This is a genomic window from Microbulbifer celer, from assembly GCF_020991125.1.
Taxonomy (GTDB): Bacteria; Pseudomonadota; Gammaproteobacteria; order Pseudomonadales; family Cellvibrionaceae; genus Microbulbifer; species Microbulbifer celer.
The window spans coordinates 4157692-4215362 of sequence record NZ_CP087715.1 but is presented as its reverse complement, the minus strand read 5'-3'; the positions used below and the strand labels follow the sequence as shown (position 1 = coordinate 4215362).

Here is a 57671-nt window from a genome sequence, read left to right as displayed (position 1 = left end):
GACAACCATGAACAAACTCAATCAGCTACGCGAAATGACCGCCGTGGTGGCGGATACCGGCGATATCAACGCCATCCGTCAGTTCACCCCGCTGGACGCCACCACCAATCCCTCCCTGCTGTTGAAAGCCGCGCAGCAGGCGGAATACCAGCCGTTGATCGACGAGGCCATTGCCTGGGCCGCGCAGCAGGGTGGCAGCAGCAGTGAGCAGACCGCGCTGTGTGTGGACCGTATCGCCACAAAGATCGGCAACGAGATTCTGCAGATTGTTCCCGGCCGTATCTCCACCGAGGTGGACGCGCGCCTGTCCTTCGATACCAACGCCACCCTGGAGCGGGCACGTCGCATTATGGAACTGTACGCCCAGATGGGCGTGGGCCCTGAGCGGGTGCTGATCAAGGTTGCCTCTACCTGGGAAGGTATCAAGGCCGCCGAAATCCTTGAGCGTGAAGGCGTCCACTGTAACCTGACCCTGCTGTTCAGCTTCGCCCAGGCCCGCGCTTGCGCCGATGCCGGCGTTACCCTGATCTCGCCGTTCGTAGGTCGGATTCTGGACTGGTATCTGCACAACACCGACGCTACCAACTTCACCAAAGAAGAAGATCCGGGTGTGCAGTCCGTACGCCGGATCTATCAGTTTTACAAAGAGCACGGTTACGAAACCACGGTGATGGGCGCGAGCTTCCGCAATACCGGACAGATTGAAGCCCTGGCCGGCTGCGACAGCCTCACCATCAGCCCCAACCTGCTGGCAGAACTGGCGGCGGATGAAGGCGACCTGCCCCGCGTACTCGAGCCCGGTGCGAACGCCAGCAAGACCACCGCCGCGATCAGCGAAGGCGAGTTCCGCTTCCAGCACAACGACGACGCCATGGCCCACGAAAAACTGGGCGAAGGCATCCGCAAATTTGTGGTGGACCAGATTGCCCTTGAAGACCAGCTCAAGGCCCGTTCACAGCAGGGGGAACCCGCGTGATGAGCACTGAGAACAATGTATTCCTCGGTATCGATGCCGGTACCCAGAGCCTGAAACTTCTGGCCTACGACGCCGGGCAGAAAGAAATCCTGCACGTCTGTGCCGCACCACTGGAGCTGATCAGTCGCGACGACGGCAGCCGTGAGCAGATTGCCGAGTGGTGGCTCGACGCCCTGCGCCAGTGCATGAGCGAGCTACCTGCCGAGATCAAAGCGCGGGTGCGCGGTATCGGCGTGTCCGGCCAGCAACACGGTTTTGTGCCGCTGAATAAAGCCGGCGAAGTGATCGCACCCGTCAAACTGTGGTGCGATACCAGCACTATCGCCGAGTGCGAGGAAATCACTCTGCGGTTCGGCGGTGTTGAACGCTGTATCGACGCCGTGGGCAACCCGATCCTGCCCGGCTATACCGCCCCGAAAGTGCTGTGGCTGAAAAAGCACAAGCCGGAAGCCTACGCCGAACTCGCGCATATTCTGCTACCCCACGACTATCTGAATTTCCATCTCACAGGAAAAATCTTCACCGAATACGGTGACGCCTCCGGTACCGGCTACCTGAATATCCTGCGCCGGGAATATGACCGCGACATGCTCGCGGCCATCGATCCGGATCTCGACCTGCTACCGCTGTTACCGCCCCTGCTGGAAGCCGACGCTACCGTGCCATTGGGCGAGCAAGCGCGACAGGCGTTCGACCTGCCCGCGGGGGTCAAAGTCTCCACCGGCGGTGGCGACAATATGATGGCCGCGTTCGGTACCGGCTCCACCAAACCCGGTGTGTTGACGCTGAGCCTCGGCACTTCCGGAACCGTGTTTGCCCACAGTGACAAGCCGGCCATTGATCCCCACGGCGATCTGGCCGCGTTCTGCTCCTCCTCCGGCGGCTGGCTGCCGCTGCTGTGCACCATGAACTGCACCGTGGCCACGGAGCTCACGCGCCAGTCCCTGGGCAAGTCCATTTCCGAGTGCGAACAGCTGCTGGAGGCATCCACAGCCGGCGCCAATGGTCTGATCAACCTGCCATTTTACAACGGCGAACGTATTCCCAATTTGCCCCACGCCCGCGCCAGCCTGCACGGCATGACCGACACCAACATGACACCGGCGAACCTGTATCGCGCGGCCATGGAGGGAGCGACCTATACCCTGCGCCGCGGACTCGATGCGTTCGATCGCGCGGGGCAGCAGTTCACCGCCATCCGTCTCACCGGCGGCGGCGCGAAGAGTCCGCACTGGCGACAGATGATAGCGGACGTCTTCAACCTGCCGGTAGAGATCCCCGCACAGCAGGAAGGCGCGGCCTTTGGTGCCGCAATGCAGGCACTATGGGCCTGCGAGGGTCAGGCAGACGACCTGCCGGCGCTGATCGGCGAACACCTGGCGGTCGACGAAACCATGGGCTGTGTTCCCATTGCGGAGAACGTCGCTACTTACGCAACCCTGTATCAACAGTTCCAGGATCTGCTTGGAAAGCAGTATCCGGAAATCCAATGAGTTTTTGTGACTTCTAACTAAAAGTCACTTACTAGAAGCCACTGACTAAAAACCACGGAAATTAAATTCCAAGCCATACAGAATACTCTGGAGAGAAAAATGAGCAGAAATCTTTTCGTCGGCGATAAAGAATTCTTCCCCGAAATTGGCCAGATCAAATTTGAAGGCCGCGACTCCGACAACCCGCTGGCGTTCAAATACTACGACGCCAACAAGGTGATCGGTGGCAAGACCATGGAAGAGCACCTGCGCTTTGCGGTGTGCTACTGGCACACCTTCTGTGGCAAGGGCTCCGATCCGTTTGGCGGCGACACCCAGGTTTTCGCCTGGGACGACGCCCCCAATGCCATGGCGGCAGCGCAACAGCGCATGGACGCGGTGTTCGAATTCGCCACCAAGCTGGGGGTGCCGTATTACTGCTTCCACGATGTGGACATGTCCCCGGAAGGCAACTCTGTTACCGAGACTGAAAGCAACCTGGCAAAAATGGTCGAACTGGCCGCAGAGCGCCAGAAAGCCACCGGCATGAAACTGCTGTGGGGCACCGCCAACATGTTCAGCAATCCGCGCTACATGAACGGCGCGGCTACCAACCCGGACTTCAGCGTGGTGGCTTATGCCGCATCCCAGGTAAAAGCCGCGCTGGACGCAACCGTCGCTCTGGGTGGCGAAAACTATGTATTCTGGGGCGGTCGCGAAGGCTATATCTGCCTGCAGAACGCCAACACCAAGCTAGAGCAGGAAAACCTCGCACGCTTCCTCACCATGGCGCGGGACTACGGCCGCTCCATCGGCTTCAAGGGCGACTTCCTGATCGAACCCAAGCCCATGGAACCCACCAAGCACCAGTACGACTTTGACGCCCAGACCGTGATCGGCTTCCTGCGCCACCACGGCCTGGACCAGGACTTCAAACTCAATATCGAAGCCAACCACGCCACCCTGGCCGGCCACACCTTCGCCCACGAGCTGCAGATGTGCGCCAACGCCGGCATGCTCGGCTCCATCGACGCCAACCGCGGCGACTACCAGAACGGCTGGGACACCGATCAGTTCCCCACCGATCTGTACGACGCGGTGCACGGCATGATGGTGGTACTGGATAACGGCGGCTTCAAGAACGGCGGTCTCAACTTCGACGCCAAGGTGCGTCGCGAATCCGTAGACATGGAAGATATTTTCCTCGGCCATATCGGCGGCATGGACACCTTTGCCCGCGGCCTGGAAATCGCCAACCGAATTCTCACCGAGTCCCCTTACCAGAGCTGGAAAACACAGCGTTACGCCAGCTTCAGCGAGGGCAACGGCAAGGCCTTTACCGAAGGTAAACTGAGCCTGGCAGACCTGCGCAATTTGGCTGCAGAAAGTGGCGAACCGCGTATGACCAGCGGCAAGCAGGAGCTGTATGAGAACCTGATCAATCAGTATATTTGATTGATATTTCCTTAACTTATCTCAGATGACTCTCTTTTCGGGCCTGCTCTTGCAGGCCCTTTTTTATGCCCCCAGAAATTGGGCCGGATACCAATTTTCTTGCGGAGCAGATAACATTCACGCTTCTGCCACTCCCGCCATCAGCAAGCGCGGAGACGGGAATCCCCCTGAAGAACGAGGCTACTCACGTTGTCGATCAAGAAAGTTGCCCGGATTGCCGGCGTATCCACCGCGACCGTATCCCGCTACCTGAACAGCCCGGAGCAGGTCAAGGAAAACACCCGCAGCAAGGTGCAGTCCGCCATCGACGAGGTGGGCTATGCCCCCAATGCGCTTGCGCGTAACTTCCGTCGTGGCAAAACCAGCCTGGTGGTGGTGGTTTTGCCACAGGTGGGCGACCCCTTCCTGGACAATGTCATGCGCGGTATCTGGCGGGTGGCGGATGAACAGGGTTACAGCATCCTGATCCGCGATACCCAATCCAACTCCCACGACTTCGACGAGTTCACCGAGATGGTGTTCTCCAAGCAGGCCGACGGCATTCTGCTGCTGGCGAGTATCTCGCCGTTCTCGGAGCCGGAAGCCAAACGCAGCAGAGAAAAGGCACACCCACCGCTGGTACTGGGGCTGGAGAGCGTCACCACGGAGCTGAACCATTTCCCCAGTGTACGGGTAGACAATGTGGCCGCCGCCGCAGACGGCACTCAGTACCTGATCCAGCTCGGCCACGAACGCATTGGCTTTATTGCCGGCAAACCGGACTCCCTGCTGACCCACGACCGCGAGAAGGGCTATCGCAAAGCCATGCGCAAGGCAAAGCTGAAGGTGGAAAACGGCTGGGTGGTGGAAGGAGAACAGACCATCGACGGCGCCCGCCGCGCCACGCGCCGCCTGCTGGCACATAAGCAGCGCCCCACCGCGATCTTCTGTGCCAATGACGAAATGGCGCTCGGCACCGTGCACGAGATCAAGAATGCCGGCTTGCGGGTTCCGGAAGATATCTCGGTGGTAGGCTTTGACGATATCCGCTACGCCGAAGTGATGGATCCACCGCTGACCACCATCGCGCAGCCCGCGGAAGAAATCGGCGAGCGCACCATGCGTCGGCTGGTGCAGGCCATTGATGGCGGCGCGCTAGACAAGGATACCGACACCAGCCCAGAAATAGTCCCGCACAAGCTGATCGTGCGGAAATCGACTGGCAATGCCCCCCGGTGAGAACCGCCGACTGATCGCACTGGGTTGATACCCGCCCGCAGCTGCTATCTTGAATCCAGTAACTTCAGCAACGGATTCAAGTAACCGCTATGAAATCGAGGCCTCTCAAGGTGCTGGGTATCTCCGGCAGCCTGCGCAAAGACTCCTTCAACACCGCCGCTCTGCACACTGCCGCTGAAATCGCCGCTGATCTCACCGAAATTCGTGTCAACTTCACCTTCGCCGATCTCTCCCAGATCCCCCTCTACGACCAGGACCTGCGGGACAAATTGATACCGGATGCGGTGGCAGCCCTCAGCCAGCAAATCCTGGACGCAGACGCCATTCTGTTCGCCACGCCGGAGTACAACTACTCGGTCTCAGGGGTGTTGAAGAACGCCATCGACTGGCTGTCGCGGCTGGACCCGCAACCATTTGCGGACAAGCCGGTGGCGGTGATGAGTGCCAGTATGAGCGCCTTTGGCGGCGCCCGCGCCCAGTACGATCTGCGGCGGATTCTGATCTACCTGGACGTTCACTTTGTGAATAAACCGGAAGTGATGATCGCGTTTGCGCACAAGAAGTTTGACGACGACGGCAAGCTCGCAGATACCGACACGCGCAAGTTTATCGGCGACCTGATCACCGCCCTGGATCGCTGGAGCCGACGCCTCAACCGCTGAGTGGATTGCACCCATTTCACAAAGCCGGACAAAGACAAATAACGGGCGTGAAAGTTCAGTCAATCGGTTGTTTTTTACACTACAGTTAAACAAGCATCACTTTGGTGCAAACATTAACCCGCAGCAAGCGCCCCAAAAAGGCGAGAGATAAGGCAGAGGTTTCCGGTCATGAAAACGCAGTTACCGGCACAGCAACCATCCACCACTGGCAATCCACTCCTGTTCGGCAGCGCCCCGGTTGTGGAAGATGGAGAAAAGCAGGAACAACCACAACAGCGAGAGAGCGTGGATGTACTGCCCCCGGAAGAGCTGGAACGCTGTTTCGTATTTGGTTACAACTAGTCTGCTAATGACTAATGAAGGGCGATCGATTGGACCGCTCTTCCAGCTGCTTCTGCGCCCGATCAATTACCTGCCCGCCTAGGCAGCTGTGGCGTAGACCCCGGCGGCCTTCTCTCTGCGCTTCCACCACTTTTCGTGGAAGTAGAAGGCCACGGTATTACAGGCCGGCTCCACCAGCGCCAGCGCGCTGCCCACCCAGAAGTCGCCGGTCATCACAAAACCTACAGTGAAGGCCACCAGCATGTGGACTACGGCAAAGCTACAGGTCTTCTTCATGGCAAAAACATCCTCACGACTCCCGCCCGCAATCTGATCAAATATTAATCATCGGACTTGAATATGCCCATTATTGAGAATGATTCCCATTTTTAAAACTCAATAGCATTTACCCCTTCAATAAAAATGACCTATAAGTCAAACCTGAGCTAAAGCGACAGACTTTCATCCGAGACCGCCGGCTGACTCCCAGAGCGGCCTACCCCAGCAACAGGTCTCCGGCTATGGGATGGTATTCGCTCGCCGCCTCGATCAGTGCATTGGCAGTGAGCGATTCGACACCATAGACCTCCACCCGCTTACCTTTATCCACACGTAACTTATCCACAAGGATTGCAAAATCCCCGTCACCGGAGACCAGCACCACAACATCCGCCTCTGGTGCGTACTCCAGTGCATCAATGGTGATCCCAACATCCCAGTCGCCTTTTGCCGAGCCATCGGAGCGCTGAATGAAAGGCTTCAACTTCACCTCAAAGCCGATCGCCCGCAGAATGCTCTGGAACTCCTTCTGCTTCCGGTCTCCGCGGTCCACCGCATAAGCAATGGCTTTTACCACCTGCCGGCCAGACGTGGCCTGCGACCAGAACTTGTTGTAATCAAAGTTCCGGCTGAATGCCTGCCGGGTCGTGTAATAGACATTCTGGACATCTACCAGTAAAAGGACATTTGTAATGGTTCACCATCCCGGGGTTAGAGCGTTTGAGTGCAGCACTCAATTGTACCGGATCAATAACGGCGTACGAATCTAACGAGAGCGGCCTACTTCTTCGTTATAGCCGGATTTGCTATAAGCTCCCTCCAGATTTGGCCTCACCTCCAGAAAAGCCGAATTGATAGGTCTCACCAGGACGAGTAGTAAATTCAAACTCACTTACCTGCGGTAGTGGAAGTTGACCTATATCCGCGTCCGGGGAAATCCTCGGCTTTCCGCGCTCTGGTACAGAAAAGAAGAAGTTTGGATTGGCGCTGCCCCGAGCCACGGGTTGCAAGTCCGCTTCGCCCGAAGGCATAAGTGATGACGGCAGCCGTAGGCGACAATTTCCACCCAGGCGGGAAGTCACTGTCAGACTCTCTACTGCTCCTTCGTTCCAGGTCATATCAACCACAAACCCGCCCCGGGCTACCAACCCCCTGACGTTGCCTTGTGGCCACGCATCCGGCAGCGCAGGCAACAGGTGAATGGCACCGTCGTGGCTCTGCATCAGCATTTCCGCAATGCCGGTGGTGACACCGAAGTTTCCATCAATCTGGAACGGCGGGTGGGCGTCGAACAGGTTGGCGTAGGTGCCTCCCTGTTCGGTAATTTCCTTTCCGGTATCCTCGACCAGCGTCAGCTGATCCTCCAGTAGCTTGTACGCGCGGTTACCATTCAGGAAGCGCGCCCAGAGGTTCACCTTCCAGCCCATGGACCACCCGGTGGAGATATCACCTCGGTACTCCAGCGAGGTTTTCGCGGCAGAAAACAACTCGGGCGTACGATAGGGAGAAATCTGGTTACTCGGGTAAACCCCGTACAGGTGGGATACATGGCGGTGGTGGTCCTCCGGATCGTCCCAGTCCCAGAGCCACTCCTGCAACTGGCCGAGCCGGCCGATCTGCATGGGAGGCAGCTGGTCGCGCTTGTGGGAAAGTGCCTCGGCAAATTCTGTATCGACTTCAAGGATCTCAGCCGCATTGATCACAGCAGAAAAAAGGTCGTATACCAGCTGGTTATCCATTGTGGTACCCGCGGATACCGAAACACGGATATCGTCTTCTATAGTCCGATAGGCGTTTTCCGGCGAGTTGGATGGTGCCACCACTAACCAACCGGTCTCCGGCTCGCGCTGCAGACTGTCGGCAAAAAAGAGCGCGGCATCGCGAAGCACCGGATAGTATTCCTGCAAAAATGCGCGGTCACCTGTGTACAGGTAGTGCTGCCAGATATGCTGGCTCAACCAGGCGCCGCCCCCCTGCCACTGACCATAAAATGCGGGGTCGACCTGTCCGGTGATACACCAGATATCCGTATTGTGATGCATCATCCAGCCGCGAGCACCGTAGATTTTACTGGCACTTTCACGCCCCGTTACTGACAGGTCCTTGAGCATCGAAAATAGCGGCTGATGTAATTCCGACAGGTTGGTCACTTCCGCTGGCCAGTAGTTCATTTCAGTGTTGATATTGACCGTGTACTTACTCTCCCAGGGAGGGTTGACGTGAGGGTTCCAGATCCCTTGCAGGTTTGCGGGCTGGGTGCCAGGCTGAGAGCTCGAGATCAGTAGATAGCGTCCGAACTGAAAATAGAGCGCAGCCAGTGCCGGATCGCCATCCCGAGAAAAACGCTTTACACGTACATCAGTGGGCAGTGCGCTGTTTGGCGTACTACCGAGGTCCAGTGCAACACGCTGAAACTGCTTGTGGTAAAAATCCGTATGTGCACGCTTCAGCTCGGGGTAGCTTTTTCCCACCACGGAAGCAACCTGTTCTTCGGCGCGCTTGCGGTCATCACCGCTGATATCGCGGTAATTATTGAAGTTGGTAGCAGTGGCAATAAACAGGGTTACCGCGTCTGCACTGCGGATACTGAGAGCACCTTCCTTAGCTTTCAGGTTGCCCCCCTCCAATTCCGGACACACGATTGTGCTATAACGGATCTTGCCTTCCAGCCCCTCGTGATCGCCACCGCGCCCCCGCACCAGTAACCGCTCGCCGTCGATCTCAACACGGTGCTGTTGAGGACTATCAAAGGACAGGTCCAGGTTAATCTGTCCCGGCCTGTCGGCGGTCAGGCGCACAACCACGACGGGATCGGCCAGGGATGAAAAGACCTCCCTTGAATATCGAACATCCTCCACATGATACGAGACACTTGCCAGCGCGTTGCCTATATCGAGCTCCCGGCGGTAATCGTGAAAATCTTCGTGGCCGGGAAATTCCAGCAACAGACTCCCCACCGTCTGGTAAGGCATACCATTGTTGGTTTTGGAGTGTAAATGTTTGTCGGCCAGACGCTGTGCATCAGTAAATTCGCTCTTGAAAAGGGCGTCATTCACTTTGTCGATATAAGGCGCGACATCCGGGTTCACATTATTGTTCGGCTCCCCAGCCCAGATCGTATCTTCGTTTAATTGCAATATCTCACGGCCCGCACCGCCATAGATCATTGCGCCCAGGCGGCCATTCCCCACCGGCAGGGCTTGATTCCAATTCTCTGCTGGTTTGTCGTACCAGAGCGTAAGGGGCCTGTTGACAGAAGCTCCTAGATCCAGAGTATCGGCGGAGGCACCTGCAGGCAGGGTAGATCCAAAGCCGTAGAGCAGTGCGATAGAACAGGCTGCAATTTTTAAAGATTGAATAGGTTTTATCATAATGTGGTAACCCGATCTCAGGCGAGAAAAATCAAGGTATCGGTCGATACCAACAGATTATCAGGAGGGAAAAATATAGGGAACCAGCAAACCAGCCAATTCGGAAGCGGCGATCTGCCACCTCCAATCAATACATCCCGCTTTAGTCGTAGCTGAAGGTCAGGTGCTTGGGTCTCGGCTTACGCAGTTTTTCAGCCAGTGGATGGCCGATTCTCTTCATTTCTGCCAGTGCGAGCTGTGCAACCTCCCGGGCTCCCAGTTGATTCAGGTGCGTATCATCGCGTACGCCATTCGGGTAGTTGGGATGGGTATCGGGTTTGATGTGCAGAAATCGCAGTGCGGAGTTCTCATCCCCCTGCTGCTGGAAGTGCTCTCGGGTAACCACCTCCATATCAATGAAATCCACTTTCTCTTCTTTCGCCACCTCGCGGCTCAGGGGCGCATACTTGGCGTGTGTGTGTTTGATGGTCCCATCTTGTTTGAAATAACGCCGGGTGATGGGGCTCATCAACAACGGATGCGCACCTTTGCTGCGGGCGTCACGAATAAAACGCGCCAGGTTGGCTTTGTACTGATCCGGCGGGGTATAGCGATCTTTCTTGCTTTCCGAGGCGTCATTATGCCCAAACTGAATGATGACAAAATCGCCGGGCTGCAACGCCTTTTCGATACTGTCCCAACGACCCTCCTCGATGAACGTTCGGGTGCTTCGACCATTCATCGCGCGGTTTTCCACCTTGATACTTTTGTCAAAGAATCGCGCGAACGGCATTCCCCAGCCATTCTCCGGAAAACTCATTTCCGGTTTGATCGCCATGGTGGAATCACCAGCCATATACAGGGTCTCCCCATAAGACGAAAGGGGAAGTATTGCGAAGAGGAGAAAAATGCACTTTTTCATTTTGGAATCCTCACTGGAAAAATCAGGCAGACTAGCCCCACCCCTGACTTTTGGGCGGGGCTTACAGTCCACTGTTCGGGAGATTACTGACAGGAGTCAGATGATTCCTTAAGATCCACAACATAATCCTGGCTATTTGCCAGCGGCGAATTGAAGGGTGCTTCGCCGCCCTTACCAGCAGTCATGATGAGATAATCGACCAGCGGTTGACCGGCATCCACCAACTCAGCGCTGATACTGTCTTGTGACGCCTGGGAATAATCCGCAGGCAGATTTCCCACCTCTCCCCAGGTACTCACGATCTCCATTGATGCGTCACTGTTCAGGTTGCAGGCACTGTCCGAGTGCCATACAAAAGTGCCTTCCGTACGGAAATTGCTCTGATTATCTGCATCATCACTGGAATAGTTATCCCGGGCCAGATCATTGCGAAGGGTGCCCAGCGCCACTCCATGCTCGCTGTTTACCATCAGTGCATTATTTTCCCAAAGTACCTGCGCACCCACGCGGGCACTGAAAACATCCTTACGGTAGTTCAGGAATACATTGTTGAACATATGGGTTTTACCGCGACGGATAAGCGGCACCCGGCGGGCCGTACCGCTGAATGCGCTGAAGTTATCATCGGTGGTAATAAACGCATTGTGATGCATGGTGGTGGTAATATTTTTATTCACCGTGCGATCGTCACTGGAACCGTGAAGACTCGCACGCTTTACATCAAGCAGGCGGTTGAAGGACATGGTGATGCCGGACGCACCCTGCTTAACATCAAATGCCGAGTCACCGGTAAGCTCAAAGCTGTTTTTGTGAATCCAGATATCGTGAGAGGCATCACTGCGAATCATATCTGGATCCAGTTCGTGATCTTCGATATGACCGGCGCCACGGAAATCAAGGTGAGTGAGAATCACGTTCTCGACACCCCTGATTTCGAAACCATTAAAGCGAAAATAGGCACCTGAACCTCGACCATCCAGTGTGGTATTGGAACCGATATCGGTGTTTCCAATAGGCAGCCCATCCTGGTTCAATTGTGTATTGAAGAACTCCGCTACACAGGCTTCACCGGCTTCAACCCCGTTGGCGGAGCACCAGTCCTGGTAGTTCACACACTGCTGTTCGGTTCCACCAATCGCACTCTGTACCTCACTGCGCCCACAGTATACGCGGTGCATGGAAACCTCGGTCTCCTGCGCAAAGTCCTCTTTGTCGAACACAATCCAGTTGTAATCGTCACTACTGACTGCGTTGTAAATCTGCTGCTCAACTGAAACACTCTGGTTCTTTTCAATCACGACCAGTTTGCTGTTGCCCGCGGCGTCGTAGCCGCCAGTTGCGTCCTCACCATAGCCTACGGCATTACCGAGGGTTTTCGACAGACACTCGACAATTTTTTGGTCAGTATCCAGCTCAGCAGAGTCACGCCAGTTGACCGTCGGGTCTGTCGCCAGTTTTTCGCAAGCCACGGAAACATCCCCCATCCCCCCGGAAGACGAAGAGCTGGAACTTCCGCCGGATGAAGAACTACTGGAACTGGAGCTGCCACCGGACGAGGAACTACTACTGGAAGAGCTGCCGCCATTGACGGGCGGAATGATTTCACCAGAGCCACCGCCGCCACCGCAGGCGGTCAACAGAAAAGACACCGCAATTGCGGTAACACCGGGCAAGATTCTGTATCGCATAGCTTTACCTTTACTCTGTTTTCTCTCTGCCATGCGCTCAACAGACCCAACGCAGTGGCAGGTTCCGGGCCGTTTCCTCCGGCCCGTTATTATTTACCGGCCCAGAGCCAAAAAAAGCCCCGCCAGGCGGGGCAACAAATGGCAAAGGGTACATCGATGCTTGATCGCTCGTTAGAAGTCTACGGTCAGGCCAAGCTGATAGCCGGGGCCGTATCCTTCCACGTTGTACAGGATGTGACCTCCTGAATCGGAGTTACCAGAGAAGTACTGCTGGTCCACACTGTCGGTAATGTTGACCGCGTCGAAGTAAACACGCGTGAGGTCGTTAATTCGGTAGGTCGCCTTCACATCGAAAGTCAGGGACTCATCCTGGTACAAGTCACCCCAGGTCCGACAGTTCTTGGCGTACCCCAGGTCGGCATCCATTGCTTTATCTTCTGCAGTACAGCCACCGATTTGCTTCAGAATCTCGCTGGTATAGTTGCTGATAAAACGCAGGGAGAAAACATCGTTTTCCCAACCCACGGTCAGGTTTGCAGCGGTGTCCGCAGTTTCTGGCAACTGAATGGAATCCACACGCACAGAGTCACCCACGTTACCCTCACTGCTCTGCAGAGTCAGGTTGGATTGCAGGAATATATTATCCAACCAACGACCAATCTTGTGATTTTCCCAGCGTCCCTCAAAGTACTGACTGAAGCTCAGCTCCGCGCCATATACCGTGGCAGATTCACCATTCAGATAGGTCTGCACATTGGTCAGAGTCATGTCTGCAGGAATGGTGAACAGGTCCACCTGGTCTAACGGCAAGGTAAACGGCGTGTCGGCGATATTCATCCGTACGCCATTTGCGTCGACGATAAAGTCCTTGATGTCTTTGTAGAACAGCGCACCCTCGAGGAAAGTATCTTCGCCGTACCAGGAAAGCGACAAATCAAGGTTCGTGGCCCGCATTGGCTCCAGCGACGGATTACCGATACGTACGGTATTGTCCGGAGACATAGTAAAGAACTCTTTCTGGTACTCCACATCACCGCGGCTGGAGCCGATATCATTCGGGTCTTCATTACATTCGCCGTTAAATTCGGAGTCCGGATCGTTGTTACAGAAAACCACCCGATCGGTTACTTCGAAGAACCCGCGACTCTTGCCGAAATCCGCACGGGAGAAGCTGGTCCACAATGAAGCACGAGCCAGCAGATTGTCGCCGATATCGTGGCGGTAATGCAGTGCCGGCAGGAAGACACCATACTCGTTGCCGGTTTCTTCAAGTGGCAGTGCAATATCCAAAGACTGCAACCCTTCGCTGTCCTCGTTGCGGTCATTACGCAAGGCCATATAGCCGGTAGAGTTAAAGTCGGTATACGCGTAGCGTGCACCGGCGATCAGTGTTGCATCCGGCAAAACCTGAAGTTCTGCCATCAAATATGCAGCAGCAGTATCTTCTGACAGTTCATAATCAAGTTTGGTGGAGTCCAGCTCTTTCTGCTCGGTATCGTAGTTATCACCAATCGCACGGGTGGCTTCAATCAGGCGCTCCGCCTCAGCACGGGTGATCACTGCGTGGTCGAAGCTGTCGTTTTGCAGCACTCTGGTAGCAAAGTCGCCAAGTCGTGAGCCGGCCATATCAATACATTCGAGATCACCCGCACAACCGGCGACAGCACGGTCAAACGGTACGATACTGGAGCGGTTCTTATCGTTGCTGCGATCGCGCTGATTGATCTTGACCCCGGTTTTCACATAGTTGACCAGCCCGGAATCCCAGTCGTGACGGAGGTTGAAAGAGAATTGGTCAATCGCATCTTCACGGATGCTGTCTTCCAGGAACAGATTGTCGTAGTTCAGATTGGGCTGGGAAACCTGGCCGTACTGATAGCCATTAGGGCCGGAAAGTGCGCCGTTAGCGATCTGTCCGGTCTCGATCAATTCATTCAGCTGCGACCCGGTGACCAGTTGACCATTCAGGTAGTCTTCACCGAATGTGCTCAGTGCATTCAGCTCACGCAAGCGAAATTGTACTCGGCGACCATCCGGCTTTTCATTTTTACTGCGGGAGGAAACCAGCTCATAGTCAATTTCCCAGCCATCGCCGAAACGGTTTTCACCGCCAATGGAGAAGGTGTCAGTGACCACTTCAGATTCCTGGATAAAGAACTGCTGCTGCAGGTCAACACTGCTGCCACCGACCACCCGGTTTTCCGGATCCAGGTACATCAGCTCTTCATCACCATCACTCCAGTTAAAGCGGTAGTACTCACGGGAGGCGATGTCATTATCGGCGTAGCTGGTGTGATTCACCTTGACGTGATAACGGCTGTTGTCATTGGGCTGGTATTCCAGGTTAACCAGGGCTGCAAGCCGTTCGCGATCCGCATTTTCCTGATAGGTCGTAAATTCCCATGGAATCAGCGCGCGCTGATCGCCCAGGTTGACATATTGCGGCAGAGTGCTGCCGTGATGTCTGGTCTGGTTACCCAGAGTTTTACGATTCTCCCAGGATGCGGTATAGGCAACCCCCAGAGTGTCACCCATAAACAGGTTTGTGCCCTGCAGCGTAACCTTGGGTGAGTTCTCTTCGGACTGATCCTGGTAGTAATTCTGCGCACGTAACTTGTAGGTATCCTGGCCGCGATCCAGTGCGGACAGGGTTTTTACGTTAATCGAACCGCCGATGGCATCCAGCTCCATATCCGGAGTCAGGGATTTGTTTACCTCGATGGACTGCAGTACGTCGGAAGGTAAGCTGTCGAGAGAAAACGCACGGTCTTCCAGGGTTTCATTGGTACCGCCGCCGGCGTTCGCCATTGCGCCACCATCCATACGTACGCTCACCATGCCCGGGCCGAGGCCTCGCAAGTTGACGAACTTGCCCTCACCCTCACTCTTTTGCAGAGTGATACCGGGCATCCGTTGCAGTAGCTCGGCGACGTTCTGATCAGAGAAGTTACCCGCGTCATCCTGGGTAACAATGGAACTGAAATTGTCTTTGTTGCGCTCCGCCATACGGGCATTCAGGTCCGCACTGCGCACGCCTTCGACGTAGACTTCTTCAACACTCAGATCGGAAGATGCCGCGTCTACTACCTGCTCTGATTTTTGCTGCTGCGCTTTCGCCTGTTGAGCCTGAGCTTCGCTTTCTGCCTCTTGCGCCGCCAAGGTGGTGGAGGCTGCCATGGCGATAGCCATGGCAAGAATCTGCTTTTTATAAGTCATTGTGACTCTCCCATCGTTTTTATGCGGCCCTGTTTTTCCTTTAGGACCGTTCGATGATTATTGTGACCACCGGCTGTATCGCTCATCCCAACCGGTGGTGCTGTTTCTCTTTGCTTATTACTGGTAGGTCACCTTGAAGTTGTCGATAGTAACCGGTGCTTCAGTACGACTGTCGCAACGCAACTGCAGGAACGACTTGTCAGTACCAACGTGATCATCCGGATCGCTCTCGATAGTAACTGTGCCAGTGGCTTTGCCGCCGTCAGCTATTACCGGTGCCAGTTCCTCGAAAATTTTCGAGTCGCCGCCATGCATCGATTTGCTGGAGCTGGAAGTATTGTTGTCCACATACACCTGACACTTGCCAGTCTGATCGCCATCTTCCGCATTCTCGTTAGTGAGGACATCAAAGGTGATGATGTACGGTTTGCTCAGATCAATTTCGCCGCGGCCCATGGTGTCCTCCGCAGAAGTCTCCTGCTCAGTATGTGCCAGTGTGTCACCCATGGTAAAGCGCGCATCATTGATGCTGAACTTGCCATCGGTTGCAGAGTCGGAAACCACCAGACGTGAGCCACCACCGGTTACGAAGTAGAACGGCTTGGTATTGTCGGATTCCAGTGCGCGGTAGTCAGGGGTAAAGAACGTGCTATCGCCAGAGTCACCGTCGGTTGCGCCGTTGAAGTTTTCTTTAAACACCAGCTTGCCGCTGTAGCTGCCCAGATCACCCAGGTTTTCTGGTAGCTCACCCACCAGTTCTTCTGCAGCCAGCTCGGCAGCAGTCTGGCTATCACTCCAGGCAATCCAGTCCACATTGGCGTGGAACGGACTGGAAGAGCCTTCACCGATGCGCATTTTGCTGGAGCTGCTGCCGCCTTCACGGCCATTACCGGTGAAGCTGCCAACTTCCACGCCATCGCGATAGACGGTAGCGGTGATGTAGTTGTCACCTTCGATTGCCGGGTCTTTTACAACAAAGCTGAGCTGGTAAGTGTGGAAGCCATCGGTAAGGTTCATATCCACTTCCGCGGTTTCACCGCCGGGGAGGAACTTCTCCAATTGCAGGCGACCGGGATCCTTATCGGAACGGATAATGGCTTTGATTCGGGCAGGGCCCCTGCCTTCAATACCCGCATCTGCCAGGTGGGTTTCGATCTCGAAACCGCGAACGCCGTCCTTGGTGGTGGCGAGAGACGTATCAATGCGCGCGATCCAGGTGAAGTGCATCGGATAGGTCGGATCAGCGATGATTCCGCTCAGATCCCCTACCGGCTTGGTTTCTTCGTCCGGTTGGATTTCCCCGACAGGTTCGTTGGTATTTAAAGTCATTACGCCCTGCTCACTCACAGTAAACCAGGGCTTCTCGTTATCGCCCAAGTCGAACTGTGTGCGGTCACTGCCATTGATGACAACAGACATGTCAGCACCGGGATGGGCACATCCGTCGTAGACATTCCACAAAATACTGTGAGCCGGAGACGGTTCCACTTTCTGTGTCGAAGTACAGGCGGCACCCTCGGGCGCAATGGGTGTACCACTGGCACTCTCACTCCACTCACCGGCGCCTACGGAGTTGATTACACGCAGGAAAACGAAGTATTCGGTATCGTTTTCCAGCGCTTCAATATCGTGCTGACTGCCTTCAATTTCAGCAGCGGGGATAATGGTTGCCCCCTCGATGGAGTCCTCGGTGTTGTAGGCAAGTTCGTAACCGGTGGCACCAACCACTTCGCTCCAGCTTACGACAAGCAGCGCATCGCCAGCGAACAGCCCCGGTGCTTCCGGTGCTTCCGGTGCGGTAGCCGGCTGGTAGACATTACACGCCGGCAGATCTGCCTGGCCGTCTTCAGCCTGTGGCTCTACCAGCAAGTCATCAAGGATGACCGAGCTTCCGCCTTCTACACGTAACTGCAGGAATGAGCCGGCGGTACCGACCAGTTCAGGGCGGATATCTTTGACTTCACCGCCCTGCTCATAGGTGATATCGCCGGGCACATTGATCTGTACACGCTTGCCGGGAATCAGGTCCCCTGCCGGCACGTTGAAGATGCGTGAACCCTGACTACCACCACCCCAGATGGAGTTAGCTTCACCGGAGGTATTGTTGTCGACGTATACCTGCATGTTGCGGGTGCCGCTGGCTGCCTTCACACAGAAAGAAACACGATAGTGATCGCTGAGATCCAGCTCACCCCAGGTACTGATATCGTCGGAAGTGGTGGTATCTTTTTTCGGATCGAGGTCTTCCGGGTCGTCACTTTCCGGGCGAGTCTGGCCAATGGTGAAACGGCCGGTATCCAGCAACAGGGCGGGGTTGCCGGCGTCACTCACAATCCCCATTTGGTCGAGGGCCACTTCCGGGCCGTCGGCAGGATTATCGTTGGCGAAGAAACAACAGGTGGGATAATAGAAGGACGGCCAGGCGTCTTCAGGGTTTGCAGTGTTGAGGGCCTTGTACTCCTGACTGAAGAAGAACTGCGTATCCGCTTCATCAAAGTTGACCAACAGGCCGTCACCGAAGTCTTCGTGCAGCGTACCGCCTTCGCTACCGCCTCCGGAAGAACCACCGGAGGAACTACTTCCGGATTGGGCGGGTGGTGTGGCAATCACATCCCCCTCGTTATTGGCATCGGTACCACCGCCGCCGCAGGCGGTCAGAGTTCCCATGATACAGAGCGCAAGCGCGGATCTGGTCCAGCGTGAAGGTTCCATGCTATCCCCTTTTCTCTCTTTCAATCGTTATTCTTATGGGCCTGGGTATTTCTCTGTATACCGCAGAGCCCGGCTTTTATTACTTATTGGTTTGGCAATGAAAGCAGATTGGCCAGACATAAACAACCCCTTCAGCCAGCTCGCACCGGAGTTTTAATGACCAATCTGGTCAGAGCAGACAAACCCGTCTATCTGTCCGGTTTTGGCGGCCTGCAGCGTAGGTTTGTAGTTAATTTACAACCAGAACAGGCGTCTTTGCCGCGCTGCAGACACAGGCCGCAGGCTCGGCACCCGAGAATTCGGACTGACCAATTTGAGTAAACCGAGTACCGGGCGGCAACAGCCGCCCGTTACGGTTATTCACCACTGATACCGCTGACGTTAAAGTCGTAAATGGCCAGGTACTTGCCGGTGCTGTTTGCGCCCGCGGCATTCCAGGGGAAGATGCGCACGTAAAGCGTATCGCCGGCGGCTACCGGGATGGTTACGCCGTACTCCTTCAGCACCATGGTGTCCTTGGTGAACGACATGGCGCTATCGAGCGTGACCGGGCTGCTGAAATCGCTGGAGAGGGAATACTCGATATCCGCCTGCACCGTGGAGCCACCGCTGGTGGTGAGGTAGGCGGAGATGGTGTCCACGTAGAAGGTCTGGGATTCTGCGGTGACGGCGAATTGCAGGTAGTAGTCGTCGTTGCGGGCGACCTGGTCTTCTCCGAACACCTTGTACCTGGCGACGCCGGTGTCCTGGCCGTCCACTGCCAGCGTCTTGGTGTTGCCGGCTTCCAGGTTATTCGCCAGCGCGTCGCTGGCGCTCACCAGGCCGTCCATGCTGGCGGTGACGGAAGCGCCTTCGGTAAACCAGCTGGAATAGGATTCCACACCTTCGCCCGCCGCTACGCCGGTGCCTGTTGCCGCCACACTGCCGAGCTCCTCGCCCTCCAGGGCAAAGGAAATATTGCCGCTATAGCTTTGCTCCGCTGCCGCGCTGAATTGCACGTAGAGGTTGGCGGTGAAGGCGCCATTGGTGAAGTCAATGGTGGTGGCTCTGTTCCAGGTCTCCGAGTCCGCGGCATCGCTCAGCAGGAAACCGTCCGGTGCGGTAACAGTGACGGCGCCGGTTGCCGGCACCAGATCGAACGCGGAAATGGTGAGGTTCTTGTTGTTGGGCACACCGACGTAGCGGTTGCCCCACTCCAGCTCGCTCGGGCTGGGTACCAGGGAGGTGGCTTCGACGATATGCCCTTCCATCAGGCCGTGGGATTTCAGGCCCTCGACGGCGGCTCTGGCGATCAGGTTGGCGAAGAGCACCGCCGGGTGGGTACTGTCGGCGGCGATGTAGAGGTGCTCCGTGGCCGCTTCGTCACCGTAGCTTTCCACGATGGCCTTGGTTGCGGCGGTGAGATCCACCAGGGGCACGTCGTAGGCTTCGGCAACTGCTTTCATGGCCGCCGGATAGTTGCCGCGCGGGTAGGCTTCTCCATCGTAGGCTTCCTGAAGATTGTGCTGTCCTTTTTCGCTGATGGAACCGCTGCTGAAGTATTTGCGCACCATGGGCGTCATCAGGATCGGCGTGGCGTCCTTTTCCCGAGTTTCGAGCACGTACTTTTTCAGGAACTGGTAGTAGGAGTGCTCTGTGTCCGCACAGTCCTCGCCGTTCTCGGTGCCATCGCTGCAGAAAGCGTAGGTGCCGAACTCATCGTAATCGGTGCCGCCGCGCTTCTGGTCGTTGTGGCCGAACTGAATGATGACGTAGTCGCCCGCCTCGATATCGGCCCTGGCCGCCGGCCAGCGCTCTTCTTCGTAGTAGAAGCTGCGGGAACTGCGTCCGCCCCTGGCCCAGTTGTTGATCTCCGATTCCTCGCTGAAGAACATCGGCATGGCCTGCCCCCAACCCATCTGAGGCAGGCGCTCCTCACCGTAATCCGTCATGGTGGAGTCACCGAGCATATGAACCGTCGGCGCGTCACCCCCGGAGCTGCTGGACGAACTGCTGGAGCCGCCAGAACTCGAAGAGCTGGAACTACTGGACGAGCTGCTGGAACCGCCGGAGCTACTAGAAGAGCTGCTGGAACTACTGGAACTGGATGAACTGCTGGAAGAGAAATCACCGCCCGGACCATCGGAACCATCACTACAACCGGCGAGCCCGCTACATAACATCAACGCCAACAGAAATTGTCTGCTGTTCATGGAAATCTCCAACTTGTTTGTTATTTAATTTATTTCAATTGCGGAGCGAACGGACCGGTGTTCCCGGTCCGTCGCAAACGTCGGTGCTCACTGCACCAGCTGGATATCTTCGAAGGTAAAACTCTGGCTGCCGGCGCCATTCGGCGCGGCAAAGAAACCGACTTTCACGGTATCGGGAAGGTCTGTGAAGGTGCTTGCACCGAGGCTTTGGTAGGTCGCACCACCGTCAGTGGAATACGACACGTAATAGGCCTGCCCCTGACGTTCCAGTTTGTAATAGAGGCTGTCGCCTGGCGTTACCGCTGCGTTGCCGGTTTTCCCCCAGCCGCCACCATCGACTAGTACATGGCCATAGGTGGCAACCAGATCCACCGACTCACCCTCGGTAATGTCGTTGATACCGATATGCGCCAGGGGAGAAGTCGAAGCGCTGGCGGCATCACATTCACACAGCATCAGACCGGCCTGGAACTGGTAATAGGGACTTTCACGCAGGGTGCCCACGGATTTCACTTTCGCGGTGAGCGTGAAATCTCCGGTCACTTCCTTTGCAGCCAGAAAGAAGGACATCGCGCTGGTCTCGAACTTGCCGCCCTCAGCCGTAAAAGTGATGCTGTTTTCGGTTTCTGCATCAATACTGCCGCTGACCGCGGTGGTGCTGCCACCTAGAATGACCGCCTGATCCTTCCAGATGCCATCGGATCCGGTATCGACTTCACAGTGATCATCACTGGTATCTTCCGGGTAGGGATCCCAACCCTCGCCGCCATTCCATTCGGAGAATATCTGCGCGCGGTTGCAGAATTCCGCATCGGCTTCGGTATCCGTCAGCATGTAGGAACCGCTGTAGCGCGTGGAGGTATCCACGGGCGCGCCAGTCAGGTCCGCACTGTTGTACTCCCTCCAACCGCTGTCAGCCGTTGCCGCTACCGGCGTCGGTACCGGATTGTCATACCAGCCCACGGGCTTGATATGGGCATCCATTTCGGTGTTTACGAAAGTCACATTGTCGTAGAGACCTGACTGGCCGGCACTGCGAGCGAGGTAGTAAGTATTGTCAGCAACCGGGTGATCCAGCGGGCCGGGGCCACGGGTCAGGCTGGAGTTCAGGAATACAAAGCCCTTGTCGGCCTCGCTCCTTACCCGCGCCTGCAGGATGTAGCCACCCTCGCCACCATCGGAGCGACCGAGCGTGCGAATTTCACTGTTTTCAAACAGCGATACATGTGGGTAACCCCAGATGTAATCCACATTGCCCGCTACCAGGGTGTTGTAGAACCAGGTCCAGCCTTTCAGCAACAGAGTGTCCTGCTCGCTGATAAAGTTGGCGTTGCGCGCGATAAGACGCCCACCATCGCTATTGAAGTAAATGGTTTCGGCCTGTCCGCCTTCACCGATCAGCGACGTGTTGAAAAGGGTCAGGTTTTCCAGCGTGAGCATGTCACCGCCCTTTACCAGAAAGAGGGTACGCAGGCTGCTGCCCGGGTTCATCTCGTTATTGTTGGCATAATGAATGACCGTGCCCGTGCGACTCTCGCCCTGCAGGGTGAGATTATTCTTGTCGCGCAGGTACAACACCTCGCGGTAGTCGCCATCCTTGACGGTGATGGTTGCGGGCTCATCTGCGCCCACATTTTTCATCACATGATTGAGTGCTCCCTGCACCGTGCGGAAGTCTGCCGGCCCATCGTCATCCACCGTGACATCGGCGCCACTGGGACCACCGGCACGGGTAGTAAAGTGCCAGCCGGCATCCTTACCGATACCCGCAAAGTCGGTACCATTTAACTGCACACCGGTCTTCAAAAAGGTGCTGCTGATCGCCACGTAGTACTCAGTGCTGTAGTCCAGTGCATTGGTATGCGGGGCAATGGTCAGCGTGTTGCCGTCGATTTCGAACGGCAGTACATTCAGCTCGCGACCGCTGCTCTGTCCCTCGTAGCCGAGAATGTCCGTCTCGCCTCCGGCGCGAATCGCCTCCACTTCTTCATCGGTATCCGCGCGGAAGATTCGCACCGAGCCGAAACCGCTCGGGCTCGGCGCACTGTCGAAGGTGATGCTGAGGCGGGTGTCTTCGTATTCACCGGTATTGCCGGGCATGGGGGTAACGCGGCCGCTCAGGTCACCGTAGGTGGCAGTGGGCATTTCGAACGCCTTGGCCACGCGCACTGCAATGGTTTTCTGTTTGCTGGGGTCAGATCCGCTGGTGAAGGTGATGGTGGCATCGCCCTGGGCCAGGGGCATCAGGGTGGCGACGGTGTCATTCACCTCGACAGAAACCACGCTGTCATCACTGGACGAGACGGTAAAACTGTCCGCCGTTACACCGTCGCTCTGAATGGCAGTGACATTCACTTCCAGCGGCGGGTTACCAGCGGTGGTTTCATAACTGGATTCGGCGAAGTCGATACCAAACTGCACGGGCTTTATCGCCGGGTCCCCCACCTTGACGTAATCCACTTCAAAGGAGCGGTTGTAGGTGAAGAAGCCGATGCGGCCCGCACTCTGGTAGAGACTGTCGGCATCGGTAAAGGAACCGAGCTCCTCGCCGTCCAGATAAACGGTACCGGTATTGCCCACCATATCGAAGCGCACCGTATACCAGGTGCCGTCGGTTGCCTTGTTGCCATTGTCGTCTTCTATTTCACCCAGTGTGACGGGCTTCTTGACCCGCACTTCGCGATTCATCGTGCCGGACGAGCCGTCACTAGTGGATGCGTAACCCGCCTCCATCTGGGTGGAATCAGTAGTGCCGGCCAAATACATGCCACCGAAGTACCACTGCAGAGGGCCCTGATAGCGCCCCATAGCGTAGAGGAACTTGCTGCCGGTATTGCCGTTTTCCCGCGGGCGCACGCGGTATTCCAGGGAGTAGTCTGCCGGCACGCCGGAGAAGGCCGACTCTTTTACCAGGATCAGTTCGCCCTCGTTCAGGTTTCCACCGCGAGTGCCGGCGGTGAAGCGCAGGGACTTGCCTTTTTCTCCCTCGTCGAGAATATCGAACACACCCGGGTTATCCAGGCCATAGCCATCGATAACCGCATCCCAGGTGCTGGCGAACTCGCCATCTTCGAAATCGTCGCAGAAATACAGCCCGGTTTCCGGACAGGTGAACACAGCGGATGCCGGTGGGTTTTCAGGGTCCGTTGGCTCACCCGGATCAGTGGGCTCATCCGGATCAGTGGGCTCATCCGGATCAGTGGGCTCTTCCGGTTCCGGCTCGGGTTCCGGCTCTTCCACCGGCATCGGATTCAGCTGTACCAGCTCTTCTTTTGAGCTGTCATCACTACAGCCGGTAACCCAGCCGCACAGTGCAATGGCGGCGCACAGGGTATGGACTCTCATCTCTTTGCTCCTGTCGATACTTATTATTTTCTTTGAGCAATACTGCAGGCCGGCTATTTATTATTGGCCCGACCAAATTGCAGAGTGAGAATATCTTTGTCTATACCCAACATCCATATTGGATAGTCCAATTTAGACTAAAGTCTAACCTTAAGGTAAAGCCACCTACCTGACTTATATGCGTCAGTGAACTTTTGTCCGGGTTTCAGAAAACCTGTACCGCCTGTTTTCTAGCGGTCGACACCGATAATCAGCGCATATCGGGCCGGTAAATCCCGGGCGATTGACTCTATTGATCAGTTAAAAGCGCGATGAAGGTTTTCATTCGACAGCGGAAAGGAGAAAAGAGAAATGAATCAAGAAATGCAGGTGTAGTGGATTTACTGCCTGCCTTTTCAAGGTGCAGGACGGAATACTCTGGCGAAGGAAACAGGTGCAGAGTAACCCCGCAGACACCGCCGTTGCTGTAGAGATCGTAGAAGCTCTACCACGGGCGGTCTCCCCGGGAATAAAATGACAGAAATGTCCGGTTCAATATGACAGAGTAAATGCCTGGGTAGTGTCGTAGTCATAGACGTTGATCAACTGTCCGTGATCTGTCATATACATCCAGCCTCTCCGGGTATCGATCGCCTTGACCGGGCTCCAGTAAATGGTTCCGGAAAAGTAGCGAAACTCCCTGTCACCGGTTTCCAGGTCTACGGAAACAATGGGTGCATAGGAAGGGCTCTGGGCGATAAACAACCGGTTTCGCTGCGGATCGAGTATCAGTTGCCCCAGGGCCTCGAGAGCGGGGCCGGTACCGACATTGCCACCGGTCAGAACTTCGCGATCACCAGTGGCCAGATCCACCCGGAAGATCGTATGGGTGGTGGAATCCCCGACATAGGCCATATCGCGCGACAGATCCAGCTCTATGAAACCGATCTCCTCCCAGCCGGTTCCCTGCCCGACCATTGATGGCTGACTGACAACCCGAATTTCCTCCAGGGAAAGGTCGGTTGCCAGTAATGCGTTTGTCGCTCCGTCTGTAATATAAAGTGTGCGACTGTCCGAATCGATTGCCATACTGCCGGGCTTCGTCAATCGAGGATCTGAAGCTTCTTCGCTCCGAAACAAAATCGAGCGATGTCCGGTCTCTCGATCAATCCTGACGATTTCACCAAAGAGACTGTCGAGGGTATAAATATCTCCACTCAGCATATCGATTTTCAGGGTGCCGATATAAGTGGTGGTTTCCACACCATCATCCATTCCCGGCCCACTCAGGATGCTTCTGTCTCCGGTAACCGGGTCCACCAGCATGATCTGCGGGCTCTGGGTTTGCACCACCTGATTCCCAATCACGATCTTATCGCGCACTGAGTCATACGCGATGCTCCGGATCATGTTAGCGCCCGGTCCATCGCCACGGCGGGACGGCACTACACTGGTCCGCTCCCCGGTCCGGATATCGATAGCGATTACCTTGGCGGTCTCACGGCTGCTGATATAGACAAAACCGCGGCTCTGATCTACCTCGATATCATTCCCCTGCTCAAAAACCAGGTTTGAAAAATAGGCGGCTTCGGGCCCTGACACCAGGCGCCGGTCACCACTGGCAATATCAATTTCAATCAGTGCGTTTTCAAAATCGGCGATATAAGCCTTCTCAGCCAGTGCATCTACCACGAAGTCCTGTGTCAGATTTAAGGCGTAACCACTACCTTTTTCCGCGCTGCTGATCACACTGCGATTGCCGGTCGCAAGGTCGACCTCCAGAATCTGTTGTACTGGCTCCTCAAATTCACTGGATGCCAGAAACAATCGGCCGTTGGAGGCGTCCATCAAATCAAATGGTTCAATGGATGGGCCCTCCCCCCGGTGAGGCCCAGAAATCATCTCCCGCTCCCCGGTTAAAAGATCAATCGAATAAAGTGACCGCTCATAGTCCTCGGATCCTCCGGGAGGGTAGGCCAGTGCATATACAATGGGATCTGAGTCATCGGTGATTGTCCTGGTGATAAAAGAGAAATACTCACCGCTCTGACCGTTTTGAGAAACAACGACATACTCACTGTCTCCGGGCACAAGCTGGTAAATTTCCGTTTCTCTTTTCTGATAGTGCGCACCGGTTGCTGCACTGTACATAAAAGTTCCGGGTGCGCCTGAAATATCGTGGACAAACTTCTGTGCCCCGGTTTCCAGATCCGTTTCCACCAGCTCGGCCGCGTAGTTGAAGATACGCCCGCCCGCTTTATCCAGCTCGGATGAAACCCCGGAGTACCAATGGGAGTATGCATAAGTCCGCAGCCATCGGTTATTTTCAACAGTTTGTCGATTACCGTGAATATCACCCGCCGTCAGCGACAGTGAAACCCGGGCGCCATCGGACTCGGCACTTTCAATGGGAATGGTTACCTGCCAGGTTTCAAACCCGTCTGAGGTTTCCGCCTCAACACCGTTGACTGCGACGGATATGATTTCACTGTCATCGCTCGCGCTACCGCGAACGGTTGCGCTACTCCCACGTACCCATAACCCATTCACATGGGGAAAATCAATTTGCACCTGTGGTGCCTCTGTATCCGTTACACCGCCACTACTGCCGGATGAACTGCCACTCCCCGAGCCACCTGAAGAAGAACTGGACGAAGAGCTGGAGGAAGAACCCGAAGAGCTGGAGGAAGAACCCGAAGAACTGGAAGAGCCGGATGAACTGGAGCTAGACCCGGCATTTCCACCGCCGGAGCCATCACTGTCGCCACCGCAGGCAGAAAGTATCAGAGTCATACAGATGACATAAACAGCTTTCGATAGGGAGAAATATGTTTTCATAAAGTTCGCATTTGACTGTTTTTTAACCCATAAATATTGCAACCGCACACTCAGGGCTCTCACAAGCCTGTACCCTGAATATCGTCCGGTACATACCTGAGACGGATCACGACACGGAATCCAATCATTCTACGCGTCCACGACAGTTGGGTCAGGGATTCACAAGTAACCCACAGATAAAAAGGCGCGTAACTGCCGGTAATCCAGACGGATACACAGAAACCTAAAAAGCCCATCTGCCTGGCGGCAGATGGGCTTCTGTATTGTGATGTTTACGAGTCGGGGCGATACGCAACCAGCATCATCACCCGAAGCAAAACTTAAGGATCAATAACCAATATTTTCTGCATAGGCAATAATTTTCTCACCATAACCACCACCCCAGCTGTACCCCTCGCGACGCTCCTCGGAAATATCCATGATGTCGTAATACTTACCGCCATCGCGATCACTGAAGAAACCATCGTTGCTGTGGAGATCGTAGAATCGATACCACATACGATCGCCCGGGGAATAAATGATTTTTTCCTCGGTGGATTTATCGTATTTGTAATCTTCCAGGATGGCTTGTGGGCTGCGATACCAGGCCAGCGCGGCTTTTACCGCAGTTTCAATTTCCGGTGTCTGCGGCTGGGTCATCAGAAAGGCGATGATTTCCGCCGATTCGCTGCCACTCAGGGACTCCAGCTCGTAGGCGCGGGCGGGCTTGGGCAGATAGTCGGTGGCGCCGTGCTGGGCACACCATACGGTCCGTTCGCCGTTCTGCTTCCACTGCGCATTGAGGATATATTCCACCCCTTTATCCAACGCGGCCCTGAACTGCGCACGGTCGCCGCTATTGAAAACATCACTATCGAACGGTGCGGCCCCTTTCTCCGCGTGATACAAAACGGTGAGAACACGGGTCATGGCATCATCGTTAAAAGTGACGTGATCCGCGTAGCCACCTTTGAGCGGATAGAACTGGGGCCAGCCACCGGAGGGATATTGCATGGCCAGCAGGAAGTCCATTGCCGCTCGGGCGGAATCTCGGTAAGCGGTATTACCAGTGCGTTTATACATCTCCGCCATGTAGGTCATTTCGAGGGTGGTGGCGCCATTATCGATGGTGGCGGAGCCGCTGCCACCGTTGCCGCTGCTACCGTACTCCTGATTCTTCGGCCAGCCACCATTGTCGTACTGGTGCGACAGGATGATATCTGCCTGGCTGCTGCTCAGGCTCCATTCACTCAGGTAGCGGTTGAATCGATCGTGCACCGGATTCCCCTCCTGGGACAACGTCGGTGCGCTGGCGACACTGCCGCTGTAGCTCGGCACCCAGGATTCAAACATATTCGCCACGGTATAGTTTTCCGCTTCCGCATAAGACAGCTGACGGGACTGGGAAACACGCTGGGAGGTATCGGCACCGGGGCCGGTATTCTGATATTCGGCAAAGCGCGCGGTATCGAGGCTGTTGTCGCCCATGGGGCGCCAACCCTGAGGCAGAATATGCGGCCCGAGATCGACGTTCAGATAGGTGGCGGCACCATAGGGACGCCAGTTTCTGCCCAGGGCAACACTGTCGTCAGTGACCGCGGAAGATGCAGTAGCCTCGCCGCCGAGGAAGACAATACCGTAGGGATTATCCACTTCGGTGCTGGGTGCGGTGATAGAGGTGCCGTTGCCCACACTGTGGATCCGGCAGTTATCAAACACCGCGGTTGCGCGGCCGAAGATGTAATCCACGGTGCCCTCTACATAACAGTCTTTAAAGTACTGCGAACCACTGTGTACATAGAGGGTATCCTGATTACCCAGGAAACGGGTATTGCGGAACTGCACCCGATCGGCGGCGATACGCACGGCCACCGCCTGAATACCCGGCCCATGGCTGTTTTCCATGGTGAGATTTTCAAACGAAACATCATCCGCCCTGACGGAAATGCTGGTGCTGCCGGAGGTGCCCAGGGTACCGCCGTTGCCGTCCGGGGTTGCGGCGGTGTCGTCATAAGTAAGAATGGTTGATGCGGTTTTTCCGGTCTCGCCACACAGGGTGAGATTGGGCCGATCAATCAGCAGTTTTTCGTAGTAGGTACCGGGCTTGATGCGAATCTGCGTGGGCTGGGTATTGGAAGTGGATACGCTGTTGATTGCCGCCTGCACCGAGCTGTACTGGCCGCTGCCATCCTGGGCGACGGTGATCGCCGGTTGTCCGGTCACATCATTACAATCCATTACCACCGCGGCGCCACAGGAGCCTGACGTGAGGCTGTTACCCGATACGGTAATGGCATCAATATTCGGCAGGCCACTTTCAGTCTGGGCAATAAGACGTATCTGATTTTCCCCGGCCTGCAGTGGCACGGTCATGTTTTCACTGTTCCAGCTGCTCCATGCACCGGTCGCGGGCAGGTAGACAGTGCCGACCACAGTGCCATTGACCTCGATATCCGCCGGACGATCGCTGGTGGCTGCGTAGCGGATATCCAACAGGGCGCTGTGGGCATGGTCGGCGTTGATACTGTATGCGACGCTCGCACCGTACTTGTTGTCGGTGTTGGCGAAACCACTACCGCCGAAGCCTTCGTGATTGCTGTCGATGGTACCTTCCACGGAGCAGAAACCCTCACCTTCCTGCACAGTCAGTGTGGTGCTGGTAGTCGCAACCTCCGCGTCGTCGCCGTTGGAATTGAAGACACTGCCGCTGGTGTCGCTGATTTTTATCCAGTAGTAATAGGTCCCATCTGCAAGATCATAATCGGTATAGCTATTGCCACTCACGCCGGCGGCAATGCGCGTGCGCCCCTGAGGATTGGGATCGGTATCGCGGTATACCGACTGGCTGGCAATATCGATATTGTTTACGTCCCAGTTCAAGGTCACGTCATCACCGGCCACACTGACGGCGAGATTAACGTTGCCGTTGTTATCGGACGCCCTGCTCGTCGCATAGGTCTCAAATTCTGCAACGGCCGGTGTACCGTTACTACTGAGAATTTCGAAATTGATTTTGCTCAGACTGACGGGATCAAAACTGATAGTGCCGGCTCCGCTACCCTGCGCCAGAACATCGCCATTGTGATGATTGACCAGTTCCCATGTACTGATATTTCCCTCAAATCCATCGGCTTCGACAATCACGACACTGCCGACAGTGGTTGTCGATGGCCACTTGACTGAGATGCGCCCGGTAGTGCCATCCGGTGACCAATAGCTCCCGGTATCCCCATCAATCACGTTGCCGTAGCTGCTGCCGGTTTGTTTGGAAGAACCATCGGCACCGGCGCCAATGGAAAGATTGTCGTCCTCTTGGGCATGCAAACCTGAGGCTGTGGAAAACAGCAGGACCATCCCCATGCCCAAAAAGACGTGTTTTATGTTTTTACCCATTTTTATTTTCTCCATTGGGTCTTTTGCCATTTCACTCGCCGACGCACGCAGTGCGCGATCACAGCCAGACCTTTTAGTAAAAAACCCCATCCGCCGGTGGCGGATGGGGTTTTGTTTACGTCACAGGTTCAACGTTTTCATTACTGACAGGCGACCTCTCCGAGACCGATCACGTAATTCTGATCAAAGCCCAGCGGAGAGTTGAATGGAATTGCTCCGTCCCTACCTGCCGTGGCGATGATGTAATCCGCCATTGGCTGGCTGGCCGGTACGCTCTGTGTGGAGATGACATCGCGAGAATACTGGGTGTAACTCTGCGATAGATCACCCACGCTGCCGGAGGCATCGGTAATTTCGTACTCAATCGACGGATCCAGGTTACAGGCAGCATCTGAGTACCAAAGCAGAGAACCTTCGGTACGGAAATTTCCGCCGTCTACATCACGGGCCAGCTGGTCACCGCGTTCGTACAATCCCTGAACCGCGTCGTCTTTCTCCTGGTGATCCCAGTTGATCAGGAACATGTTGTCTTCCCACAGCACACTCGCGCCGACACGAACACTCAGGATGTCTTTGCGATAGTTCATGAAGAAGTTATTGAACATGTGTGAGGTACCGCGACGAATCAACGGAATACGGCGCAGGGTGTTACCCAGGCTTTCGTAGTGATCGTCGGTGGTAATAAACGCGTTGTGATGCATGGTGGTGGTGATCTGCTCGTTGATTTCGCGGCTGTCACTGGAACCATGCAGCGCGGCGCGCTTCACATTGATCAGCTTGTTGAAGGAGATGGTGATGTCGTAGGCACCCACCTTCACATCAAACGCCGCGTCACCGGTAGTGTCGAAGGTGTTTTTGTGAATCCAGATATCGTGCGACGCACCGGTATTACGGATCATGTCCGGATCCAGGCCGTGGTCTTCGGTATGGCCTGCGCCTCTGAAATCGAGGTGCGTCAGGATCACACTTTCAGCAGTCTGTACCGGCTGGCCGGAGCTGTCGCTGCCAATGGCAAAACCATTGAAACGGAAGTAACCGTTACTCAGACGACCATCGAGGGTTTTATTGGAACCGATCTTGGTATTGCGGATCGGTAGATCCTTGTCATTCAGGCGATTATTGTAGAACTCTGCTGCACAGTTCCCGCTGGAAACACCGTTATCGGAACACCACTGACGGTAGTCGATACATTGCGCTTCGGTACCGCCAATCGCCGCCTGTACCGAGCTGTCTGCGCAGTGATTCCGGTGCATGGAGATTTCGGTTTCGCTGGCGAAGTCGAACTTGTCGAACACAATCCAGTTGTGATCGTCACCGGTGACCGCATCCAGAAGCTGTTGCTCGACGCTGCGACCCTGCGGATCGTTTTTGCTGATCACGGTGAGCTGGCTGTTGCCGTTGGGATCAAAACCACCCATGGCATTTTCACCATAGCCCACGGCGCGGCCGAGGGTTTTGGAGAGGCACTCGACAATTTCCTGATCGGTAGTCAGCTCGGCGGAGTCGCGCCAGTTAACGTTCGGATCGGTCGCCAAAATGTAGCAGGCATTGCTCACTTCCGGTGATGGGAAGGCTCCTCCAGAAGACGAAGAAGTACCACCGGAGGATGAACTGCTGGAGCTGCTGGTGCCGCCAGAAGACGAGCTGCTGCTGGAACTACTGGTACCACCGGAAGACGAGCTGCTGGAACTACTGGAGCTACTGGAAGAGCCCCCGGAAGAGGAGCCACCATCGCTGCCACCGGCACAATCACCGGCCACCGGATCAATACCGGTGATAGCCATGTTGTCGATATTGGCGAGGCCGGAGCTGCCGGTCGCCTGCAGACGGATTTCGTTATAGCCCGCGTCCAGGTTGACGGTAACAGAGGCGCTATCCACATAGTTGCCCCAGGCACCGGAGTCGTCCATGGCGATGGAAGCCTGGCCGCTGCCGTTGATCAGCACCGCAGCCGGGCGATCTCCAGAGCCGTTGGCAAACGTCCACTGCAGCGTGTAGGTGCCCGCGGTGGGAACCACTACGGACCAGTCTACGCCCATACCGTTGTCATTTTCGGTGTTGGCGTAACCGAAGCCGGTGTAACCACTGTGCTCGGTTTCAATCGCACCGTCTACGGCACAGAAGCCCGCTGCCGTTTCCTGCAGAACCAATGTGGAAACAGTACCGCCGCCACCGCTGGAACTGCTGGAAGAAGAGCTGCCAGAACCACTACTGGAGGAAGAACCACCGGAAGATGAAGAGGAGCCCACATCACCGGTGGCATTGTAGACCTCGAACTCAGCGATCTGCGGCGCGCTCGAGGCAGAGTCGATCATCAGATCAATCTTGTCCATGCTCACATCGCCGAGATACACCTGCATCGCAGAACCGATGCCACTGCCGGAAGCGAGTTCTGCATTGTTATCGTGGTTTACCAGACGCCAGTTCCGCACGTTGTTGCCAATTTCGCGAATGATTACCGTGTTGAAATTGCCACCGAAATTTTTCGCGGAAATGCGTTCGCCGCTGGTGGAACCCGGCTGCCAGTAACTGGTGAGATCGCCATCTACCGCATTTCCGTAACTGGAACCGCCACCTTTACTGGAGCCGTCAGCATCGCCGGAAAGCGCCAGGTTCGGGCCCAGCTCACCGGGTTCGCCGCCACCGGAAGACCCGGTACCACCGGAGCTTGAAGAGGACGAACTGGAGGAGGAACTGCTGGAAGTACCACCGGAAGACGTTCCGCCGGAAGAGGAGCTGGAAGAACTGGAAGAGGAGCTGGAAGAACTGGAAGAGGAGCCGCCGGTGATTTCGCAGTTACCGTCGTCCACCAGCATCCCCTTGTTCGCACCCGCGGTGGCGGCAACAATCTGCGGTACGCAACCGGCATCGCTCAGAGAATAATTGTACGGAATACTGATGGAAGTAGTGGATACCGGATTGGGGCCGGCGGGATGATTATCATCGTCATCCGCAGTCCAGGTAATGTTGGACCAGATGTTGCCGTTTACTTCCCAGTAGCCCATATCATTGGTGTAGAAAGTGCCGAGCGGATCCTTGGAGTCCTCAATATAGTTGTGTTCGACTTTGATCTGCCCACCCACACGAGGGTTCATGCCGGACTTCTGAATACCGACATAATGGTTGTTGTAGGCGTGGGCAGTAGCACCGCGCAACAAGGGGGTGCGGGAGTCGATATTCTCATACAGGTTGTGGTGAAATGTAACCGGGCCGTTGCCGGTGTCGCCACTACTGGAACCGACGAGACCGCCGCGACCGGAGTTGCGCAACACACTGTAAGAAAGCGTGACGTACTTGGTATCCGCTTTCATATCGAACAGCGCATCGTAACCGTCGTCTTCACCACCGGAAGCTTCCAGGGTGAGGTGATCTGCCCACACATTGTAGACACCACTTTCCATCCCGATGGCATCGCCGCCGTTTGAAGTCGGAGAGCCGGATTTCTTCACGTTGCGCACGTGCAGATTTTGCAGAACGATATTGGATGCACTGCGCAGGTGAATACCCAACTCATCAAACAGCGCACCACTGCCCACACCGATAATCGAAACGTTGCTGACTTCCTTGATTTCGATTTTGTCGTCGGCGGTATTACAGCTATCACCGGATACCTTGCTGGTATTACCGTGATTGATGGTGCCTTCCACGTGAATAATAATGGGGGTATCACTGGAGGGGCGATTACACAGGGCGGCGTGGATTTCGGTACCGGTGGTGGCATATACCACATTACCACCAGCACCGCCGGTTGTGCCGCCGTTCAAAGTGGCGAAGCCATCTTCCGCGGAGACGCCCGCAGACATGACGCCGCCCAGCAATGCACTCAGCACCGCCGTCTTTTTCAGCTTGAATTGCATGTGACCTTCCGTATTTATTATTAGAAGTTAATTAAGACGATCGGCCACAGAGCCATGGCGGGGTGTACTGACACCCCGAACAATGGCCCCCCGGATACTGCAGAAGGGGGAAATTCGGACCAATCATCATCGCTGTGGGCGGCGATACAGCGGGGTCCGCCCGATTATTGGTTTGCCACTATTTTTTTACAGCCTTATATTTTGATCATATTGGCAATACCAAAATGCAAGAAAAGGTTAGTCAGATTCAACCTGCATGTAAAGCCTGTGCCAAAAAATGTATTACCAATATTTAAAAAGTGTGCAGCACTGCCCGTAATCACATGAAATCAAATGAAATAAACGACTGAAATGTGACTTGGAGTAGAGGCACCACGCCAATTTCACAGTAAACGACTCGAATTGCTCGGCTTTTAAAATACACAAAAATATTCAATCGCAAAAAACCGGCCTGACAAATGAGCAAAAAAAAGCCGGGCGTAAAAGCCCGGCAAGTCCATCCTGATGATGCGAGGAAAATACGCTTACATGCGCGTGAAAACTATTCGATCAATCCAAATGCCCGCGGCAGAAATTCACTGATACCCGGGATCAAGGTCACCAACGCCAGTACCACAAACATCATGATGTACATGGGTAACAGGGGCCGAATCAATGCGGTAATAGAGGTTTTGGAGATACTCGCCCCCACAAACAGTACGCTACCCACCGGCGGCGTACACAGGCCGATACAGAGGTTCAGGATCATGACGATACCGAACTGCAGGGGTGACATACCCAGCTCTGTCACTACCGGCAGGAAAATGGGGGTAAAGATCAGCACTGCCGGCGTCATATCCATAAAGGCGCCCACGGCGAGCAGGATCAGGTTGATGGTAAGCAGGATCAACAATGGGTTTTCGCTGATGGTCACCAGCGCCTGACTGATGGTCTGCGGAATATTCTGGTAAGACATGATCCAGGACATCGCCGAAGAAGCCGCGATCAGGAACATGACGATTGCGGTGGTTTCGACGGACTTCACCAACAGATTCGGCAACTGGTCCATCTTCACTTCTTTGTAAACCACACAGGAAAGCAGCAGCGAATACAGTACGGCAATCGCACTGGCCTCGGTGGCAGTAAAGAAACCGCTGATGATGCCGCCGATCACGATAAAGATCAGCAACAGACTGGGTACCGCGTCGACGGTTTTTTCCAGGACTTCTTTCAGGGTCGGCTTTTCACCGACCGGGTAACCCTTCGCTTTTGCCCACACACCACACACCATCATCAGGCCGAGGGCGAGTAGCAGGCCCGGCAGATAGCCGGCAATAAAAAGCGCCGCGATGGACACGCCACCGCTGGCGAGGGAAAACACGATCAGAATATTGCTTGGCGGAATCAACAGACCGGTAGTGGATGAGGCCACGGTCACTGCGGTGTTGAAGTTTTTGTCGTAACCCTCTTTGGTCATGGACGGAATCATGAAACCGCCGATGGCCGAGGTCGCCGCCACCGCGGAGCCGGATATGGAACCAAACAGGGTGCAGCTGATGATATTGACGAAGGCAAGACCGCCCGGGAGCATACCGACAAGTACCCGGGCAAAGTTGATGATGCGCCGGGCGATACCACCACTGCCCATCAACATACCGGAGAAAATAAAGAACGGAATGGCGAGCAAGGCGAAACTGTCGATACCACTGGCCATTCGCTGGGCCATGGTGATCATCGCCGGATCAAAATCGATGGTGCACAGCATGGTGAGCACAGTGGCGGCACCAATACTGATGGAAATGGGAACATTCAGGGCCAGAAGAATCAGAAAACTGACTAGCAATACAATAACTGCAACTTCCACGGTGACTCTCCTTGCTTACGCTTCGACAGCGTCGGGCTGTTTTTGTTTTTCTTTCTGTCCGTTCCCTTCTGTCTGCGTTTCTGCGTCAGCATCAGTGTAAGGGTGAACATCGGAGTCGAAATCCGCAGGCTGTTCGGTCTTCGCGGTCGCCAGTTCGATCAGGTGATCCACAGAGAACAGACAGATCAGCACACCGGAAAGGGGCAGCACGCTGTAGACATACCCCATGGGCACGTTCAGTGCCGCGGAGGTCTGTTCAAGCTCGAAGGTAAGCAACATCAGCTTGGTGCCGCCGTAAACCATTGCCAGGGCGGCAAAGGCAAAGCACACCAGTACCACAAATATCTGCAATACTCGGCGCGCGTTACCGTGCAGGGCGTTGGTCAACAGATCGATACCCAGGTGGGATCTTTTACGGTAGGCATAGGCACCCCCCAGCAGGCCAATCCACACCAGCAGGTAGCGGGCGAGTTCTTCGGTATAGGAGCTCGGCTGCATGGGCAGGAAGCGGGTGAGGATCTGCCAGGTCACATCCAGCACCATCAGTGCCAGCAGTGAACCGAGCACCACCGCCAGTGCTTTCTCGATTTTTTGCATCATCTTTGCCTTCCACTTTTTATGATTATTCAGTGGGCTTAATTTTCCGTGTTCTTATGTTTCTCGCAGGCGCCTGTTTACAAACACCTGCACGGATCCACATCGTTAGTTGATGGCTTTGATCTGCGTCAGCAGCTCGCCCAACTCGGTCCCCTGGTAGCTGTCGTGCAGGGGCTTCACCGCATCGATAAATGGCTGCTTGTCCGGGTAGATCACCTCAACACCGGCGGCTTTTACCGCTGCCAGGGATTCTTCGGTAGATTCCTGCCACAGCTTGCGCTGATAGGTCACCGCTTCCGCTACTGCCTGGTTCAGCCATGCCTGCTGTTGCGGTTCCAGCTTGTTCCACACCTCGGTGCTGATCAGCAGCAGGTCGGGCACATAGGTGTGCTCGTCCAGGGTGTAGTACTTGGAAACTTCGTAGTGCTTGGAAAGGTAAAAACTGGGGGGATTGTTTTCGGCTCCGTTCACCACCCCTTGCTGCAGGGCGGTGTAGAGCTCCCCCCAGCTGACGGGGGTGGCGGCACCGCCGAGGGTGTTGACCATTTTGATCGCGGTCTGGCTGTTCTGGACGCGGATTTTCTGGCCACTGAGATCCGTCGGGCTCTGTACCGCAATGTCGTTCATGTAGAAGCTGCGGCTGCCGGCATCCAGGTATCCCAGGCCGCGCAGGCGTGCGTCTTCACAGGCGAGCAGCAGCTGTTTGCCAATGTCGCTCTGCAATACATTCCAGAAATGTTCGGAATCGCGGAAAACATATGGGAGGTTGAAGACCTTCATCTCCGGCACAAAGCCCTCCATGGGGCTGGCGGAAACCTTGGTCATGGCCAGGCTGCCAATCTGCAACAACTCGATCAGCTCGCGCTCACTACCCAGCTGACCGCCAGAGTAGATGTCGATACGCATGGAGTCGCCTGACAATTCCCGCAGGCGTTCATCCATAAACACCATGGCACGGTGTACGGAGTGCTGCTGGTCGAGCGTATGGGCCAGCTTGAGGGCCACCTGATCGTCTTTGAATCCACAACTGGCCAGTGCGAAAGCGGCCGTTGCCAGCGCCGCCGCGGCCAGCGGACGCCATAGTTTATTCGTTATCATCATCTCTACCTGCGGACTGTTGTTATGTGTTACAGGTGCTGCTTTTGTGCAGTTATTGTGTGGTGCAGTGTCTCGGTACCATATCCAGGACACCGGGCTTGGCGCCGTAGTCATGCTGTCTCGACACCATGACGGCAGACCAAACTGGTCAGGCCATTGTATCGGCAGTGGTCAGGAGGTGCAATCGACAAACCGAAACAGCCCACCCAGCGGTATCGGCTCTCCCCTCTCCGCCCTCTAAAAAGATAAATACTACGCCAACTCCGCCGCCAATTGCTCACTTTTCAAGCGACCAACTATCAACCGAGCGTCAGCCGGGCTCCACCTCCGGTTCCACCGCCAAATACTCAGCGCGGGGGATAATCGCACCGCGGTGCCCGATCACCCGCGCGGCACAACGGTTGCCCGCGGCAATGGAGGCCTCGGGACTGGTGCCCTGCAGGCGCGCGGCGAGATAACCGGCATTAAAAGAATCGCCGGCACCAGTGGTATCCACCACCGAGGATACCCGCGGCACATCAATGGCAGACAGCTCGCCATCAAACTGCAGCAATACCGGCTCGGCGCCGCGCTTGATCACCAGCTCAGACACACCGAACCCGGTATTGCGCTTCACGCAACTACCGGGACGCTTGTCACCCCATAACGCCTGCTCATCTTCGAAGGTGAGCAGCGCCATATCCGTCTGCTGCAGAAATTCTGCCACCGCCGCGCGCGCCGTATCGGCAGACGCCCACAAGCGGGGACGGTAATTGCTGTCGAAGGCGACACGGCCACCGCGGGCACGATAGCCCTCGAGGAAGGTCAGCAGTTCCGCGCGGGCTTCCGGAGTCATGATCGCCAGGGTGATTCCGGACAGATAAATGCAGTCCATCTCCTGCAGGTATGCCGCCAGCGCTTCGCGGCGAGTCGCGTCCGCAAACAATTCCCGCGCTGGCGCCTCGCCGCGCCAGTAGGTGAAGTAGCGCTCACCGTCGGGGGTGTTCTGGATCATATACAGGCCCGGGCAACGTCCGGGCAGGCGCGCAATGGCACTGGTATCGATACCCTCACCCGCCAGGCGGGTGAGTACTTCCTCACTGTAGGGGTCATCCCCGAGCAGGGTCACGTAGCTGACATCGACGCCGCCACGGGCGATGTACACGGCGGTATTGTAGGTATCCCCGGCGTACGACTGCGCCAACAGCGCCTTGCCGCCCTGCCCGCTATCAACCGACGCCTGCGGCGCCAGCTCTACCATTACCTCTCCCAGTGCTGCCAGTTTCACGCGACTCTCCCACTCTGTTTACTGTATTATCTAATGGTCATTATTACTATATGAAAGACAACGGCCCTATGAGAGATACAACGATCTACATCTCTTTTCAGGGTAAGTCCGGGCGACAAAATACCTCAGTCGTAAATGCCTTACCAGAATGGTTGACTGGTATAACCAATTTTTGGCACCATGGCAACAACTGGCGCTGACCAGCGCAACGCACCGGAGAGCAAACACGCTCTCTGATGTCTTGCCAGACAGTGTACGGTTTTCTCCATCGCCTGGCGCATGGGGTCGGGGGACTGGTTTGGACTCCCCGATCTGGAATTGGCGCACGCTGCCCGCTCCCGGCCGGTCATTGCTGCTGGTAATTGATCGGACATCGGGAGCCGGGCTTTTCTTCTGCGCGCCCCCCTATGCCCCGACACCGACGGAATCCGTAACGGTGGAAGAAAACAGAACAGAATAAACTCTGAAATCAATACACAGTTCACTACATCAATAATTCCCGATAACTGGAAGCAATCCCATGACACGCCCTCTGATCCTGCATCCTGACCGTCTGTTTCCGGCCGATAAAGTCAGCCGGGATATCGCGCGTAAACTTTACGAGAGCGTCAAAGACCTGCCGATCATCAGTCCGCACGGACATACCGATCCGTCCTGGTTTGCCGATAACGAGCCGTTCGGCAACCCGGCGAATCTACTGATCCGTCCGGACCACTATGTGTTCCGCATGCTTTATTCCCAAGGCGTTTCCCTGGAGAGTCTGGGTATCCGCACCCAGGACGGTACCGCGGTAGAGCAGGATCCACGCAAGATCTGGCAGATTTTCGCCGAACACTATTATCTGTTCCGCGGCACTCCGTCGCGCACCTGGTTGGATACGGTATTCCACGATGTATTCGAACTCGACGTACAGCTGAACGGCGACACCGCACAGGATTACTACGAGCGTATCGACAGCTACCTGCGCCAACCGGAATTCCGTCCGCGCGCGCTGTTTGACCGTTTCAATATTGAGGTAATTGCCACTACCGAATCTCCGCTGGACGATCTGCGTCATCACCAGAAAATTCTGGACAGCAACTGGAATGGCCGCGTGATTACCGCGTTCCGTCCAGACCCGGTGCTGGACCCGGATTTCGAAGGCTTTACGGATAACCTGGCGCAGCTGGCAGAGATTACCGGTGAGGATACTTCCACCTGGTCCGGTTACCTGGCGGCGCTGCGCAATCGTCGCGAGTTCTTCAAAAAGATGGGGGCAACCTCTACCGATCACGGTCACCCGACGGCGACCACTGCCAACCTGAGTCAGGCTGACGCGGAAGCGCTGTTCCTGAAGGTCCGCGACGGCAACTGCAATGCGGAGGATGCCGAGCTGTTCCGCGGTCACATGTTGACCGAGATGGCGCGCATGAGTATTGAAGACGGTCTGGTGATGCAGATTCACCCGGGCTCTTTCCGCAACCACAATAAGGTGGTGTTCGAACGCTTTGGCCGCGACAAGGGCTGTGATATTCCATCGCAGACGGATTATGTACACGCGCTGCAGCCGTTGCTGGAGGCGGTGGGTAATGAGCCAAACCTGACCATCATTCTGTTTACCCTGGATGAAACCAGCTACAGTCGCGAGCTGGCGCCGTTGGCGGGTCACTACCCGGCGCTGAAGCTGGGCCCGGCCTGGTGGTTCCACGATAGTCCGGAAGGCATGCGTCGCTTCCGCGAGCAGGTGACGGAGACTGCCGGTTTCTACAATACCGTGGGCTTTAATGATGACACCCGCGCGTTCCTGTCCATCCCTGCCCGTCACGATGTGGCGCGTCGTATGGACTGTAACTGGCTGGCGCAGCTGGTAAGCGACCACCGCCTGCAGGAAGACGAGGCCTTCGAACTGGCAGAAGACCTGGCCTACAATCTGGCAAAGAAAGCTTACAAACTCTGATCCCCGGGACCGCGGGGCTCCAGCTCCGCCTGCAGGGCGCAGAGCCCTGCCCATACAAGTTCTTTATAGAACTCAATGGCGCCGGAGCACCAGGTATCTGTTTTCTGAACCGAGCTGGGCGCCCCCCTGGGAACCCATCCCTGGGCGCTGCGGCGCAAACATCCTGTTTGCGACGCTTCTGAAAACAGATACCCGGCTCTCCGGCTTCGTATCAAAGTTCTGTACTTCGCAAGCCAAAAATTTACTCAACCGAGTAGAACAATATGAGCCAAGAAAGACTCAACAACAGTATTCTCGAAAACCTCCCCCCGGAGGTAATCAAGCCGGCCTATGACCGCAGTGAAGTCACTACCGGCATCGTGCACCTGGGTATCGGTGCCTTCCACCGTGCACACCAGGCCTGGTACACGGAAAACCGTATCACCGCCGGTGAAAAAGACTGGGGTATTGTGGGCGCGAGCCTGCGTTCCGCCGGTGTGCGCGATCAGCTGGTGCCACAGAATGGTCTCTACTCGGTGGTAGAGAAATCCAATGCGGGCACCAAGGTGCAGATCGTGGGTGCGGTCAGTGATGTGTATGTGGCGCCGGAGAGTCCGCAACAGTTACTGGAGCTGCTGGCCCAGGAGAGTGTGCGTATTGTTTCCCTGACCATTACCGAGAAGGGTTACTGCCACGATCCCGCGAGCGGCAATCTGAATCCGCAACATCCTGATGTGGTCCACGATCTGGAAAATCCGCAACAGCCAAAGTCTGCGCTGGGCTTTATTGTCGGCGCACTGCAGCTGCGTAAGGAACGCGGACTGCCGGGCTTTACTGTACTGTCCTGCGACAACCTGCCATCCAACGGCCACCTGCTGGGCCGGGTACTTTCCCAATACGCGGAGAAAGTCGACAGCGAGCTGGCAACCTGGATCGCAGACAATACCACCACCCCCGCGACCATGGTTGACCGGATTGTGCCGGCGACCACCGATGAGGACCGCAACGAGCTGGAAAGTATTCTCGGCTGTCGCGACGAGGCGGCGGTGATGGCGGAGCCGTTTTCCCAGTGGGTGGTGGAAGACAATTTCCTGCGCGGACGCCCCGAGTGGGACAAGGCCGGGGCGATGTTTGTAGACGATGTAGAAGTGTACGAGCTGATCAAGCTGCGCCTGTTGAATGGCTCCCATTCCATGCTGGCTTACAGCGGCTATCTAGCCGGCTGTGAAACGGTGGCCGACGTGATGGCGGAGCCGGCGTTCAACAAGCTGGCGCTGCACTTTATGCAGACTGAGGCCACCACGTCCATTGATGTACCGGCGGACTTTGATATCGCGGCCTATCAGGCGCAGCTTATCGAACGCTTCGAAAACCGAGCCCTGCGCCACCGCACCTGGCAGATTGCCATGGATGGATCGCAGAAGATCCCCCAGCGCTGGTTGGGTACCCTGCGCCAGCAGCTGGCAAACGATGGGCCCATCGACGTGGTGAGCTTCGCACTGGCAAACTGGATCCGCTATGTTTCCGCCGTGGATGAGCAGGGCAACGAGATCGAGGTTTCCGACCCGTTGGCCGCGGAGCTCAAAGCCCTCTGTGATCAATACAAGTCTCAGGGCGCCCGCAAGTTGGCAGCGGCGTTCCTCGCCTTCACACCGGTATTTGGTGATGATCTGCGCGAGAGTGCACGCCTGCAGGAAAAACTGAGTGACTGGCTGCAGAAGCTGGAAACCGAGGGCACCCTGGCCTGTGCACGCAAGTACTTTGCCGAGATCTGAATCTGTTTTTGTTTGTTAATTGATAGTTATCTTCTCGCTTATTTCCGTTCCTTAGGAAAATCCCGCGGCAAGCCGCGGGATTTTTTTTGTTTGCGGTGCGGTGAAAGTAAAGCGTAAAAAAGCCGGGCAATTGCCCGGCTAAAGAAGATGATATGAAAACCAATTGTATCGCCTACCCGGGCCCATTCTTATAAGACCCGGGTACTCGATACCTGCTATGGATCAGAAGTTAACCCGCAGGCCTACCAACACTTCGCGACCGGTGCTGTTGTATTCGCGCACCAGATCCATGTCACCCAGCGGACCAGTGGTATACAAGCGCTCAGCCTCATTGGTGAGGTTGATCGCTTCCAGCGTGATGGTCGCGTAGTCGGTCACGTTGTAGAACGCAGACATATCCAGGCGGGTCGGCCCAGTGGTGCCGTGAGAAGCGTTGCCGTTGGAGCCGGTCTGATCCGTCACGTAATCGTCACGGCTGTTCAGCATCAGACGACCACCAAACAGGTCCGTCTCGTAGTAAACACCCGCGTTATAGCTATTCTCAGACAGGCCTTCCAGGGAACCCCGCACACCGTTGCCGAAATCAGCCCGGGACTGTACATGGGTATAGTTGGCCAGCACACCGAAATTACTCGCCCAGCCCGGCAGGAAGCGCAGCGGCTGCTGGTAGGACAGCTCGTAGCCGTTCAGGTCCGCGCCTTCACCATTGACAGAGGTGGAGATATTCCAGCCATCGTCGTCTGGGTGAATGGCATTCGGTTCGTACAGCGGGCTGCTTGGGTCATATTCCGGACGCGCCGCCACAATCGCGCGAATGTCAGCAGGCAGAGTCTGGTTTTCCAGGGTTTCTCCGGTGGTAAAGCTTTCAATCTGTTTGTGGAACAGGGTCAGCGCCAGTACAGATTCTTCCGCAAAGTACCATTCCAGACCAAGATCTGCAGAGTTGGCCCGTACCGGTTCCAGATTCGGATTGCCGATACTGACGTTGCCGTTGATCGGAGTAACGCTGACGGTGCCGGCGAGGCTGCCGAGCCCTGGACGGGACATATTGCGCGCAATGCCGAGACGCAGCAGCAGGTCCTGTTCCAGTTCCAGTACGAAGTTCGCGGAGGGCAGGATTTCGGTATAGCTGCCTTCGCGCTCGACGGGAGCAAAGCCGCCTTCGCCATCACTGGAGACTCCGCGGGAAGTCACCTTGGTATCAACAATACGCAGGCCACTGTTGACGGTAAACGGCAAGCCAAGCAGCTGGGTGTAGACGTTCGCTTCTACGTAACCGCCGAGGGTTTCCTCTTCGATATCGTAGGTACTGGAATCATCTTCATTCAGCGCCCAGTCTCCGACTCCCCAAGCTGCAGCAGCAGCGTCGTAATCGGCTACCAGCCAGGTGTTGGGGTAGCCGGACGGGGCATCAATACCATCGGCGTAATCGCCTACAACGCTGCCCAGCGAAGTGGCGAGGTTGGCATCGACTACAGCGCCGTTGAGATCTTCGTTAATGTTGATGGCATCCCAGCGCTCAGAAGCGACCGCACGGCTGTTCCAAATCAGACCGGTTTTAATACTGGAGCTGTCACCTTCGATGGTGAAGTCTGCACGGAGAGTATCGTTTTCACGCTCGACGATGTCGCGACGCAGGGTAGGACCACTCCACACATAGTTGGAAGCGTCGAGAATATCAAAGCCGTAATCCATTTCGGCAATATTCTTGTCTTTCTCGAAAGAGTAAGAGAAGCCATGCCCTTCCGCTGCGGTCTGATTAAAACGCAACTGGTCTTCGGTGTGCTCAGAGGTGGCATTACCGTACATCAGGTCCAGCACCATATTGTCGGCGATATCGAACTGACCGGAAAGTACTACCTGGGTGAAGTCGGTTTCACTGAACTGTCCGCGGCTTTCGGAACGCGGCGTGACGTTGTCGAATTCACCGGCCACAATGTAACGTCCCGTGGGATCGAGGGTTACGCTCGACGGAGAGATCTGATCGTAGGTGTTGCGGAACTGTGCGAAGTAGTTGTACGAGGTGACGTCGGCCTTCAGGTTGGAAGTCAGCACATCCAGTGAGAATTCCATCGAGTCCGTCGGACGGAACTGAACGGAGGAAGTGAGACCGAGGCGTTCCTGATCGCGGTTGAAGGAATCCATACGCGGCAGACGCGGGGTCCACATGTAATCCAGCGAACTGTCTGCAGCTACATCTTCACCGGGATTATTTGCGCCGGGATTTGGTGTTCCGTTAATGGTTACATCGGAATCACCGTTGGCCCAACTCTGGCCATTGGCTACCGGGCTGGTCCAACGTACAGAACCGAAACCTTCCTGGCGCACAGTGCGCTCGGAATAGGCCGCACTTACCAGTACACCCAGCCTGTCATCCATAAAGGTATTGCTGTACAGGCCGGTCAGGCGCGGGTTATCTTCTCCGGCAAAGCTGTCCGCCATCATCTGACCACTGAAGGCGACCTGCTGGCCGGGGTTGTCAAACGGACGCGCGGTAGAAAGCTCTACAGTAGAAGCAAGACCACCTTCTTCCACAGAAGCGATGGGAGACTTGTGGATGGTAATCTGATTGAACAGCTCAGATGCAAACACGTTGAAGTCAAAATCGCGACCGCGGTTGACACCGCCGGATGAATCGAGACCACCGGTACTGGAAGGCACTTCCATACCGTTCAGGGTGGTGCGGGAAAAGCCCGGGCCGAGGCCGCGCACGGTAATTTTGCGACCTTCACCACCTTCGCGGGAAATTGCCACACCCGGTACCCGCTGCAGGGATTCCGCCAGGTTCAGATCCGGCATTTTCCCCATGTCTTCGGCAATGATGCTATCGGTATTGTTGGCACTGTCACGCTTGGTGTCCAATGCGCGCTCCAGGGACTGACGGAAACCGGTTACCGTAAGCTCTTCCAGCGTGGCATCGCCAGTGGTCTGGGCTTCTGTTTCGGTTATCGGCTCCTGTGCCATCACCGGAGCGGTGAAGGCCATCGCCAGAACTAATGGCTTGATTTTATAGTTCGCCATTTTTCTCTCTCCTCGTTATGGTGGTTAATACCCTATTTTCGCCAGCTCAATACACCATCAATTCGCTGACTTCCAAGTTGCACCTCTTTGAACTCCAGGTTCACGGCATTCTCGATGATCATCGGTGTCTCTACCTTACCCACCTGAATACCCTTGAATAAAACATCTTTCAGCGGTGCCGCCTCCGGCGCATGCACTTCCAGAAACGTGCCCACCTCCTGCACCTCAATATTTTCAAAAACAATGTCCTGATATGTGGATGGGAAGAATCCACCCAGCTCTCCCGGGTAATTCAGCTGAAACCAGAACAGGTTATCGAAGGATTCAACCTTGAGATTTCGCAACCGCACATTCTCCACCAGGCCACCACGGTCGAGGTTTGCCTTGAATCGAAAAGCAGAATCACCGTTGCGCAGCACATTGTCGGTAAAGAAGACATCGCGGATACCACCTGACATTTCACTGCCGAGGGCGATACCGTCCTCACCACCCATATCGTTGTTGCGAACCACAATACGCTCACTGGGAACCCCGATGGTGCGACCATCCAGATCACGGCCAGACTTCACCACTACAGAGTCATCGCCGGTACGAAACCAGCTGTGTTCCACCAGCACGTTACTACTGGATTCGATATCCACACCGTCGTTATTCGGAAAATGGCTTTCCACACGAATACCGCGCACGGTTGCGTGATCCGTGTAGACAAGGTGGTTGATCCAGAATGGGGAATTGAGTGTAGTAAAGTCTTCCAGCAAGACGCGTTCGGCGTGGAAGAACTGAACCAGGGGGGGACGCAGATAGGTTCCCTCTGCAAACACGCGCTTTTCCACCGGTATCCCTTTAGCCCCCATTTTACGCAGCCTCTGCATATCGGCAGACTGCTTGGGATGCCAGCTTTTAAATCGGCTTTCTGCGTTGCCATCGATCACGCCTTCACCGGTAATTGCCACATCTTTCACATTGGCTGCATAGACCAGCGGAGAATAGGTATAAAGCTCAGTACCTTCCCAGCGTGTTTTGACTACCGGCAGATAGTGTTCCGGCTCAGGGGAGAATTTCAGTGTTGCACCTTTTTCAAGATGCAGGTTTATGCGGCTTTGTAGTGCTACCGGCCCTTTACTCAGCCATTCCCCTTTGGGAATAACTACCCGACCACCACCCGCTCCCACAGCCGCATCGATTGCCGCCATAATTGCTGGGCGTACATCGCCACCGGATTGTTGATGGTAATCGGTAATAAGAAATTCACGATCGGGAATATTCGGCAGTTGAATACCATCGACAATTTGATCTGCAAGAGCCCACTCATCCGTATGGTATTCGAGACTGAGAGCGGAAACAGAAAATGTCGTACTCGCAATACACGCACACACGGAAAAAAGCGCGCAGGGGTGCATAGTCCGGAGCAGGCTGCCCCAAACGGAGAATATCATCGCGTACATTGTTGCTCCCGGAGGAAGTTTATTAAATGTTATTTCGCGAGAGCCCGCTTGTTACACCAAACGGGGGCTCCCGACCCTCTCACTCACACCCTGAGAGGGAAGCAACTTTTTTTGTGGGAATTACCCAGAAGTACTCAGCGGTTTAAACACCCGCTGCGCAGGAATATCACTCGTTAGCCGGCTTACCAATAGTGGCGAGAATACCGCCATCCACGTAAATGACCTGACCGTTCACGAAGTTACTCCCTTCACTGGACAGGAACACCGCAGCGCCCTGCAGATCTTCCGGATTACCCCAGCGCCCCGCGGGCGTACGGTTGATAATGAAATCATTGAACGGGTGGCCGTCAACACGGATCGGCGCGGTCTGGCTGGTAGCGAAGTAGCCAGGTCCGATGCCGTTAACCTGGATACCATGACGGGCCCACTCGGTAGCCATATTCTGGGTCAGCATTTTCAGGCCGCCCTTGGCGGCAGCGTAGGCAGATACGGAGTCGCGCCCCAGCTCACTCATCATGGAGCAGATATTAATGACTTTACCGGCACCACGCTCGATCATGCGTCTCACCACCGGGCGGCTCATCACCATTACTCCGGTGAGGTTGGTCTGCAGTACCTTGTTCCACTCGGACAGTTCCATCTCCAGTAGCGGTACGCGGCGGATGATACCGGCGTTGTTCACCAGTACGTCGATCGGTCCCTGCTCCTGCTCGATCACCGCGACCATTTCATTTACCACCGATTCTTCGGTGACGTCGAACAGGTAGCCGTGAGCGTCGCAGCCTTTTTCGCGCAGTGCGGAAACAGCGTTATCCAGCTTCTCCTGAGAGGAGTGACCGGTAATGACCAGCTTGGCACCGGCGTTACCCAGCCCCTCTGCCATCGCCATACCCAGGCCATGGGTTGCGCCGGTTACCAGGGCGAGTTTTCCGGTTAGGTCAAACAGTGATTTGGACATAAATTTACTCCAGTTTTTCGGTAGATCTGCTGCGCTTATCTACCCTACGGGGATATGGGAAACCATTTCAGCAGGGTGGATAAGCACAGCGCACCCACCGCTCAGAAATATCAGCGCAACTCGTGGGGCTGCACAAAATCCATATCGTCGTAATCCAGGTTTTCCCCCGCCATTCCCCAGATAAAGGTGTAGTTGGCGGTACCCACGCCGGAGTGCAGAGACCAGGTGGGCGAGATCACCGCCTGCTCGTTGTGCATCCAGAGGGTCCGGGTATGCTGCGGCGGGCCCATGAAATGGCACACCGCTTGATCCTCCGGCACATTGAAATACATGTAGGCTTCCATGCGCCGACTGTGGGTGTGGGCCGGCATGGTATTCCAGACGCTGCCCGGTGCCAGCTCGGTCATACCCATCTGCAGTTGGCAGGTCTGGATGACACCATTCACCAGCAGCTGGTTGATCACCCGCTGGTTACAGGTCTCACTGGCACCCCGCTCCATGACATTGGCCTCGAGCTTGGTCACTTTTACCGTCGGGTAGGCACAGTGTGCCGGTGCGGAATTTAAGTAGAACTTGGCGGGTTTGGATTTATCCGCACTACGCAGTTTCACGTCAACGGAACCACGTCCCACGTAGAGGGCTTCCTTGTGGCCGATTTCGTGCACCTTGCCATCCACTTCCACCGTTCCGGAGCCACCGATATTGATGAGCCCGAGCTCACGGCGTTCCAGAAAATACTCGGAACGCAGGGCTTCCACGGTCTCCAGCTGTACGGTTTTTTCCACTGGCATGATGCCGCCCACAATCATGCGATCCACATGGGTGTAAGTGAGGCGCACCGTGTCCGCTTCGAACAGTTTCGGCACGAGGAACTCTTCACGCAGACGGTCGGTATCGTAGTTCACATAGTCACTCGGGTGACTGGCAAAGCGCTCTTCAAATTCAGTTGGCATTGCTATTCCCCTGTTTGTACGTCGTAGCATAAGGAGCGTTGCAGGCAGTTTCTTGGCGGCTTTGCTGGGCGGGGCCTACTCGCGAGACACGCCGTGAACCCATCCATGGGGGCTCTTCTAAAACGTCCCTGTTTTAGAAGGTCTCGCGAGTAGGCCCCGCCCATCAAACCCTTCGCATCTACCATTGATGCACGCTCTACTCGCTTTCGGGTAAATTAAGATTCAGATTTCAGCAGTTTGTACATTTCCACACCGGAGGTGATAAACGGCGCGGTACCTTTGGGGTCGTCGTCGTAAATCGGCTCGCTCATGTAGTACTCGTAGCTGCCATCGCGACCGTAACCCAGCCCCGCCACCTGACACATATCGGTGATGCTGATGGTGCCGTCGGCGTGGACCTGGACAAACTCGTCCAGCAGCCCCTGATACGCTTTCTTGGCGGTATCCAGATATTTACCTTTTGGCAGGTAACCCTGATTCAGCGCCTTGGCGAAGAAATAGGTGAACATGGTGCTGGCGGTGGACTCGCGGTAGTTGCCGCGCTCAGCGGGCTTGTCGATGATCTGCCACCAGGTTCCGGTTTCCGCATCCTGGTACTTTTCGATCACCGGTGCGATTTCGGAAATCATGTTCAGCAGATACTGACGCTCTTCGGTATTTTCCTGCGGAATAAAGTCCAGTACGTCCACCAGCGCCATGGCCAGCCAGCCCATACCGCGTGCCCAGTGGTAACCGGAAAGACCGGTTTCTTTGTCTGCCCATACCTGTTCACGTTTTTCATCCCATGCGTGGTAGTAGAGGCCGGTTTGTGGATCTTTCAGAATCTCGTTGACCACTTTGAATTCCGCCAGCACTTCGTCCACGTTGGGTTCTTCGTGCATCAGCTGTTCGTAGTGGGCGAGGAATGGAATGCCCATGTAAACGCCATCCAGCCATACCTGGTAGGGGTAGCGCTTCTTGTGCCAGAAGGCACCCTCGGAAGTACGGGGATGGTTTTCCAGTTGCTCAAACAACGTATCGACGGCTTTTTTGTAGCTTTCATTGTGGTTGCGCTCGTACAGGCGCAGCAACATGGTACCGGCGCGGATGCTGTCGATATTGTACTTTTCCTGTACGTAACCGTTGATGGAGCCGTCTTCGTTGACAAAGGAATCCATCACCGTATGTACGGCGTCGGCATACCGGGCTTCCGGTGCCACCTGGTTCAGCTCATCGTAAGCCTGCATCACCATACCGGTGGTGTACTCGAAGTAGGATGGACGTTTGCGAATATGGTCAAATCCACCGAAGCGATAATCCAGCGTCTTGCGCTCCAGCTCGGAATCCGCCAGGCGCTTGCTCCAGTTCAGTGCCACCTGGGCAGTCAGTGGCTGCTCGATGGCGGCTTCGCTTTTAGCCGTGGTCAGGCGCTGACGCAGCGGCATGGTGAGCTTCTCGGCTTCCTGCTCGAGATAGGTTTCAAATTCCGCTTTGGTTTTGATGGGGCCGTGCTCGCTGGCGACCTCTTTTTCCCATGCGGCGAGGAAGTAGTACTGGATTTCGTTAGCGCGCGGCTTCAGCACCGCCACCTGGTTGTGCTCGTCGCTGGTGACTTCTTTAATGTCCTTGCGCTTGGCCAGCACCGCCATTCCCAGATTACTGCCATCCAGGCTCTGGGGGCCGTAAGTGGCGATATAGGTGTAGGCGTGGCCGGTAATATCCATATCACCAACAATCAGCTCGGTGCCTTCGTGGTCGACGATGCCCGCCACCAGATCATCCAGCTCCCGGGAAGTTTTTGCATTCACCTCCACCAAGCGACTGCCGGCGTGCATGGAGAGCACCGCACTCAGGTCGGTCTCTTTACCTTCGACCGGCTTCCAGCCTTTGTAGTCGATTTTGAATGCGGAGTAGAGATCGCCGTTCTCAGTGATTTCGGTACGCCAGTCCTGTACATCACTGACACGAATCACCTTTTCGCCATCCCAGTAGCCGTAGCCACCGACACCGACAGCACTGCCGACTTTGAGAATATCCATGCCCCAGTCTGCTGGCTCGTGGTAGGAGTCAAATCCGTCCTGACCCACGCCTTGCAGTACAGGTTCGCGCACCTGCTTACCGAAAATATCAAAACCGTTGCGCCAATCCAGGTACACACGGTATCCGACCAGGTCGGACTCGATACCCGGGCCTTCATACCGAATGAAGTAAGAGTGGTCGGTGTGTTCTTCCGGTACGTCCAGCGCACTCACATTCTGGAAGCTGCCGCCCTTGTATTCACGTTCTTCCCACTCGCCACCCACCTTGTGGGAGATTTCCGCCTGAGTGAGCTTGGCGGATTCTGTGGGCGCATCCGCTTGGGCGATACGTAGCTTGAGCGTTTCATCCACCGCGACATCCACGGTGAATATAATCCCGTCTTTATTACCATCGGCATCTTTATCGATGGCCTGGGTCGGAATGACTTCCGCCTGGTTCCACACCGCAATCGGCGATGCGAACCCCTGTTCCAATCCGAGTTCGTAGTAACTGAGATAAACCGCTTCATCCTGCCGCGGGAATGCGGAGGGGTTGGAAAGCTCCAGCCGTGCGATGGCGCTGGGCTTATCCGCTTCCTCTGCGGCATTGTCCTTACCGGCCTGAACTTCAGGCGTCTGGGCAGTTTTTTCGCCGCACGCGGCGAGCGTTGCGGCCGTCAGGGCAAAGGCAACAGCGTTGAGGCCAAACTTGCGGTAGGGCTTGTCAAACAGTTTCACAGACATCTCCACGAATCCGGTTATTGTTTTGGGTTACCAGCCCTTATTCAGAGCCAGATTGAAAAACGGCCGAGCGCAACGACGAATCGATCCTGTCCATGTGACTGGCTGATTCCTGCACTCGGCCGTTCGGGTACTTCTACATCTTCACAGCTTTCCCGTGATCATCAGGCGCGACGGGACGCCGCGCCTGATGTCACTTGGCAACAAGTACTCAGAACTTGTACTGCGCACCTACGAAGTACTGAGAGCCAGTGCTGATCTCGTTGATGATGCGCTTGGCGCTCGGGTCCATGTAGGCAAAGATCGGCTCATCGGTGAGGTTGATTGCCTCGAAGTTGACCTTGAGGTTGTCGGTTACACGGTAGCTGGCAGAGAAGTCAACAAAAGTAGTCGCATCCACATAACGTCTGTCCTCTTGATTGAACTCTTGCGGGCGGGTGGAATACTCACCGCGGTTCGCCATGGAAATACGCGCGGAGAAGGCATCATCTTCCCAGTACAACGTGAAATTCGAGGAATCGTCGGACTGGCCACTCAGCGGGCCTTTGAACTCATCATCTTCACCAGCGTTGTAGGTCACCTCGGAGCTCACCTTGGTCAGGTTGGCGATAATACCGAAGTTGCGTACCCAGTCCGGCCCCGGCAGGAAGGTCAGCGGCTGCTGGTACTGCAGTTCCCAACCGTCCAGGTCGCCACCTTCTTTACCATTTACAGTGCGGCTGACTTCGAAATCGTTTGAGTTGTGCAGGTTCTCGTACTCAGCACCCAGCAAGCTGTCCGGCAGACCGATCTCGGCCCAGGAGACGCCGTAGTCTGTCTGCCCAATCGGCAGGGAATCGATGTCCTTCACAAAGTAGGCCACTGACACCACGGCATTTTCGGCAAAGTACCACTCGGCACCCAGGTCATAGGCCTTGGCGCGGAACGGCTCGATGAATGGGTTGCCGTAGCTTACTTTCGGTTGGCCGAAGATACCGACACTCCCTCCCGGGCTCAAAGTACCCAGGTTCGGGCGGGACATCACTTTAGCGGCACTACCACGTATAACTACATCGTCGAGCAACTCGTAGGCCACATTCAGCGAAGGCAGGGTGTCACGGTAATCGTTCTCGACAGTCACATTTTCTGTTTGTTCAACACCGTTTGCATCGTCGTAGACTGTCACACCAGTAGAGGTCAATTCGGTTTCTACACTGCGCACACCCACGTTACCGTGAAGCCGGCGACCGGCAAGATCAGTATCAAAGTCCAGCTGTGCGTATACACCCAGGCTATCTTCCTCTACCTCACGGGTGTCACCGGGACGTACTGAGTGCGGCCAGCAGCCACTTGCCAGCGCCTGATCCACCAGAGCAAGGTCACCTTTGAAGTAAGGCACACCTGTGGGACTGGCAACATTGCCCATATCGCTGGTGATGGTGGAGCCAATGCCGCAGGCCTCGCCGTCAGCAACACCGTCACGCTCATCCGCTCCGGAGAGTGAAGTATCCGCGCGCAGACCGGTAATGTCATAACCGTAAGACTTCTGGGTTACACCACCGCGCAGGGTCACCGCGTCGTTCAGCATGTAGTCCAGGTCAATGCGGAAAGTGGAAGCGGAGGACTCGGCGTCGTACAGGCGATCGCGAATTTCTGACAGCTCCCAATTCGCTGGGTCGGTGGTATCAAAACCGAACATGATTTCCGGGGAAGTCATGTTGGAGTAGTCGTAAGTTACGGTGTCGTTGGACTCCGCGTAATCGATCATGCGACGGGGGTCGTCTTCGCTGAAGTGTTCCAGCACCAGGGTGCTTTCGCGGTTATCCAGCTGGGAGTTGGATCCACCGGCGAGGATAGTCATACGGAAATCGTCGCTGAAGTCGTGCTCCAGAGACAGGGAGTACTGAGCAAACTCGGAGGTCCAGTCGGCGAGGAAGTTCTCCGCGCGGGTATCGACGCCGTCCATGGTTGCGGTAATCAGGTTGTTGTTACCGTCGATAGTGTAAGCCGCAATATCGGTTTCAGCGTTACCGGTGTCACCGGTACGCGCCAGAGAGATTGGGTTGATGTTCGGTTCGGTACGCTCAGAATCCAAGTTGGAGTAGAGACCATCGAAGCTCAGCAGCGTGGAGTCCGCGATCTGCCACTGCAGAGAAGAGGTTATACCCAGGCGATCCTCGGTGTAGTTGCGGTTCATGTAACGCGGGATACGCGGATGCTGTGCGCTTTTGACCTGGTCGAATTCCGCTTCGCTGTCACAGGCAGTACAGCTGGCAAAGTCATCGTTGGCCCAACGACCGGTGTCAGCACCGTAACCGAATACATTGCGCTCGGAGAAAGCAACGGAAAAGAGCGCTCCCAGAGTCTGCTCTTCGTTGGTCAAGCTCACCAGTGCGGAGGTACGCGGAGTAAATTCTTCACTGCCGTCGTTGTAGCTGCCCTGGACATTGGCTACCACGGTGACGGGGTCGTAATCGAACGGGCGCGCGGTGCGCAGGGCAACGGTCGCCCCCAGAGAACCCTCTTCCAGCTCTGCAGAAGTGGACTTGTAAACGTCCAGGCGGTTGAACAGCTCGGAGGCAAACACATTGAAGTCGAAGCCACGGCTGGTCTGTACGCCGTTGGAACCGGCGGACAGAGACTGTGCCTGCATGCCGTTGATCTGGACACGGGTAAAGGTGGAATTCAGGCCGCGAACGGTAATTTCACGTCCCTGGCCACCGTCGCGATCAATCGTAACGCCGGGAATGCGCTGCAGGGATTCCGCGAGGTTCTGGTCCGGGAAGTCAGCAATGTCTTCCGCCAGGATGGAATCGACCATACCGGCAGAGTCGCGCTTGGTGTCCAGAGCTTTCGCCAGACTGCCGGCGTAACTACCAGTTACAGTGATTTCTTCCAGGGAAGGATCATTGGATGTTGATTCTTGCGCAAAGGCCGGTACTGCAATCATGGCCATTGCGAGCGTAAGGGGTTTCAGCTCGAAGGTCTTCATTGACTCTCATCTCCGCTTATTGTCTTTATTTTGGTAATACCTGTTTTTGGTAATACCGCTTATTATCAAAGCATGCCGATATTCTCACACGGATTACCAACTGGCAACTTTCTGACTGACCAATTTACAGATTCCGTAGCTATTTGGGTCTCAATCAGGAGAATGTCGCGCCATCCTTGGCCTGGCCAGCACTCGCGGTGGACTGCTGACCAATTTAGTATTATTGAATCACAAATAGATCAGCTCGGCTGATAGGGTTTACCGTTAATCTGCACATCATCAACGGTCAGACCAGTTACCTCTTCAATTACACCGAGAGAGCCCGCCTGTTTGATCCGGCTGTTGGAGATCTGCAGACCGCGAATGGGGGCACGGGCAAAGCCGCGCACGTGGAAAGCGCGCTCGGCCTGTTCACAAGTGAGGTTTTCAACCTGAATGTTGTACACATTCGGATCGAAGTCGCCGTTATCCCCTTCTTCGTAGAAGAAGTTGATCACTATCACGTCTTTGACCTGACCAATGGTCAGGTTACGTACATAGATATCGTGGATATTGCCGCCGCGCATGGCATTGGTCTTGATACGCAGACCGCGATCCAGATTGGGGCTGCTCATCACACAGTCCTCCAGGAACACGTTGCGCACACCGCCGGAGATCTCACTGCCGAGCACCAGACCGCCGTGACCGTCGCGCATCCGACAGTTCCGCACCACCACATTCTCGGTGGGCACATTGACCCGACGGCCATCTGCGTTACGGCCGGACTTGATCGCGATACAGTCGTCGCCGTTATCAAACAGACAACCTTCGATCAGCACGTTTTTGCAGGATTCCGGGTCACAACCATCGGAGTTGGGGCCGTGACTGCGCGTAGTGATATTGCGCACGGTGACACCGATACACAGCACCGGGTGCACCACCCAGAACGGAGAATTTTCCAGGGTGACGCCTTCGATGAGTACATTGTTACATTCGTAAAACTGCACCAGCGGGGGACGCAGGAAGGAACCCTCACCGTAGTGACGGTCTTCCACTGGAACATGGTTTTCCGCATCTTCCATCAACGCCGCACGCGCGGGATGCTGGGTGTCACCTTCATTGCTACTGTTATCGCACTTGCCATTTTTCCCCTTCCACGGCCACCAGGTATCGCAATCGGCGCCGCCGTCAATCAGGCCCTTGCCGGTCAATGCGACGTTATCGGCCTTGTGGGCGTAGATCAGGGGGGAATAGCCCATCATCTCCAGGCCCTCCCAGCGGGTTTTCACCGCCGGCAGATAGCGCTCGGGTTCCGGGATAAAGTGGATCTCCGCCCCTTCGGCAACGTGCAGCTCGGTATTGGAAACCAGATGGATGGGGCCGGTACGATACTTGCCCGCCGGCACCACGATGCGGCCACCACCGGCCTTGCGCGCCTCTTCAACCGCGCGAGCGAAGAACGCACTGGCATCTTCGTTCTCGCCTTTGGCACCAAACTCTTTCAGGTTGAAATCCCGCGCGGGGATTTCCGGCAGTTTGATCGCAGACAGTATCTCTGGCACCCGGCCCCAGGGGCCGTTGTACTGCGCTCGGGGCGGCCGGCTCATGGCGAGCGCCTGTGAAGCAAACTGCGGAGCAGCGGGCACGGCGGCGACAGCCACCATGGATTGAAGGAACGTGCGCCGGTTGAATCCGGTCATAAAAGCCTCCCGAGAGTTATTGTTTTACTGGATTTGGTCATCATCACATCGGTCATGCCCGCAATCTGGCAAGACCAGAATTCAAATTCTGACAATACTGTCATACCAATTTTGAGGGGGCAATCAATTCCGATCCCGGGCAGTGGCGCAATTCACAACCAGAAGAGTCCGAATTCGGCGCAGTTCCGGGCTCTGAAAGCGCGCTTGCGCGGGCTCAGGCCCCAACTGGGGGAATAATAGAAATGGAAAAGTGCGACAGTGAAAAAGAGAAAAGACCGCGTAAAAGGGAGGCTAGGGGCAGAAAGGAAAAGGCGCCGGTGGGCGCCTTTCTATATTGAAGAAGAATCCGCGGTTAGCGCTCAGGGCAGCGCAAAGCGCTGACGCGCGGCACTGACTTCGCGGCGCGCGGCCTCCAGGGCCTCGGCCTCGGTAGCATCCAGCAACTGCTGAACCACACGCTGCAGGTGATCACGCATGGCGTTGCGTGCCGCTTCGGAATCGCGCTTTTTAATTGCCTGCAGAATGACCTGGTGCTCTTCGATGCGGGGCTTGGAACCTACCTGACGCACCTTCTCCAGAATCCGCGCGGACACAGAAGAGCTGTTGCGCAGCTTCCACAGATGCTCACAGACTGAAACTACGGCATCGTTATGGGTGCCGCGGGCGATATGCAGGTGGAATTTCTCATCCGCCACTTCCGCGGAAGAGTCGGTGGCGTTCTCGGTGACCATTTCCTGCAGAATTTCCTCCAGCTCCTGCACTTCCTGGTCGGTCATTTCCCGCGCGGCGAGGCCGGCAGCCTCACTTTCGAACATGATCCGCGCCTGCAGAATCTCGAATGCACCGATATCGGTCTCGGACGCAGAGAAACCACCTGCCTCGGAGTCGGTCACATAGACCCCGGAGCCGCCTTTCACTTCCACGCAGCCCGCCAGCTCCAGCGCGATAATCGCTTCGCGCACGGTGGGACGGCTGACATCAAAGCGCTCCGCGAGCTTGCGCTCGGCAGGCAACCGAGTGCCAGCAGGGTAATCTCCCGCAGCAATCGCGGCGGCCAGCTTTTCTGCCACCTGTTGGTAAAGTCGCGCACCTTGCATCAAGCCGTTCTCCTGAAAGCGATCTACCTGACCGCACTATATAAGACGTTACTGAGATATAACTGAAAAGTTACGCCAGTTTAGCAGATGGGGCTAAACCACCACAACAATACTATTGACACCTCAGTCTTACCAAAATCTACCATTTCGATAATTGCGGCCTTACCAATATAGTGTTAGATTGCAACCAATCATAACGACAACTGACCGCAAGTTCCTCCAGGCGGAGTCAGGACAAGATGGATCTCATTCATATACATACAGACGATAACGTCGCCGTCAGCAAGGCACCCCTGCCCTCCGGTTCTCTGGTGAACTGGGGCGGCAGCATGTTGCCGCTGGTTTCCGACGTACCGGCCATGCACAAGGTGTGCGTGCGCCCCATCGCCACTGGTGACGCCGTGGTCAAGTACGGTCAGGTGATCGGCTTCGCCCTGGAAGATATTGCTCCGGGCACCCA

Annotated in this window: 33 protein-coding genes (1 of these 33 running past the window's edge); 9 read left to right on the top strand and 24 right to left on the bottom strand. The window is 55.7% G+C overall.

Annotated features, from left to right (window positions below):
- Positions 1–7: 7 nt before the first annotated feature.
- From tal to LPW13_RS17550, 6 genes are all read left to right on the top strand, one after another.
- Positions 8–976, top strand: a complete 969-nt coding sequence (gene tal, locus LPW13_RS17575; RefSeq protein WP_230439222.1) for a transaldolase — start codon at positions 8–10, stop codon at positions 974–976.
- The gene (gene xylB, locus LPW13_RS17570; protein ID WP_230437295.1) at positions 976–2469 is read left to right on the top strand and encodes a xylulokinase; all 1494 of its coding nucleotides are present in this window, start codon (positions 976–978) and stop codon (positions 2467–2469) included. The genes tal and xylB overlap by 1 nt, the downstream gene beginning before the upstream one ends.
- 99 nt (positions 2470–2568) lie before the next feature.
- A complete protein-coding gene (gene xylA, locus LPW13_RS17565; protein ID WP_230437294.1) occupies positions 2569–3903 on the top strand; it encodes a xylose isomerase in 1335 nt (444 codons plus the stop codon).
- Positions 3904–4092: 189 nt separating this feature from the next.
- Positions 4093–5121, top strand: a complete 1029-nt coding sequence (locus tag LPW13_RS17560) for a LacI family DNA-binding transcriptional regulator (RefSeq protein WP_230437293.1) — start codon at positions 4093–4095, stop codon at positions 5119–5121.
- An 89-nt stretch (positions 5122–5210) separates the two neighbouring features.
- Positions 5211–5783: an NADPH-dependent FMN reductase gene (locus tag LPW13_RS17555; protein ID WP_230437292.1), complete on the top strand. Its 573-nt coding sequence runs from the start codon at positions 5211–5213 to the stop codon at positions 5781–5783.
- 168 nt (positions 5784–5951) lie between these two features.
- Entirely contained in the window at positions 5952–6125 is a 174-nt protein-coding gene (locus LPW13_RS17550) for a hypothetical protein (protein ID WP_230437291.1), read from the top strand.
- A 78-nt stretch (positions 6126–6203) separates the two neighbouring features.
- On the opposite strand, the gene LPW13_RS17545 is transcribed toward LPW13_RS17550, so the two are convergent.
- The 16 genes from LPW13_RS17545 to LPW13_RS17470 form a co-directional block, all read right to left on the bottom strand.
- Positions 6204–6401, bottom strand: coding sequence for a DUF2061 domain-containing protein (locus tag LPW13_RS17545; RefSeq protein WP_230437290.1), 198 nt, complete (start codon positions 6399–6401; stop codon positions 6204–6206).
- A gap of 199 nt (positions 6402–6600) precedes the next feature.
- Entirely contained in the window at positions 6601–7059 is a 459-nt protein-coding gene (locus tag LPW13_RS17540; RefSeq protein WP_230439221.1) for a LabA-like NYN domain-containing protein, read from the bottom strand.
- Positions 7060–7189: 130 nt separating this feature from the next.
- Complete coding sequence (locus LPW13_RS17535; RefSeq protein WP_230437289.1) at positions 7190–9754, bottom strand: glycoside hydrolase family 95 protein; 2565 nt, start codon at positions 9752–9754, stop codon at positions 7190–7192.
- A gap of 142 nt (positions 9755–9896) precedes the next feature.
- On the bottom strand, positions 9897–10589 hold the full coding sequence (locus LPW13_RS17530; protein ID WP_230437288.1) for a rhamnogalacturonan acetylesterase: 693 nt from the start codon (positions 10587–10589) through the stop codon (positions 9897–9899).
- 149 nt (positions 10590–10738) lie between these two features.
- Positions 10739–12343 carry a pectate lyase family protein gene (locus LPW13_RS17525; protein ID WP_230437287.1) on the bottom strand — a complete coding sequence of 535 codons (1605 nt, stop codon included), beginning with the start codon at positions 12341–12343 and terminating at the stop codon, positions 10739–10741.
- 171 nt (positions 12344–12514) lie between these two features.
- On the bottom strand, positions 12515–15559 hold the full coding sequence (locus LPW13_RS17520; protein ID WP_230437286.1) for a TonB-dependent receptor: 3045 nt from the start codon (positions 15557–15559) through the stop codon (positions 12515–12517).
- A gap of 117 nt (positions 15560–15676) precedes the next feature.
- Complete coding sequence (locus LPW13_RS17515; protein ID WP_230437285.1) at positions 15677–18271, bottom strand: fibronectin type III domain-containing protein; 2595 nt, start codon at positions 18269–18271, stop codon at positions 15677–15679.
- Positions 18272–18627: 356 nt separating this feature from the next.
- Positions 18628–20463: a rhamnogalacturonan acetylesterase gene (locus tag LPW13_RS17510; RefSeq protein WP_230437284.1), complete on the bottom strand. Its 1836-nt coding sequence runs from the start codon at positions 20461–20463 to the stop codon at positions 18628–18630.
- 87 nt (positions 20464–20550) lie between these two features.
- Positions 20551–23808, bottom strand: coding sequence for a pectinesterase family protein (locus LPW13_RS17505; RefSeq protein ID WP_230437283.1), 3258 nt, complete (start codon positions 23806–23808; stop codon positions 20551–20553).
- A gap of 531 nt (positions 23809–24339) precedes the next feature.
- Positions 24340–26688 (bottom strand): NHL repeat-containing protein, encoded by a 2349-nt coding sequence (locus LPW13_RS17500; protein ID WP_230437282.1) that lies wholly within the window; start codon positions 26686–26688, stop codon positions 24340–24342.
- A 264-nt stretch (positions 26689–26952) separates the two neighbouring features.
- Positions 26953–29997, bottom strand: coding sequence for a pectate lyase (gene pelA / locus LPW13_RS17495; RefSeq protein ID WP_230437281.1), 3045 nt, complete (start codon positions 29995–29997; stop codon positions 26953–26955).
- A gap of 140 nt (positions 29998–30137) precedes the next feature.
- The gene (locus tag LPW13_RS17490; RefSeq protein WP_230437280.1) at positions 30138–33854 is read right to left on the bottom strand and encodes a pectate lyase family protein; all 3717 of its coding nucleotides are present in this window, start codon (positions 33852–33854) and stop codon (positions 30138–30140) included.
- 541 nt (positions 33855–34395) lie between these two features.
- Positions 34396–35697 carry a TRAP transporter large permease gene (locus LPW13_RS17485; protein WP_230437279.1) on the bottom strand — a complete coding sequence of 434 codons (1302 nt, stop codon included), beginning with the start codon at positions 35695–35697 and terminating at the stop codon, positions 34396–34398.
- Between the two features lie 15 nt (positions 35698–35712).
- Positions 35713–36294 (bottom strand): TRAP transporter small permease, encoded by a 582-nt coding sequence (locus LPW13_RS17480; protein WP_377563950.1) that lies wholly within the window; start codon positions 36292–36294, stop codon positions 35713–35715.
- 105 nt (positions 36295–36399) lie between these two features.
- The gene (locus LPW13_RS17475; protein WP_288131653.1) at positions 36400–37392 is read right to left on the bottom strand and encodes a TRAP transporter substrate-binding protein; all 993 of its coding nucleotides are present in this window, start codon (positions 37390–37392) and stop codon (positions 36400–36402) included.
- A 310-nt stretch (positions 37393–37702) separates the two neighbouring features.
- Positions 37703–38659 (bottom strand): sugar kinase, encoded by a 957-nt coding sequence (locus tag LPW13_RS17470; RefSeq protein WP_230437276.1) that lies wholly within the window; start codon positions 38657–38659, stop codon positions 37703–37705.
- A gap of 520 nt (positions 38660–39179) precedes the next feature.
- Here LPW13_RS17470 and uxaC point away from each other — a divergent pair.
- A complete protein-coding gene (gene uxaC / locus LPW13_RS17465; RefSeq protein ID WP_230437275.1) occupies positions 39180–40595 on the top strand; it encodes a glucuronate isomerase in 1416 nt (471 codons plus the stop codon).
- A 263-nt stretch (positions 40596–40858) separates the two neighbouring features.
- A complete protein-coding gene (locus LPW13_RS17460) occupies positions 40859–42349 on the top strand; it encodes a mannitol dehydrogenase family protein (RefSeq protein ID WP_230437274.1) in 1491 nt (496 codons plus the stop codon).
- A 222-nt stretch (positions 42350–42571) separates the two neighbouring features.
- Here the strand turns inward: LPW13_RS17460 and LPW13_RS17455 are convergent, their stop codons facing one another.
- From LPW13_RS17455 to LPW13_RS17420, 8 genes are all read right to left on the bottom strand, one after another.
- On the bottom strand, positions 42572–45370 hold the full coding sequence (locus LPW13_RS17455) for a TonB-dependent receptor (RefSeq protein ID WP_230437273.1): 2799 nt from the start codon (positions 45368–45370) through the stop codon (positions 42572–42574).
- A gap of 32 nt (positions 45371–45402) precedes the next feature.
- Positions 45403–46815, bottom strand: a complete 1413-nt coding sequence (locus LPW13_RS17450) for a glycoside hydrolase family 28 protein (RefSeq protein ID WP_230437272.1) — start codon at positions 46813–46815, stop codon at positions 45403–45405.
- A gap of 166 nt (positions 46816–46981) precedes the next feature.
- Positions 46982–47773 carry a gluconate 5-dehydrogenase gene (locus LPW13_RS17445; protein ID WP_230437271.1) on the bottom strand — a complete coding sequence of 264 codons (792 nt, stop codon included), beginning with the start codon at positions 47771–47773 and terminating at the stop codon, positions 46982–46984.
- 110 nt (positions 47774–47883) lie between these two features.
- Positions 47884–48726 carry a 5-dehydro-4-deoxy-D-glucuronate isomerase gene (kduI, locus tag LPW13_RS17440; RefSeq protein ID WP_230437270.1) on the bottom strand — a complete coding sequence of 281 codons (843 nt, stop codon included), beginning with the start codon at positions 48724–48726 and terminating at the stop codon, positions 47884–47886.
- Positions 48727–48941: 215 nt separating this feature from the next.
- Positions 48942–51461 carry a glycoside hydrolase family 88 protein gene (locus tag LPW13_RS17435; protein ID WP_230437269.1) on the bottom strand — a complete coding sequence of 840 codons (2520 nt, stop codon included), beginning with the start codon at positions 51459–51461 and terminating at the stop codon, positions 48942–48944.
- A 214-nt stretch (positions 51462–51675) separates the two neighbouring features.
- Positions 51676–54435 carry a TonB-dependent receptor gene (locus tag LPW13_RS17430; protein WP_230437268.1) on the bottom strand — a complete coding sequence of 920 codons (2760 nt, stop codon included), beginning with the start codon at positions 54433–54435 and terminating at the stop codon, positions 51676–51678.
- A gap of 239 nt (positions 54436–54674) precedes the next feature.
- Positions 54675–56114, bottom strand: a complete 1440-nt coding sequence (locus tag LPW13_RS17425) for a glycoside hydrolase family 28 protein (protein ID WP_230437267.1) — start codon at positions 56112–56114, stop codon at positions 54675–54677.
- 359 nt (positions 56115–56473) lie between these two features.
- Positions 56474–57211 carry a FadR/GntR family transcriptional regulator gene (locus LPW13_RS17420; RefSeq protein ID WP_230437266.1) on the bottom strand — a complete coding sequence of 246 codons (738 nt, stop codon included), beginning with the start codon at positions 57209–57211 and terminating at the stop codon, positions 56474–56476.
- 239 nt (positions 57212–57450) lie between these two features.
- On the opposite strand from LPW13_RS17420, the gene LPW13_RS17415 reads away from it, so the two are divergent.
- A protein-coding gene (locus LPW13_RS17415; RefSeq protein ID WP_230437265.1) for a UxaA family hydrolase crosses the window boundary here: on the top strand, positions 57451–57671 show its beginning. It continues 1303 nt past the right edge of the window; only the first 221 of its 1524 coding nucleotides appear in the window; it begins with the start codon at positions 57451–57453; its stop codon lies off the right edge, out of view.

Excerpts from the sequence above, each read along its gene's own strand:
- LPW13_RS17430 (WP_230437268.1), bottom strand. The coding sequence starts at position 54,435 with ATGAAGACCTTCGAGCTGAAACCCCTTACGCTCGCAATGGCCATGATT.
- uxaC (WP_230437275.1), top strand. The coding sequence starts at position 39,180 with ATGACACGCCCTCTGATCCTGCATCCTGACCGTCTGTTTCCGGCCGAT.
- kduI (WP_230437270.1), bottom strand. The coding sequence starts at position 48,726 with ATGCCAACTGAATTTGAAGAGCGCTTTGCCAGTCACCCGAGTGACTAT.
- LPW13_RS17420 (WP_230437266.1), bottom strand. The coding sequence starts at position 57,211 with ATGCAAGGTGCGCGACTTTACCAACAGGTGGCAGAAAAGCTGGCCGCC.
- LPW13_RS17460 (WP_230437274.1), top strand. The coding sequence starts at position 40,859 with ATGAGCCAAGAAAGACTCAACAACAGTATTCTCGAAAACCTCCCCCCG.
- LPW13_RS17510 (WP_230437284.1), bottom strand. The coding sequence starts at position 20,463 with ATGAACAGCAGACAATTTCTGTTGGCGTTGATGTTATGTAGCGGGCTC.
- tal (WP_230439222.1), top strand. The coding sequence starts at position 8 with ATGAACAAACTCAATCAGCTACGCGAAATGACCGCCGTGGTGGCGGAT.
- LPW13_RS17480 (WP_377563950.1), bottom strand. The coding sequence starts at position 36,294 with ATGCAAAAAATCGAGAAAGCACTGGCGGTGGTGCTCGGTTCACTGCTG.
- LPW13_RS17505 (WP_230437283.1), bottom strand. The coding sequence starts at position 23,808 with ATGAGAGTCCATACCCTGTGCGCCGCCATTGCACTGTGCGGCTGGGTT.
- LPW13_RS17545 (WP_230437290.1), bottom strand. The coding sequence starts at position 6,401 with ATGAAGAAGACCTGTAGCTTTGCCGTAGTCCACATGCTGGTGGCCTTC.
- LPW13_RS17455 (WP_230437273.1), bottom strand. The coding sequence starts at position 45,370 with ATGGCGAACTATAAAATCAAGCCATTAGTTCTGGCGATGGCCTTCACC.
- LPW13_RS17520 (WP_230437286.1), bottom strand. The coding sequence starts at position 15,559 with ATGACTTATAAAAAGCAGATTCTTGCCATGGCTATCGCCATGGCAGCC.
- LPW13_RS17425 (WP_230437267.1), bottom strand. The coding sequence starts at position 56,114 with ATGACCGGATTCAACCGGCGCACGTTCCTTCAATCCATGGTGGCTGTC.
- LPW13_RS17555 (WP_230437292.1), top strand. The coding sequence starts at position 5,211 with ATGAAATCGAGGCCTCTCAAGGTGCTGGGTATCTCCGGCAGCCTGCGC.
- LPW13_RS17530 (WP_230437288.1), bottom strand. The coding sequence starts at position 10,589 with ATGGCTGGTGATTCCACCATGGCGATCAAACCGGAAATGAGTTTTCCG.
- LPW13_RS17475 (WP_288131653.1), bottom strand. The coding sequence starts at position 37,392 with ATGATAACGAATAAACTATGGCGTCCGCTGGCCGCGGCGGCGCTGGCA.
- LPW13_RS17450 (WP_230437272.1), bottom strand. The coding sequence starts at position 46,815 with ATGTACGCGATGATATTCTCCGTTTGGGGCAGCCTGCTCCGGACTATG.
- xylB (WP_230437295.1), top strand. The coding sequence starts at position 976 with ATGAGCACTGAGAACAATGTATTCCTCGGTATCGATGCCGGTACCCAG.
- LPW13_RS17535 (WP_230437289.1), bottom strand. The coding sequence starts at position 9,754 with ATGATAAAACCTATTCAATCTTTAAAAATTGCAGCCTGTTCTATCGCA.
- LPW13_RS17490 (WP_230437280.1), bottom strand. The coding sequence starts at position 33,854 with ATGCAATTCAAGCTGAAAAAGACGGCGGTGCTGAGTGCATTGCTGGGC.
- LPW13_RS17525 (WP_230437287.1), bottom strand. The coding sequence starts at position 12,343 with ATGCGATACAGAATCTTGCCCGGTGTTACCGCAATTGCGGTGTCTTTT.
- xylA (WP_230437294.1), top strand. The coding sequence starts at position 2,569 with ATGAGCAGAAATCTTTTCGTCGGCGATAAAGAATTCTTCCCCGAAATT.
- LPW13_RS17550 (WP_230437291.1), top strand. The coding sequence starts at position 5,952 with ATGAAAACGCAGTTACCGGCACAGCAACCATCCACCACTGGCAATCCA.
- LPW13_RS17445 (WP_230437271.1), bottom strand. The coding sequence starts at position 47,773 with ATGTCCAAATCACTGTTTGACCTAACCGGAAAACTCGCCCTGGTAACC.
- pelA (WP_230437281.1), bottom strand. The coding sequence starts at position 29,997 with ATGGGTAAAAACATAAAACACGTCTTTTTGGGCATGGGGATGGTCCTG.
- LPW13_RS17515 (WP_230437285.1), bottom strand. The coding sequence starts at position 18,271 with ATGGAACCTTCACGCTGGACCAGATCCGCGCTTGCGCTCTGTATCATG.